We start from the raw sequence: 53,086 nt of genomic DNA, 5'->3' as shown, positions 1-53,086 counted from the left end.
CGTCACGTTCCGAAGCCGACATGGACGCCTCCTGGGGATTCGGGGGCAAGCGTGGTTAGGTAGACCTAACTACGGACTGAGGTCCATGTGACCACGGCCAGGACGCCGAACGCAACATCTTGCCGACGACTTGTCGGAACCTTCACGTCCCCCGGAACCCTCACCCAGGGTGATCAAGCCGCGAGCACGCTCAGATCGGTCGTCGCCCAGCGCTCCCCGAGCCCGGTGAGCGTGACGTGCCGTACCTCGTCCGTGGTGTCGCCGACGGCCCGGTGGATGACGACGTCGAGCCGGTCGTCGGTCAGCTCCTCGACCTTGCCCTCGCCCCACTCCACGACGATCACCGAGTCGGAGAGCGACACGTCGAGGTCGAGGTCCTCCATCTCGTCGAGCCCGCCGCCCAGCCGGTACGCGTCCACGTGCACGAGCGGCGGACCGTCACCGAGGGAGGGGTGCACACGGGCGATCACGAACGTCGGCGAGGTGACCGCGCCGCGTACGCCGAGCCCCTCGCCGAGCCCGCGGGTCAGCGTCGTCTTGCCCGCGCCGAGCTCCCCGTTCAGCATCACGAGATCGCCCGCGCGCAGCAGCTTGGCCAGGTGAAGGCCCAACTCCCGCATCTGTTCTGGCGAGTTGACGGTGATCCGGACGTTCACGCCCTCGGCGGCGGGCTCAGCCGGGTTGTGCGCTGCTGCTGGTGCTTCCATAGCCACCCACGGTAGCCCCTGCCGGGACGGCGCCCGCGCGCATCAGAAGGTCGGCGAGACGGTCTATGACCACCTCGGGGTGCTCCAGCATGACCAGATGCCCGGCGTCCGGGACGAGCACCAGTTCGGCGTCCGGCAGCAGGTCCGCGATCGCCTCGCTGTGCTCACTCGGTGTCACCATGTCGCCGACCCCGGCCAGCACCAGTACCGGCAGTTCGGCGAAGTACGCGAGGGCCTCGGTCTTGTCGTGCTCGGTGAACGCCGGGTAGAACTCCGCGACGACGTCGATCGGAGTGCCCTCGATCATCCGTTCGGCGAAGCGCACGATGGCCGGGTCGACGTCCCGGGACGCGAACGAGTACCGCTTGATGATCCCCGCGAACAGGTCGGCCGTGGCCCGCCGCCCCCGCTCCACCAGGGCGGCCTGCTGACCGAGCGCCTTCAGCACCCCGGGGAGCACCCGGCGCACCGCGTTGACGCCCGCGACGGGCAGCCCGAAGTTGACCTCGCCGAGCCGCCCCGACGACGTACCGACGAGCGCGACGGCGACGACCCGCTCGCGGACGAGGTCCGGATACCGGTCGGCCAGCGCCATGACGGTCATCCCGCCCATGGAGTGCCCCACCAGCACGATCGGTCCCTCGGGCACGGCCGCGTCGATGACGGCCTTCAGGTCCTGGCCGAGCTGGTCGATGGAGACGGGCGTGCCGTCCTTCGTCTGCGCGACCCCGCGCCCGGAGCGGCCGTGACTGCGCTGGTCCCAGTGCACCGTGCGCACCACCCCGCGCAGCGCGGCCCGCTGGAAGTGCCAGGAGTCCTGGTTGAGGCAGTATCCGTGGCTGAAGACGACGGTGACGGGGGCCGGGGCCTTGCGTCCGAAGAGCCGGCGCCGGCGTGGGGTGAACGTCACATCCTGCTCGATGTCGTCCACCTCGTAGTACAGCTCGGTGCCGTCGTCGGCGTACGCCTTGCCGGGCGTGCCGCGCAGCGAGCCGTACGGGCCCGTCGAGTCGAGCGCGAGGCGGGCCTTGTTGCGCATGCCACGGCCCACCGTCAGCCGCTCTATGGCGACTCCGGCGGCGGCGCCCGCGGCGACCACGCCTATGGCGACGCCGGCGATACCGGCCTTGCGCCAGTTCCCGGCGGCGGAGGCGACGGCCGCCGCGGCGACGTCCGTCACGGCCTCCGCGCTGCTCTCGCTCACGTACCGCTCCTCTTCGCCGGGGTGTCGTTCACTTCAGTAGGTCGTGCTGGGGGTGGTGCCGGTCGTGCTGAGGGTGGTGCCGGAGGTACCGCTGATGGTGCAACTATGTCCTGTTGCCCTGTTGCCCTGCGCGGGGCACCCCCTGTACTCCCTGCGGGTTACCCGCCTTGTTCCTTATTCACGTATACGCGCGGCACTCGGGTTCCGATCCGGGTGACGATTTCGTACGCGATCGTCCCCGCCGCCCGCGCCCAGTCCTCGGCGGTCGGCTCGCCCCGGTCGCCCGGACCGAACAGGATCGCCTCCGCACCGGGCACCGGCTCGTCCCCGCCCAGGTCGACCACGAACTGGTCCATCGCGACCCGCCCCGCCACCGTCCGCCACTTGCCGCCCACCAGCACCGGTCCGGTGCCGGAGGCGTGGCGCGGCACGCCGTCCGCGTAGCCGACGGGGACGAGGCCGAGGGTGGTGGCACCCGCGGTGACGTAGTGATGCCCGTAACTGACTCCGTGGCCCCCCGGTACGTGCTTCACCAGCGCGAGGGACGCGCTCAGTGTCATCACCGGGCGCAGCCCGAAGTCGGCCGGGGTGCCGATCTCGGGGCTGGGCGAGATGCCGTAGACCGCGATCCCCGTCCGTACGAGGTCGAAGTGGCTCTCGGGGAGGGTCAGCGTGGCCGGCGAGTTCGCGATGTGCCGCACCTCGGGGCGCACGCCCCGCTGCTCGGCGTACGTCACCATCTCGCGGAAACGGTCCAGTTGGGCACGGATGGAGGGATGCCCGGGTTCGTCGGCGCAGGCGAAGTGCGACCACAGACCGGTGATGTCGATCAGCCCGCGTTCCTCGTCGCGCAGCGCCTCGCGCACGAGTTCGGGCCAGTCGGCGGGCTGGCAGCCGCCGCGCCCGAGCCCGGTGTCGGCCTTGAGCTGGACCCGGGCGGCCGTCCCGGCCGCCTCGGCGGCGGCGGTGACCTCCCGCAGGGCCCACATCCCGCTCACCGACACGTCGAGGTCGGCCTCGATGGCCTCCCGCCACGGCCCGCCGGGCGTCCACAGCCAGCACATGATGCGGCTGTCGGTCAGGCCGGCCGCGCGCAGCGCGAGGGCCTCCTCGGGGGTGGCGGTGCCGAGCCAGGTGGCGCCCGCCTCCAGCGCCGCACGGGCGCACGGGACCGCCCCGTGGCCGTACGCGTCGGACTTGACCACGGCCATCAAGGCCGCGGACGGCGCGTGGGCACGCAGGGTCCGCACGTTGGCCCGCAGGGCGGCCAGGTCGATCTCTGCGCGGGCGCGCAGGGGTGCTGTGTCGTTCATCGCGCCCCCAGTGTCTCAGAGGGGTCCGAGGGCCCCCGGAGGACGGTCAGGTGCCGGCCCTGCGGCCCCACACGTACACGTGGTCGTTCGTCTTGGTGACGTTCCACAGGGAGCGGGCGTCGGCCAGGCGCAGATTGACACAGCCGTACGAGCCGTTCGGGTCGTAGATGCTGCCGTAGATGGCGTGGAAGGCCTCTCCGCCGCTGAAGAACTGGCTGTACGGCATCGGGGTGTTGTACAGCGTCGACCAGTGGCTCTTGTGCTTCCAGTAGACCTTGAACCAGCCGGTCCTGGTCCGGTACCCGGCCCGGCCGCTGCGCATCGGCACCGGTCCCCACAGCACCTTCTTCCCCTTCTGCACCCAGGTGAGCTGCCGGGTCAGGTCCACACACGCGACGCGGTACGAACGCACGGGACACTTCCCGGCCGCGTTCGGGTTCTTCTTCGCGGACAGCAGCTGCATCCGGGCCCAGGTGACAGGCCCGGCGAAACCCGTGTTCGGCTTGATCCCCTCCTTCGTCTGGAACGCCCGGATGGCGGCGCAGTCGCCCGCCGACTGCTTCCCGTCGACCTTCCGCTTCAGCCACCGCTCGACCTGCCGCTGGTACGGCCCGGTCAGCTTGCTGCACGTCACGGACTTGCCCGCGAGGGCCTCGCTGAGCGGGATGTACTCGATGAGCGCGTCCGTCTCCGCGGGGGCGTCCCTCGGTTCGACGGCGTCCTCCTGCGCGCTCGGTGTGTACACCTTGGGCGGCAGCATCTGGTCCGGTGTGTCCACCTGCCACGGATGACGGGGCCCCGGCGGCACGCCGGGCACCAGCTCGCTTCCCGGCCCGGGCGCCGGGGGCCCGGCCGCCGCCGCGCCCTCCACCGGCATCACCACCAGCAGCGCGAGGAGCACCCCCGTGCTCCCGCATCTCATTCGTCTGCTCATCATCATGCGACCAGCGATACGCAACCCCAAGGCGAGCGGGGGTGAGCCGCGCGGACGGTGTCCCCCGTAATGGGCAACGCAGCGCCCCCGTAAGGGGCGCGGGGGCTGGGGCGAAGCCCCGCCCCAGGGGCGCGGGGAACTGCGCGCCCAGCCCCCACCACCCCGCAGACAAAGAACGGCAGGGTCAGCGGAGCGCGTGGGCGTCCCGCCAGGCCTCCGGAATCGCCGCCGCGACATCATGCGCCCCCAAGGGCGCCCCGTCCGCCGCGAGCCTCCCCGCCAGCCCATGCAGATACGCGCCCACACTCCCCGCGTCCAACGCCGACAACCCGGCCGCGAGCAACGACCCCGCAAGCCCCGACAGCACGTCCCCGCTCCCGGCCGTGGCCAGCCACGCCGTGCCCGTCGGATTCACCCGCACCGCACCGCCCCCCGGATCGGCGACCAGAGTCGTCGACCCCTTCAGCAGCACGGTCGCCCCGTACCTAAGCGCCAACTCCCGCGCCGAAGCCAGCCGAGCCGCCTCCACCGACTCCCGCGAGACCCCGAGCAACGCCGCCGCCTCCCCGGCATGCGGAGTCATCAGCGTGGGCGCGGTACGGGCCCGTACGGCGGACCGGTCCGCGAGCCGCAGCCCGTCCGCGTCCACCAGCACCGGCACATCCGCCTCGAGCACCTGCGCCACCGCCGACGCGTCGTCCCCGACCCCGGGCCCCACCACCCACGCCTGGACCCGCCCGGCCCGTGCGGGCCCCTGGTCCGACACGAGCGTCTCGGGAAAGCGGGAGATCACGGCATCCGCCGCGGGCCCGACGTACCGCACCGCCCCCGCCCCACCCCGCAACGCCCCGGACACGGCGAGCACGGCGGCCCCGGGATACCGCGCGGACCCGGCCGCGATCCCCACGACCCCGCGCCGGTACTTGTCGCTCTCGGCCCCGGGCACCGGCAGCCGCGCCGCCACGTCCGCGTGCTGAAGGGCCTCCAGTTCGGCCTCCTCGGGCAGTTCGAGCCCGATGTCGACGAGGCGTACCGAACCGGCGTACTCACGCCCCGGGTCGATGAGCAGCCCGGGCTTGTGCGTCCCGAAGGTCACCGTCAGATCGGCGCGGACGGCGGTGCCCAGGACCTCTCCCGTGTCGGCCTCGATCCCGCTCGGCAGGTCCACGGCGACCACGGCCGCCCGGGAGTCCGCCGCGTACTCGGCCAGCGGCACCGCATCGGGCCGCAGCCCGCCCTTGCCCCCGATGCCGACGATCCCGTCCACGACGAGGTCGGCCCGCAGGATCAACTCCTCGGCGGCGCCGGACCCGGCCACCGTGCCCCCGGCCCGCCGCAGCGCGGCCAGGCCCGCGCCATGCGTCCGTTCGGGCGCGAGCAGCACGGCGGTGACCCCCGCCCCCCGCCGCGCCAGCCGGGCCCCGGCGTACAGGGCGTCGCCCCCGTTGTCCCCGCTGCCCACGAGCAGCACGACCCGGCTGCCGTACACCCGTCCCAGCAAGTCCGCGCAGGCAGCGGCCAGTCCGGCCGCGGCGCGCTGCATCAGCGCACCCTCCGCGAGCCGCGCCATCAGCTCACGCTCTGCCGCCCTGACCGTCTCCACGCTGTACGCAGTACGCATGGGTCGAGTCTCCCGTACGCGGGCCCACCGCGCCGCCCCGACCGCCGTACGACCGCCCTCTCCCCTACCCCTCCGCCACCACGACGGCCGAGGCCACTCCGGCGTCATGGCTCAGCGACACATGCCACGAACGGACGCCCAGTTCGGCCGCGCGCGCCGCCACCGTCCCCGTCACCCGCAGCCGCGGCCGGCCGCTGTCCTCGACGTAGACCTCCGCGTCCGTCCAGTGCATGCCCGCCGGGGCGCCCAGCGCCTTGGCGACCGCCTCCTTCGCGGCGAAGCGCGCGGCCAGGGAGGCGATGCCGCGGCGCTCCCCGTTCGGCAGGTGCAACTCCTGATCCAGGAAGAGCCGATGGGCCAGCCCCGGCGTACGCTCCAGCGCCGCCAGGAACCGGTCGATCTCGGCCACGTCGATACCGACCCCGATGATGCTCATGCCCAGCACCCTATGGGCCGGACGGCCGCCGACGTGCCGACCTCTCGGCGTTGCTCGCGCGAGCTCAGCGCTTGGCGTTCTTCGGCACGGTGATCTGGTGCTCGCCCCAGCTCATCCGCGTCGTCGCCTCGTAGTTCACCGTCGTACCCGCGTCGAGACCCGCCTCCCGGGCCCTGGCCGACGGTTCGACCAGCACGACCTGCTCGCAGAGCATCGCGCCGGTGGTCGGGTCCACGACCAGTTGCTGCTGCACGCTTCCCAGCGGGGTTCGCGCCGTGCCGGGGAACGCGACACCGACGCCCGCACGCCCCAGTGGATCGGTGACACGCCCGAGCCCCCGGACGCCGGGCAGGTCCGCGATCACCCGATACGCGGCCGCCCGTACGGCGGGCTTCACCGGCATCGTGATGAGGTCGGCCGCCTGGCGCAGCACATAGGCCGTGCGGCCGGCGCCGGTCTCGGCACCGCTGCTGTCCTCCGCGTACAGCTTCTCCAGCTGACGGCGCAACTCCCCACTGTTGGAGGGGAGTTCGCGCAGATCCTGGTACGAGACGTTCCGCGGGCCGAGGGCGTAGATCTTGTCGTCGGCGTCCGTCCGCATGACCATCGGCCGCCCGGTTCCGATCCTGTACCCCAGCGTGCCCTGTCCGGCCGTTGTCGAGGCCTCGGCCTGCACGGTGGCGGGCGAGCCCGCGGCCCGCCAGCGTGCCTTGTCCGCCTCGGTGCGGGGCGCGGTCACGTCGTCCAGACCGGAGACCATCAGGCTCTGGGTTCCCGGACGCACACCCACCGACCACTGTCCGGTCGACGTGGTGCGCACGGCGAAGAGCTGTCCCTTCGCATCGACGACGTTCACGTCCTGCGAGCGGGTGGTGGTCTGCCAGTACGTTCCCTCGGCGGCCGGTGTCTCCGCCTTCTTCGCCACACTGAGCAGTTCGAGGCGGCCGTCGACCTGGACGTCGGCACGGCCCTCCGACGCCGCCGAGGCCGACCCCGCCGTGGCGGACGAGGACTGCGGGTGGGCGCTCGCGCGCACCCCTGAAGGGTCCTGCCCGTCGAGCGTGCTCACGACCACCACGGACGCCGCGACGGCCACGACGGTCCCGAGCGGCCGGATCCCCACCCAGAGGCGCCGCGGTTCCTCGGAGCGTGTCGCGCGACTGTCCGTAGCTCCGGCCAGGATGCGTGCCAGGTCGTCGTGCTGCCGCGGGGAGCCGGCCAGCCGGGCCGGGTCGAGTTCATCGGGCCGGGCGTCCGCGAGCACCCTCAGGACGTCGGGCCGCCCGGACCGTACACGGGTGTTCTTCACGTGAGTGCTCCTTTGCGATCGGTGCTGCGGTGCGGGGCCCGAGCCGGTGGCACTTGCGCGGCCGGCGCTTGTACGGACGCTTGTGTGCGCGTCGCTTGTGCGGGTGACGTCTGTGCGGGCGGTGCTTGCGCGGGGGCTACGGATGCCGTCTCCGCCGGGGACACCGCCTCCAGGGCCTTCTCCAGACGGCGGCGGGCCCGGTGCAGCCGGACGGTCAGCGTCGCGATGGTGCAGCCCAGGACCCGTGCCGCCTGCTTGGGGCTCAGCCCGTGCCAGGCGATCAGAGTCAGCAGTTCCCGGTCGGCGTCGGACAGACTCGCCAGGGCCTGCAACGCGGCTTCCCGGTCGGTCACGTCCGCCGCGACGTCACCGACGTCGCTCCGGGCACCGCTGCTGATGCGCTGCGCCTCCTCGGCGGCGACGGCGTACTGGTGGCTGTCCCGGCGGCGCAGTTCGCGCACCAGGTTGCGGGCCACTCCCAGGAGCCAGGGCAGTGCGGGTTGCGGAATGTCCCGCACGCGCCGCCAGGCGACGGTGAACGTCTCGCTCGTGATGTCCTCGCCTACCTGTCGACCCACCAGACTCGTGGCATAGGCGAGGACGCGCGGATAGCACTCCTCGTAGACGTCCCTGAAGCGTTGGGCATGTGTCACACGCCATCCCCTCATATCGGCTCTCTCACCAAGCAATGCGCGTGAGCGCCCACTTCTTACAGGGCGAGCCGAAATTCATGCGGTGTGGTCCGCGTCACGCCGGGGAGAGGCGAGGGGTGCCCGATACCGATCGAGCGGGAACGGCCGCAGCCGTTCCCGCTCGATCTCTGTGCTGTACGGCCGGACGAGTCCTGGCCTGGATCTCTCAGACGGTGCCGGAGTCCGAGATGACGATCTTCTTGGACGTGGCGCCGGAGCGGCTGCCGAGCTTCTCGACGGCCTTGACGACGTCCATGCCCTCGACGACCTCACCGAAGACGACGTGCTTGCCGTCGAGCCAGTCGGTGACGATCGTGGTGATGAAGAACTGCGAGCCGTTGGTGTTCCGGCCGGCGTTGGCCATGCTCAGCAGACCCGGCTTGGTGTGCTTGAGCTTGAAGTTCTCGTCCGGGAACTTCGCACCGTAGATGCTCTTGCCGCCGGTGCCGTCCTCGTTGGTGAAGTCACCGCCCTGCAGCATGAAGTCCGGGATGACACGGTGGAACGGCGAGCCCTTGTAGCCGAACCCGTTCTGACCGGTGGCCAGCTCACGGAAGTTGCGGGCCGTCTCCGGGACCACGTCGTCGTACAGCTTGAACTCGATCCGGCCGAGCGGCTCCCCGTCGGCGGACACCTCGAAGAAGACGTTCTGTCCCATGGCACTGCTCCTCTTGTATTCGAAAGGTCGTGTCCGAGAATAAGAGGGCATCGGCCCACGGGTCGCAGCGGGAACCCCCACAGCGGGACAAACGGCCTAACGCCACCGTCGGGACGAGCCTCCTCGCCGACACTAGTCACCGTCTCCGCCGGACTGCTGCACACTCCGCCGCCGGTTGCTCTTCGCGAAGGCGCGCACCAGCTCCCCCACGACGAGCGTCACCGCCGCCACGCCCCGGACCCAGCGGGGGCCGCCGCGCGACGCCCACACCACACACACGCACCCACCGATGACAAGCACCAGGAGACCGGCCAGCACCAGAACGCCCATGTTCCCCATCCTGCATTCGCATATCCGTACGGTGCGGGTGATCCTCTCAGGAGGGAGGGCCCCACGGGACGCCCGCCCGAAACTAGGCCGCCGCCAGCTCGCACCACACGTACTTGCCGCGCTGCCCGTTCGTGGCCAGCGGCTGCCAGCCCCACAGATCGGCGCAGGCCCGCACGAGCGCGAGGCCGCGCCCCTCCTCCGCGTCGGCGACCCGTTCCCACGGCAGGGACGGCTCCGGGGGCTGCGGGTCCGCGTCCCAGGCGCCGATGCGCAGGACCCCGGCCCCCCACTGCACCCGTAGCGCCGCCTGCCCCTTCGTATGCCGTACGGCGTTGGAGACCAACTCGGCCGCGACCAGCTCGGCGACGTCGGTGAGGCGGATGAGTCCGTGCAGGGTGAGGGATCAGGCGGACGGTACGGCGACTGACGGTGACGGCACGGAGGTCGTGGGGGATGTACATCATGTACTCCCAGGGTTCGGCGACAGTTTCGGACATGGGTGAACTCCGCTCGTGGGGAGGGGAGTTGGGGATACACAGCGGTTACGGGCGGTGGCATTGACGCAGCCGTCACGGCAGAACGGAGCGGTGCGCTTCCGGTGCCCCGGAGTGTCGCAGTGTGTGCGTCACGTCACTCACCGTAGGGATAACCTGTCATCCCGAGCAAGCCGATCGCGTAATCCGCCCCCGAACGAGAAGGAGCAACTGATGGTCCTGAGGCGCGAACCAACGGCACGTCAGATGCGCCTGGGGATCGAGTTGCGCAGACTCCGCGAGGCGGCAGGGCTCACCGCCGTCGAGGCGGCGGCGTTGCTCGGTACCGGTCGCGTCCAGATCAGCCACATCGAATCCGGACTCACGGGCGTGAGCGAACAGCGACTCCGCCGCCTGACATCCCACTACGCCTGTTCGGACGGGGAGTTCATCGGCGTCTTGGTCGCGATCGCCGCTGACCGAACACGCGGTTGGTGGGAGGACTACCGGAGTCTGCTGCCAACGCCGTTCCTGGATCTGTCCGAGCTGGAGCACCACGCCAAGTACCGGTGGGACGTGGACTTCCTCCACGTCCCGGGCCTTCTGCAGACCGAGGACTACGCCCGGGCGCTCTTCTCGTACGTGAACCCGGAGTTCCCGGAGAGCGAGGTGGAGCGCTGGGTGGAACACCGGATGAAGCGCAAGGTCATCATCGAGCGCCCTGACCCGGTCCCATACAAGACCCTGATCCATGAGGCGGCTCTGCGTATCCGAGCCGGCGACCGCGCCACGGCACGCGCTCAGCTCGCCCGCATCCTGGAACTCGCCGAAGCCGACCACATCACCGTGCGCGTCATCCCCTTCGACCTGGATGGCTTCGGAGGAGCCGGAAGTTCCATGGTGTATGCGGGTGGCGCAGCCTCCAAGCTGGACACCGTCGTGCGCGACGGACCCAACGGCCCCGTGTTCATCGACGCCGAAGCCCAACTCAGCCGCTACCGAACACTCTTCCGTAGGGTAGAGACGGTGTCACTCGAACCCGAACGCTCGCTTGACTTCATCCACCAGCTGGCGAAGGAGCTGTAAGGAAATGACCACCCACGACGTCTGGCAGAAGTCATCCCTCTCCGGCGGCGGCCAAGGCGACGCCTGCGTGGAAATCGCCAAGCGCCGCACCCACATAGCCATCCGCGACTCCAAGACCCCGGCCAGGGCCACCCTCACCGTCCCGACCGGAGTCTTCGCCGCCTTCATCGACGCCCTGCGCACCGACTTCGCCAAGTTCCGCGGAGACACAACGTGACCGCCCCCGACAACTGGCGCAAGTCGTCCTACTCGGGTCCGGGCGACGGCAACTCCTGCGTGGAAATCGCGAACTCACCCACCCACATAGCCATCCGCGACTCCAAGACCCCGGCCAGGGCCACCCTCACCGTCCCGACCGGAGTCTTCGCCGCCTTCATCGACGCCCTGAAGACAACTCACTCCACCGTCACCGACTTCGCCAGGTTCCGCGGCTGATCCACCTCGTTGCCCCGCGCCGTCGCCAGTTCACACGCGAAGACCTGCAACGGCACCGTCGCGACAAGCGGCTGAAGCAACGTCGGCGTGGCCGGAATCCGGATCAGGTGGTCGGCGTAAGGCACCACCGCCTCGTCCCCCTCCTCCGCGATCACGATCGTGCGCGCACCCCTCGCCCGGATCTCCTGGATGTTGGACACGATCTTGTCGTACAGAACCGAGCGCCCGCGCGGCGACGGCACGACGACCACGACCGGCAGATCGTCCTCGATCAACGCGATCGGCCCGTGCTTCAGCTCACCCGCCGCGAAGCCCTCGGCGTGCATGTAGGCGAGCTCCTTGAGCTTGAGGGCACCTTCGAGGGCGACCGGATAGCCGACGTGCCGCCCCAGGAACAGCACGGTCTTCTTGTCGGCGAGCGATCGTGCGAGCTCCCGTACCGGCTCCATGGTCTCCAGGACGCGTTCCACCTCGCCGGAGATCTGGGACAGGTCCCGGATGACGGCCTGGATCTCGTCGCCCCACTTGGTCCCGCGGACCTGGCCCAGGTACAGGGCGACCAGATAACAGGCGACCAGCTGCGTCAGGAAGGCCTTGGTGGACGCGACGGCGACCTCAGGACCCGCGTGCGTGTAGAGCACCGCGTCCGACTCGCGCGGGATCGTCGAACCGTTCGTGTTGCAGATCGCCAGCACCTTGGAGCCCTGTTCGCGGGCGTGCCGCAGGGCCATCAGCGTGTCCATGGTCTCGCCGGACTGGGAGATGGCGATCACCAGCGACCGCGTACCGAGAATCGGATCCCGGTACCGGAACTCGCTCGCGAGCTCCACCTCGCACGGGATCCGCGTCCAGTGCTCGATGGCGTACTTGGCGATCAGCCCGGCGTGGAAGGCGGTCCCGCAGGCCACGATGACGACCTTGTCGACCTCGCGCAGCTCGTGAACCGGGATCCGCACCTCGTCGAGGGTCAGTGAACCGGCCGCGTCGATCCGGCCCAGGAGCGTATCGGCGACCGCCTTGGGCTGCTCGGCGATCTCCTTGAGCATGAAGTAGTCATAGCCCCCCTTTTCCGCGGCCGAGGCGTCCCAGTCGATGTGGTACGAGTGCACCTCCGCCGGACGGCCGTCGAAACCGGTCACCGTCACGCCGTCGCGGCGCAGCTCCACCACCTGGTCCTGACCCAGCTCGATCGCCGACCGCGTGTGGGCGATGAACGCGGCGACATCCGAGGCGAGAAAGGCCTCGCCCTCTCCCACGCCCACCACGAGCGGCGAGTTCCGCCGCGCCCCCACCACCACGTCCGGATCGTCCGCGTGCACCGCGACCAGCGTGAACGCGCCCTCCAGACGGCGGCACACCAGCCGCATCGCCTCCGCCAGGTCGTCGCACGCCGAGAACTCCTCGGCGATCAGGTGTGCGACCACCTCGGTGTCGGTCTCGGAGGCCAGCTCGTGCCCGCGCTCGGCCAACTCGGCACGCAGTAGCGCGAAGTTCTCGATGATCCCGTTGTGCACGACGGCGACGCGCCCGGCGTTGTCGAGATGCGGATGGGCGTTCGCGTCCGTGGGCCCCCCGTGCGTGGCCCAGCGCGTGTGCCCGATCCCCGTCGACCCGGTCGGCAGCGGCCGGCCGACCAGTTCCTTCTCCAGGTTGACCAGCTTCCCGGCCTTCTTCGCGGCGGCGAGCCCCCCGTCCGCGAGCACGGCGACACCCGCCGAGTCGTACCCCCGGTACTCCAGCCGCTTCAGTCCGGCCATCACCACGTCAAGCGCCGACTGCGACCCCACGTATCCCACGATTCCGCACATGAGCGGCAGCCTAAGGGCCGGGGGGCGCCCGAACCCGGCACTTCGTGCCCGAAATCGGAAATTCCAAGGCGGGTCGACAACCCGCCATCTTTGATCCGACGTGCGACCTCCACCCATGGATGGCCATGGCGGTCTCGATGTCATCGCGGTGACGGTCGGTGTAAGTGGCGCGTCCTGTGCGAGCGCGCGGCGCCAGGGTGGCTGGCCGTGACTCGCTTTGCCGCTGGTGTACCGACACCATGACGGCCCGACCGATGATCTTCGGTCGGGCCGTTTGCCCTGGTGGACGGTGACGGCTGGGGCCGAGGCCCCCAACCGGTGACGCTCTACTTTCAGGCCGTGTCCAAATGAGACAGGGGCTGTCAGTGGGAGCCGTGTGCCGCTCGGCGGCGCAGCGCAACGACAATGCCGCCGCCGGCCACGACCAAGGCCGCGGCGATGCCGGCGATCACCGTGGTACCGCTGCCCGCGCCGGTCTCGGCAAGGTCGGTGCTGCCGCCCGCGGGCGACGGGGCGCTGCTCGCATCCGGCACGGCGGCTGCGCTGCTGCTCTGTGCCGGGCTCGGCAGCGTGGTCGGGGTGGCGGAGGACGCCGAGGAGGGATGCGCGGACGGAGTCGCGGGCGCCGAGGAGGAGGGGCTGGAGGGCTCGCAGGTTTCGTCCCCCACGACGGTCAGCGGCTGGATGTCGTCGTCGACCTGGTCGCCCGCCTTGACGTGGACCCGGTAGGTCTGACCGGGGTACCACTCCGAGGGGGTGAGATCGACGGTGGTGCCCTGCGCGGTGGGGTGCTCGATCGTCTTGATGTCGACGCGCCGTTCACCGCCCGGCATGCTCAACTGCAGGTAAAGGGTGATGGTGGCCGGGGTGCCGGAGGCGTCCTTGTCGGTGACGCGGATGACGCCGTTGCCGCCTGCGTCACACACGGCCGCCGCCGAGAAGTCGCTGATGCTGCACGCCAACGCCGTATGGGCGGCACCGATGGAGAGTGCGGCCGCGGCCCCGAAAGTGCCTATGACACGTGCCGCTCTGGCGGCGCGATAAGAAAGCAACACTCTTGTCCTTCAAGGTCGATGAGGATGCGACGGGACGATCCGCTAGTCCGGCAGGCGAGCCCCGAGAGCCTGAAACTCCCCACGTCTACAAGCCGGTCGAGCCCCCTGTCAAAGACGCAACACTGCAGGTCACGGCTCGATGAACAGGTGGTCATGATCCGGCCTGAGGTCGGTCACGCGATGGTCATGGGCGGGCCCGAGGCGCGCACGCACTACTGATCATCTTCAGGGCCGCTCCCCGCACGTGACCGACCCCACCCCCCACCCCGTCCACACTCCCGTAACAATGGACCGTGATCTCTCCGGTCTCCCCGATGCCCCGGAGCGCCCACCGGCACAGGCCGGAGGCGACTCCCTACGTCGACCTCACCCGAGCCGAGTGGAGCGTGCTGCGCGAAAAGACGCCGCTGCCACTGACGGCCGAGGAGGTCGAGAAGCTGCGCGGTCTGGGCGATGTCATCGACCTCGACGAGGTGCGGGACATCTATCTGCCGCTGTCCAGACTGCTCAATCTGTACGTCGGCGCCACGGACGGGCTCAGAGGGGCGCTGAACACCTTCCTCGGCGAGAAGGGCTCCCAGTCCGGCACCCCCTTCGTCATAGGGGTGGCCGGGTCGGTCGCCGTCGGCAAGTCCACCGTCGCGCGCCTGCTGCAGGCCCTGCTCTCGCGTTGGCCCGAACACCCGCGCGTCGAACTGGTGACCACGGACGGTTTCCTGCTCCCCACCAAGGAGCTGGAGGCACGCGGTCTGATGTCGAGGAAAGGTTTCCCCGAGTCGTACGACCGTCGGGCCCTCACCCGGTTCGTTGCCGACATCAAGGCGGGGAAGGACGAGGTCACGGCCCCCGTCTACTCCCACCTGATCTACGACATCGTCCCCGACCAGCGGCTCACCGTCCGCCGTCCGGACATCCTCATCGTCGAGGGCCTGAACGTCCTGCAGCCCGCCCTCCCCGGCAAGGACGGCCGCACCCGCGTCGGCCTCGCGGACTACTTCGACTTCAGCGTGTACGTCGACGCCCGCGCCGAGGACATCGAGCGCTGGTACCTCAACCGGTTCAAGAAGCTCCGCCAGACCGCCTTCCAGAAGTCCGACTCCTACTTCCGCAGGTACACGCAGGTCTCCGAGGAGGAGGCGCTCGACTACGCCCGCACGACCTGGCGCACCATCAACAAGCCCAACCTGCTGGAGAACGTGGCCCCCACCCGGGGCCGCGCCACGCTCGTCGTGCGCAAGGGCCCGGACCACAAGGTGCAGCGCCTGAGCCTGCGCAAGCTGTAGTCGCCGGGCGAGGGCGCTGACGCGGTACTGATCGTGGGCGCGAGGGCGACGACCGTGTTCCGCGGCATCTTCGTGGACACGGTCGGCCAGTTCAGCCAGGCCGAGCTGCTGCTGAACCTGCTCGGCGTCATCCTCGCCGGCACGCTCACGCTGCCGGCCCAGAAGTGACTCTGGGCCCAGCACCGGAAACGTACCGCCAAGGCGGCGGGGCAGTCTTAGCCCAGTGCCGACTTCACCGCGTCCGCGAGCCGCCCCGCCACCGACCGCGCGTGGTCGATGTCGGCGGCCTCGACCATGACCCGGACGAGCGGCTCGGTGCCGGAGGGGCGCAGCAGCACCCGGCCGGTGGAGCCGAGTTCCCGCTCGGCCTCGGTGACCGCGGCCGCCAGTTCGGCGGAGCTGTTCACCCGCGAGCGGTCGACGTCGGGGACGTTGATGAGGACCTGCGGCAGCCGCTCCATGACGGACGCGAGGTCCTGGAGCGTACGGCCGGTCTGGGCGATCCGGGCCGCCAGCAGCAGGCCGGTCAGCGTGCCGTCGCCGGTGGTGGCGTGGTCGAGGATGATCACGTGCCCGGACTGCTCGCCGCCGAGCGCGTAGTTGTGCTCCTTCATCTCCTCCAGGACGTAGCGGTCGCCGACCGCGGTCTGGATGAGGGAGACGCCCTCGCGCTCCATGGCGAGCTTGAAGCCCAGGTTGGACATGACCGTCGCGACAACAGTGTCGGAGCGCAGTGCGGAACGCTCCCGCATCGCCAGCGCGATGACGGCCAGGATCTGGTCTCCGTCCACCTCGGCACCCGTGTGGTCCACGGCGAGGCAGCGGTCGGCGTCGCCGTCGTGCGCGATGCCGAGGTCGGCTCCGTGCTCGACGACGGCGGCCTTCAGGAGGTCGAGGTGGGTGGAGCCGCAGCCGTCGTTGATGTTCAGGCCGTTGGGCGAGGCGCCGATCGTGATGATCTCGGCACCGGCCTGCGTGAAGGCCTCGGGAGACACTCGGGCGGCGGCGCCGTGCGCCTCGTCGAGGACGACCTTCAGGCCGTCGAGGCGGTTCGGGAGCACGCCGAGGAGGTGGGCGACGTACTGGTCGAGCCCCTCGTCGTAACCGCGCACGCGCCCGACCCCGGCGCCGGTGGGCCGGTCCCAGGGCGCACCGGTGCGGTGCTCCTCGTAGACGCCCTCGATCCTGTCCTCCAGCTCGTCGGCGAGCTTGTGGCCGCCGCGGGCGAAGAACTTGATGCCGTTGTCGGGCATGGCGTTGTGGCTGGCCGAGAGCATCACGCCGAGGTCGGCGCCCAGCGCGCCGGTGAGGTACGCCACCGCGGGGGTGGGCAGCACACCGACGAGCAGGACGTCCACACCCGCGCTGGCCAGGCCCGCGACCACGGCGGCTTCCAGGAACTCCCCGGACGCGCGCGGGTCCCGCCCGACCACTGCCACCGGCCGGTGGCCCTCGAACGTACCCGCCTCGGCCAGCACATGCGCCGCCGCCACGGAGAGACCGAGCGCCAGCTCGGCCGTCAGATCCGCGTTGGCGACACCGCGCACGCCGTCCGTGCCGAAGAGTCGTCCCACTGGTGTCCTCCTGATGAAGCTCAGTTTTCGGAAGTCATCCGATCATGCAAGCCTTTGAGCGCCTTGTGCCGTTATACGCCCTGGGCTGTGATAAACGAACGCCCCGGCGGCACACAGCGTGCCGCCGGGGCGAACGGTCGTACGAATACGCAGCAGCCGACGATTAACGCTTGCTGTACTGCGGAGCCTTACGGGCCTTCTTGAGACCGGCCTTCTTGCGCTCGACCGCACGGTCGTCGCGCTTGAGGAAGCCGGCCTTCTTCAGGGCCGGGCGGTTGTTGTCCACGTCCGCCTCGTTCAGCGCGCGGGCGACACCGAGACGGAGCGCACCGGCCTGACCGGAGACGCCGCCACCCGAGATGCGGGCGATGACGTCGTAGCGGTTGTCGAGCTCGAGCACCTTGAAGGGCTCGTTGACTTCCTGCTGGTGCACCTTGTTGGGGAAGTAGTCCTCAAGGGTGCGACCGTTGATCTTCCACTTGCCGGTGCCCGGGACGATCCGGACGCGGGCGATGGCGTTCTTGCGACGGCCCAGGCCGGCGGCCGGCTGCGGGTCACCGAAGCGGCCCGCGAGCGACTCCGAGGTGTACTCGCCCTCGACGGGGACCTCGGACTCGGTGGTGTAGTTCTCGATGTCGACGAGCTCAGTCTCTTCGACCGGCTGCTCAACGGTGGTCTCGGCCACGATTCTCCTCAGATTCTTTTCTGTCTTAGGGGTGGTGGCCGGAACTACTGCGCGACCTGGGTGATCTCGAACGGGACCGGCTGCTGAGCAGCGTGCGGGTGGTTCTCGCCCGCGTAGACCTTCAGCTTCGAGAGCACCTGACGGCCCAGGGTGTTCTTGGGGATCATGCCCTTGATGGCCTTCTCGATGGCCTTCTCGGGGTTCTTGGCCAGCAGCTCGTCGTAACGGACGGAGCGCAGACCACCCGGGTAGCCGGAGTGGCGGTACGCCAGCTTCTGGGTCTTCTTGTTGCCGGAGAGGTGCACCTTGTCGGCGTTGATGATGATGACGAAGTCACCAGCATCGACGTGCGGCGCAAAGATCGGCTTGTGCTTGCCCCGCAGGATGTTCGCGGCAGTGGTGGCCAGACGGCCCAGGACGACATCCTGGGCGTCGATGACATACCACTGGCGAGTGATGTCGCCGGGCTTGGGGCTGAACGTACGCACTTCGCAGCCTTCTTCTTCAGTGGATGGGTGCTGACACATGGCATCACTGAAGCGATCGTGCAGCTGGGGACGACAGTGCCGGGAACGATGCCCGTATGCCGCCCACTGGTAACTGCTCCAGGGAACCTACGTAGCGGCCTCTCGCGTGAGAACGACCAAGCCGATACGCATAACGAACTGCAAGGGTACCCGCGGTTGCCCGGACGGGTCAAAACGCGGGTTCGCGACCCGAGTGCCGTAGCACTCAGGGCCACGCGAGCAGTCCCTGTAAACAGAGTAAGGCAGTCCTTTCCTCCGCAACGGTCCGACTACCCGGCGTCACCCGACGGCCCGCACCTGGAAGCCTGCCGAAGCGTGTCGCACCAACCACCCGGAGATGTCAGTTTTGCCCGTGCGCACTCAGGTCACGCTAGGGGCTCAAGTGCCCTCCGGTGCGGACCGGCACCCCCGGGACCCCGTCTAAGATGCGCGCATGAGTTATGGGCAGGGTGGGCAGGGGGAACCTCCGTGGGATCCCTGGAAGCCTGGTTCTCAGCAACCCGATTGGGGACGTCGGAACCAGACTCCGGACTGGGCGGCACTCGCCGACGCGTCCGAGGCACGCAACCGACGGCGCAGACTGCTGGTGATCGTCGGCTCGGCGGTCGCCACGATCGCGGTCGGCGCTGCCGTCGCCGTGGCCGTCGTCTCCTCGAACGGGGACAACCAGGCTGGGAACACACCCAGCAAGCTGCCCGCCACCGCGAGCATCCCGAGCGACAGCACGGCGCCGGTACCGACGTTCGCGCCGACCTCGGCGCCGCCGCCGCTGGATCCGCTGGACTTCATATCCAGCGTGCAGAAGGACACCGCACCGCTCAGCCCGGACATCCTTTTCCCCGGTTCGCAGCTCACGATGGGTGACCGCGTCTACCGCAAGGGCCCCACCGCCTCGACGACGAACTGCGCGTCGGCCGTGCAGGGCACGCTGCCCGCGGTGCTCAACAAGAACGACTGCACCCGGATGATGCGCGTCACCTACACCAAGGACGGCGTCTCGGTGACCGTCGGCGTCGCGGTCTTCAACACCGCGGCCCAGGCGGTCAAGGCGAAGTCCGAGGCGGACGGCAAGAGCATCATCACCTCGCTGTCCGGCCAGGGCGTCGCCAACTTCTGCCGTACGGCGGTCTGCCGCTCGACCACCAACTCCTTCGGCCGTTACGCCTACTTCACGCTGGCCGGCTTCAACAACGGCAAGGACGTGACGACGAAGGACGCCAAGGTCTTCAGGACCGGCGACGACCTGGCCGAGTTCGCCTTCCGCCAGATCCGCCGCCGCGGCGAGGCCCAGGCGTCGACGGCGGCCAACCAGTAACCGGCCGGCCGCCGCCGTACCCAGGACCTGGGACCCGGAACCTGGGTCCCGGGTCAGTTCTTCTTCATGCGCAGCCGGATCGGCACCAACGCCGACTCCAGCTGCGTCTTCAGTGTCATCTTCGAGACCCCTTCGGTCCGCTCCTCGAAGCGGATCGGGATCTCGACGGCGCTGTGCCCCGCCCGTACGGCCTTGTACTTCAGCTCGACCTGGAAGCTGTAACCGGCGCTGTCCAGCGTGGCCAGGTCGATGTCGCGCAGGGCCTGGGCCGACCAGAGGTTGAACCCGGCCGTGATGTCCCGGATCCGGGTGCCGAGCACGGTACGGGCGTACCGGTTGGCGAAGCGGGAGAGCAGGACGCGGTGCGTACCCCAGTCCTCGTCCAGCGAGCCGCCCTCGACGTACCGGCTGCCGATGACCAGCCCCACCCCGTTGGCCAGGGCCGTGCCGAGCATCCGGGGCACGGCCTCGACGGGGTGGCTGCCGTCGGCGTCCATCTGGACGACGTACTCGGCGCCCTCGTCGAGCGCGAGGCTCATCCCGGCCGCGTAGGCGCGCCCGAGCCCGTCCTTCTCGGTGCGGTGCAGCACGCTCATCCGGCGCCGCCCCTTGGTGTTGTACTTCTCCGCCAGCTCGTCGGCGATCCTGCCGGTGCCGTCCGGGCTGGAGTCGTCCACGATCTTCAAGTGAAGCCCGTCGAGCGGCAGTTGAAGCACCGCTTCCGCCATCCGCGGCAGGTTGGCCGCCTCGTTGTAGGTCGGCATGACCACGGTCAGCGCCGTGTCCGCCCCCATGTCGTGCGTCAAGCTCTTCTCCCCTCCCCGCCGGGCGCGGGGCGTCCCAGCGCCCGGAATTCCCAGCCCGCCGCGGTCCAGCGGTCCGCGTCGAGCACTCCTCTGCCGTCCACGATCCGCGGACGGGACACCAGGGCCGCCAGCGGCCCCGGATCCAGCTCCCGGAACTGCGGCCACTCCGTCAGATGCAGCACGAGGTCCGCCCCGCCGAGCGCCTCCTCGGCCGAGACGGCATAACCGAGCAGCGGATACGCCTTGCGGGCATTGTCCATCGCCTCGGGGTCATAGACCGTGACGTCGGCGCCGTCGAGCCGCAGCCGGGCGGCCACGTTCAGCGCGGGCGAGTCGCGGATGTCGTCCGAGTCCGGCTTGAACGCGGCGCCCAGGACGGCGATCCGGGCCCCGAGGACTCCTCCCCCGCACAGTTCCCGGGCGAGCGCGACCACCTTGTCACGGCGGCGCATGTTGATGGCGTCGACCTCGCGCAGGAACCCGAGCGGGACGCCGAGCTCGTCGGCGCGGTGCGCGAAGGCGCGGATGTCCTTGGGCAGACAGCCGCCGCCGAACCCGACACCCGCGCGCAGGAATTTCGCGCCGATCCGGTCGTCGTGGCCGATGGCCTCGGCCAGGACGGACACGTCGCCGCCCGCCGCCTCGCACACCTCCGCCATCGCGTTGATGAACGAGATCTTGGTGGCGAGGAAGGCGTTGGCGGCCGTCTTGACCAGCTCGGCGGTCGGGAAGTCCGCGGTGACCAGCGGCGTCCCGGCAGCCAGGACCGGGGCGTACACCTCCCGCAGGATCGCCTCGGCACGTGCGGAGCCGACGCCGAACACCAGCCGGTCGGGCCGCAGGGTGTCGTCGACGGCGAAGCCCTCGCGCAGGAACTCGGGGTTCCAGGCGACCTCCACGGCATGGGTGTCCGCGAGCCGCTGGGCCGTTCCCACCGGCACGGTCGACTTCCCGACGAGCAACGCGTCCTCGGCCGCGTGCGCGGCGATCGCCGCGAACGCCGCGTCGACGTACCGCAGGTCAGCGCCGTCGCAGTCGCTCCGCTGCGGGGTCCCGACGCACACGAAGTGCACCTGCCCGAAAGCCGCCGCCTCCTCGTAGGAGGTGGTGAACCGCAGCCGTCCCGAGCCGAGATGCTCGCGGACGAGTTCACCGAGCCCGGGCTCGTGGAAGGGCACCCGCCCGGCGGCCAGCGCGGCCACCTTGTCGGGGTCGATGTCGACCCCGAGCACCTCGTGCCCGAGTTCCGCCATACAGGCGGCGTGGGTGGCACCGAGATAGCCGGTGCCGATGACTGTGAGCCGCATACGGGCGGTCTCCTCAACCTTCGTGCCAGGGGCCCATGGGGGCGACCGTTACTTGCGCTCCAATACCTGCACGACGACGCGGTTCAGCCGCACCGTGCGCGTCGCCTTGAAGTCCTCGTCGATCGCCGCGGCCTTCTTCTTGTCCGCGCCGGTCAGCGGCGGCCGACCGTCGGCGATCGTCGACACCAGCCAGAGCCGGTCGACGCCCTTGAGGCAACGGGTCGGCTGCCCGCACTCGGTGGCGCCGTACGAGCCGTTCTGCTGCGGGGTCCACTCCATGAGCACGTCCTTGGGGGCCTTGCGGTCCCGCAGCTCGTAGGATATGGCGCGACGCTCGGACAGCCCGCCGTTGAAGATCACGCCATCGCCGGGCTTCTCCCCGGAAGCGATCACATTCGCCGCCGCCGCGTAGTCCGGCTCCATGGGCAGGTCCTTCTTGGCGTCGCCGATCGCGGGCCACGCCACGAAGGCGTATCCGGCGGCGAAGGCCGTCACCAGTACCCCGCCGACCGCCTTCGCCACGGCGCCGGACCGGGCTTCGGGCTCGAGCCGCCCGGTGAGCCGGGTGACCGCGGCGGCCATCAGCAGCGTCCACGCCGGGATGGTGAACAGGAGATACCGCGGCAGGAAGAGATGGAGCTGGTCGGCCGTCAGGAAAGTCAGCACCGGCGGCAGCACGGCCCACGCCCCGAGCAGCAACGCGTAGCGGCGGGCCGCCAGCAGGCCCAGCACGCCGAGCCCCATCACGACGCCGCCGGTGATCCACGACCCGAACAGCTCCTGCGGGAAGTCGACCAGGTCCTGGGTCGTGGTGGTGTTCCAGGCGATCTGCCCGCTCTGCCCCGACCCCTTCGCCACCATCGGGAGCGTGATCGACAGACCGAGCAGCGCCGCGCCCGCGAAGGCGTAGTGCGCGATCCTGTCGCCGCGCCGCTTCGCCAGCACAACCAGGCCCAGATGTCCGGCGAGCACCGACATCGCGACCAGGTGGCCGAATCCGGTGGCCGCGATCGCCAGCGCGTACAGCGTCCAGTCGCGCAGGCTCGGCTTCTCCAGGGCGCGCAGCAGGAAGAGCGTCGCGAGCAGCGCGAAGAGGGTCGCGAAGGCGTAGGGCCGCGCCTCCTGCCCGTAGCGCGTGATCGCCGGCACCACCGCGAAGAGCAGTCCGGCCAGCAGTCCGGTCCGCACGGCGAACATCCGCCGCCCCAGGAGTGCCACCAGACCGGCCGAGATCCCCATGGCCAGCGCCTCCGGCAGCCGCAGCGCGGCCGGCGAGTCACCGGCCACCGCGATCCACAGGTGCATGCCCGCGTAGTACGGCGTGAAGACGATGTCGATGTGGTCGATCAGCTGTCCGAGGTAGTGCCACGACAGCGTGGACGCCCACCAGGTGGCATGCTCGTCGCGCCACAACTGGCGGCCGCCGAGTCCTGGCAGCACACAGGCCAGCGCGACCAGCACGGGCAGCGCGAAGACGAGCAGCGCGGAGCCCTTGCCGCCGCCGCTGTCCGCCCGCCGTCTGGCCGCGCGCCCCTCCGCCTCCTGATGCTGCTCGGGCTGCTCGGGATCCGTCTGCGGAGTCTGCGCGTAGGCCGTCATCGCTTCACCCAGATCCGGTACGGCGCCTGTCCGCCGTCCTTGTCGGCGGACCGCACCACGGCCAGCAGCCGGTACGTCCTGGACCCGCGCAGTTCCGCGGGCACGGAGGCGGTACGCAGCACGACCGCGTCGTACGAGCCCTTCTTCACGGCGGACGCCAGCGCGCTACCGCGTGCGGCCCGGTGCCACTGGCCCGGATCGGTCCGCGTGCGCAGGTAGTACGCGGAGATCTCGGGGTCGTCGCTGAGGTAGCTGCCCTTGGCGCCCTTCTCGGTCACGACCCCACGCAGCGCGGCGATCATGCCGACCGAGTCCGGCGGCCGGTACAGGTCCTGGGTCTGTGCCATGCCCACGACCAGCGCGGCGACGTAGATCATGATGCCGATCTGCGGGTAGCGGAAATGCGCGCCCATCATCCGGGAGATGCCCAGGCCCGCCATCGGCACGGCGAAGAGCAGCCCGAAGCCGACGTGGATGTGCAGTGAGCTGCCGTTGCCCAGGTATGCCTGGTAGAGCGGAGCGAGGAGCGCGGTGGCGCACAGGGTCAGGCCCAGCGAGGCCCTTCTGACGGCACCCGGCGCGGAGCCCTCGGCCCAGGGCATCTCGCCCATCCGGGCTCGGCGGACGAAACCGACGGCGCCGATCACGGCCACGAGCAGGACGATGCCGCCCCACTGCGCGCTCTCCTTCAGCAGGCTCAGCGCGCTGTCGGTGCCGTGCACGTTCCAGCCGCTCGGCGTGCCGTTCAGCCGGACGCCCACGAAGCACAGGGCTCCGGTCGCGGCCGCGAAGAGCGCGCCCCGCACAAAGGCGCCGACCCCGCGGAAGCGGTAGGCGGTCAGTACGGCCAGCACGGTCAGCGAAGGCAGGTACAGCGCCGCCGCGTAGGCGGCGAACGGCGCGAGCGCGGCGAACGGCGCCGCCACCAGGACGGCCGCGGGCGTCGACTGCCGGGTCCTGGCCAGCAGCCACAGGGCCGCGGCGAGCAGGAACAGCGACAGGGAGTGCGCGGAGGCATAGCGGCCGGTGAAGGCGGTCGACTCCAGTACGGAGTACATCGCGGCGGCCGCGAGACCGGCCCGCGCGTTGAACAGCAGCCGGGTCGCGCCGAAGAGCAGGGCCGTCGCGCCCAGCGCCCAGACCAGGCTCAGCGTCCGGGCTCCGGCCAGACCGGCACCGGAGACCAGCCCCGAGAGCGTTCCGTCGGAGGTGAGGAACTTCGCCTCCTGCGGGAAGGCACTGCCGTCCAGCCGGTAGGACAGACCGGCCTGCACCAGCAGGATCAGCACCAGCACAGCGCGGCTGATCCACGCCGAACGGCTGTTGTCGACCGACCATGCGGAGACGGGGACCTCGGGGAGCACATAGCCCGGCCCGGGCTCAGGTTCGGGCTCGGGGTCCAGGACGGTGTAGTGCGGCACGTAGTAGTCGGCTTCGGGCTCGTCGCCGGGTGTCCGCGGGGCGCTGTACGGGGGGTACTGCTGCTGCCAGGCGCCCGGCGTCGGCTGCTGATACTGCAGAAACGTTTCCTGACTGGGCGGGGCGTACGGGGCCCCTGAGACCTGAGAAGCCTCCGGAACCTGTGGAGCCTGCGGGGCCTGCTGCTGCCAGTACTGCTGCTCATTGCTCATGACCGCGGCACCTCGAATCCGAAGGCGTCGTCGGCGATCAGGCGCTTGAACTCAGCCAGGGCGAGCGGGCTGCTCTGGATGCGCCAGTCGGCCCGCTTGGGGATGTTGAACCAGAGGAAGCCGATGACGTCGTCGTTCGCCTCGACCCCGCCCAGCAGCCCGCGCACATCGTCACGCCGCCGCTCCCCGGGCTCCGCCGAGGTCTCACTGATCAGCACCGGCTTGTCGGTGAACCCGGCCACCTGCCGCCGGGTGGGTCCGTACAGCGTGTCGAAGGTGTGGGCGCCGGTCTGCGCCCAGTACCCGACGATGCCGACCCAGTCGACATACGCGTCACCGGGCCAGTAAGGCTCCAGCTTCACCGACGGGACGGGGTTGACCACGTTGGGGCTCCACACCCAGACCACGTTGGTGGCGCCCTCCTCCTGGAAGAGGTCGTGGATGTGCCGCCATGCCTTCACGAAGGTCGCGGCCGTAGTGTCCTTGGTCCCCCACGGGTACCAGTGGCCGTTCATCTCGTGCCCGAAGCTGATCGCGACGGGCACGGCCGTCTTGCGGACGCTCGCCGCGAACTTCTTGATGTACGTGTCCTGCGAGCCGTCCGCGATCTCGCCGAGGCCGGGCTTGAACGGCTCCCACGAGACGTACAGCAGCCCTCCGTCGTCGAAGACGTTCTTCGCGCCCTCGGCGTTGAATCCGTTACCCCACGAGGAGTACGACCCGACCATGTTCGGCTTCTTGCCGACCGTCTTCGCGAAGGCGTCCACGGGCTTCATCGAGCTGGGCGCACCGTCAACGGCGACCCCGAAGTACTTCTTCGCGGGGTGCAGCAACTTCTCCACGTCGTACGGCCGCTGCTGCGCCGCCTGTCCGGAGGAGTCCCCGGCGCCCGGTTCCCTCGCGGCCTCGGCGGGCGGGTCGTCCGCGCCCCCGAACACACCGCAGCCGGATGCCCCCACCAGGGACATGAGCACCACGGCCAGTGGGAGCAGGGTCTTGCGGATCATGCGGTGTCACCCACGGTCTGAAGCTCCTGAGGCCGTACCTCGGCGTGGTGTTCCTTGGGCTGGATCAGCGCCCGGGCGACCACCAGCGCGTAGAACAGCCCGGAGGACAGGACGAGGGCGAAGTCCGGCGGATAGCCGGTGAACAGCCGGTACACGGCGGCGCCGACCCAGACCACGGCCGTCCCGCCGCTCCAGATCCACATCCCCAGCCAGAACCGCCGGGTCTTGTTCTTCTTCGCGCCCTTGGAGCCGGTCGGCTGCCAGCCCATGCGCTGCTTGCGCAGGATGTCCCAGATGGCGAAGACATGCGCCCAGCCGTACATCATCCGTGCCGACCAGGCCTCCAGGCGGTAGGGCGCCTTGTGCCACATCGGGAAGATCATGGCCGTGTAGACGATGCTCGGCAGCACCCACACCAGGTGCTTGACCTGGAGCATCTCGGGGCTGGTCAGCAGCAGGACGATCGGTACCAGCGGGGCCACGAAGGTGAACAGCGCAGTGTGGATGTAGTAGAAGAACCCGGACATGTAGCAGAGCCGACTGGAGAAGCGGATCGGCGCGTCCCAGAACTTCTTGCTGCCGAGCAGCGACATCGACCCCGAGCACCAGCGGTACTGCTGGTTGAAGAAGGCCCCGGCCGTGTCCGGGCACACCCCGGTCGACAGGGCGACCGGCACGTACTTCAGGTCCCAGCCGAGCCCGCGCAGGTCGAAGCCGGTGTGCACGTCCTCGGAGTGCTCGATGAGCGTCGTACCGCCATTGGTGTCGAGGGCGGCGCGCCGGTAGATGGCGCAGGAGCCCACGCAGATCGCGCCGTCACTGCCCTGCCGCGAGACCTGCACCGAGCGGTAGAAGAGCTCCTGGACGGCCCCGGCCCCGCGCTCGATCCAGTTCTGCGAGTCCAGGACCCGGAAGTACTGCGGGGACTGGACGATCCCGATGCGCTCGTCGGCCTCCATGTACGGCAGCAGCTCCTCCAGGAGGTCGGAGCGCGGCGTGAAGTCGGCGTCGAGGATGAGGATGTACTTGCCGTCCGACTGTCTGAAGCCGTAGTGCAGGTTGCCGGCCTTCTTGAACCAGCCGCGGTTGTCCCGGGTGCCGTAGCGGAAGCCGAAGTCACGGGCCATCGCCGCCAGCTCGGGGCTCGCGCCGTCGTCGAGCACGAAGGGCACGCACCGCCCGGGATACCGGTCGGCCAACTGCCGCACATGCGTCCAGGTGTTGTGCAGTACCTCGATCGGCTCGCCGCACACCGGCAGGAACACGTCGACGGTCGGGTAGACCGCCGGCCGCCAGCCACGCACCAGCTCCTGGTGGTACGCGAAGTCGAAGTCCCTGGTGAAACCGTTCACCTTCAGCGACACCAGGTAATAGACCACCGTGAAGGCAAGTGGTGGGCCGAAGATCCACATCAGGGGACTGGCCTGGGCGAGCGCGACCTGACTGATGGTCAGACAGCCAAAGCTGACGACCGAGGCCAGAGTCAGCACCCACAGGCGCCGCTTCACGTACGAGTACTTCTCCGCATGCGAGGGCGGCGCGGGCAGCAGCCCGAGTGGCGCCTCAACGGCACCACGTCGTCCTCCGTGCCGTCCGGTCCGTCGCCCCCCAGCGCCGGCCCCTCCGGACATGCGGGCAGAGTCAAGTGATGACATTCCTACCCTCCGGGCCGACGGCCCGCGTTATCCCCACCCCAAAAGGCCCCGTATCGAACACGGGGCCGAGAGGCGCAAAGCTATCCGAGAGGTAAGAATGATGTAAGGCCCAACAAGTGACTTACGCCGGGTAAGTGACAACATGGGAGCTATCTGCGCGTAATTTGCATGTTACTAACAGGTTTCACACCCTGCCGCCCCCGGCAGCGTCCGCCGGTTCCGCGCCTCCTTGTTGCGCGCGGCGAGCAGTTCGTCCGCGGGGTAGCCGACCTCCTCCAGCGTCAGCCCGTGCGGTCGTACGACATGGACGGCCGAGTCCCGTACGCCGGCCGCGAGTACCTTCCCGGCCCAGTCGGGCCCGCGGTGCCCGTCCCCCACGAACAGCAGCGCGCCGATGAGCGAGCGCACCATGTTGTGGCAGAAGGCGTCGGCGCGCACGGTGGCGGTGATGACCCCGTCGTCCCCGCGCACCAGGCTCAGCTCCTGGAGCGTACGAATGGTCGTGGCGCCCTCGCGCTTCTTGCAGTAGGCGGCGAAGTCGTGCTCGCCCACGAGCCGCTCGGCCGCCTCGTTCATGGCGTCGACGTCCAACGGCCAGTCGTGCCACAGGACGTGCCCCCGCAGCAGGGGGTCCACTCCCCCGGGGTTGTCGGTGACGCGGTAGGCGTACCGCCGCCAGATCGCGGAGAAGCGGGCGTTGAACCCGCTGGGGGCCTCCCTCAGGGACCACACCCGCACGTCCTTGGACAGCCGCCCGGCCAGCCGCTTGAGCAGCTTCTCCTCGTGCTCAACCCACAGCTCGGCTGGCAGATCGACGTGCGCCACCTGCCCGCGTGCGTGCACACCGGCGTCGGTGCGCCCGGCGACGGTCAGCTCGTACGTGGTGTCCCTGGACCGCGTGACGGTCCTGAGGGCGTCCTCGATCTCCCCCTGCACGGTCCGGCGCCCCGAGGCCTGCTTGGCCCACCCGGAGAACTCGGTCCCGTCGTACGACAGATCCAAACGCACCCGCACGAACCCGGGCTGTACTTCGTCACTCACACCTAGATCCTCTCAAGGCCGGCATCTGTGCCGGAAACGCGAAAGCGGGCCCGCCCCCGAAGGGACGGACCCGCTCACAGCCAGGCAGTGCCTCAGGCGTCCTTCGACTCCTCGGCGGGAGCCTCGGCGGCGTCCTCGACCTTGGCCGGAGCCTCGGTCTTGACCTCGGCGTCCTTGGCGGCACGCTTGGTGGCCGCCTCGGCCTCACCGGTGGCCTGCTGGGCCACGGTCAGGGCCTCCACCAGCTCGATGACGGCCATGGGCGCGTTGTCGCCACGGCGGTTACCGATCTTGGTGATACGGGTGTAGCCACCCGGGCGGTTCTCGTAGCGCGGGCCGATCTCGGTGAAGAGCGTGTGCACGATGCTCTTGTCCGTGATCACCGAAAGCACCTGACGGCGGTTGTGAAGGTCACCCTTCTTCGCCTTGGTGACCAGACGCTCCGCGTACGGGCGCAGGCGACGGGCCTTCGCCTCGGTGGTGGTGATGCGGCCGTGCTCGAAGAGCGACTTCGCGAGGTTCGCGAGGAGCAGCTTCTCGTGCGCGGCGCTGCCGCCCAGACGGGCACCCTTGGTGGGCTTCGGCATGGTGTTTCTCCTAGGTGTCTGCCCCGGCCGTATCAGGTACCGGGGTCAGTGTCCGAGCGGGCGATTGCCCGTCGGAGATCCGGGGCGACCCCGAAGGGGCGCCCCGGAAGGGGCGCGGGGAACTGCGCGATCAGGCACAGCGCACCCGCACCAGAAAACGGACCGTCTGGCCCGAGCTCTTAGTACTGCTCGGTCTCGACGAACCCGGCGTCCGCGTCGTCGTCGGCACCAAAGGCGTCGGCGGCGGCGGTCGGGTCGAATCCGGGCGGGCTGTCCTTGAGGGCCAGGCCCATGCCGGCCAGCTTCGCCTTGACCTCGTCGATGGACTTCGCACCGAAGTTGCGGATGTCCAGGAGGTCGGCCTCGGAGCGGGCGACGAGCTCACCCACGGAGTGGATGCCCTCACGCTTGAGGCAGTTGTACGAACGAACGGTGAGCTCGAGCTCCTCGATCGGCAGCGCGAGGTCCGCGGCGAGGGCGGCGTCCGTGGGGGACGGGCCCATGTCGATGCCCTCGGCGTCGATGTTGAGCTCGCGAGCCAGACCGAACAGCTCGACCAGGGTCTTACCGGCCGACGCCATGGCGTCACGCGGACGCATGGCCTGCTTGGTCTCGACGTCGACGATCAGCTTGTCGAAGTCGGTGCGCTGCTCGACACGGGTCGCCTCGACCTTGTACGTGACCTTCAGCACCGGCGAGTAGATCGAGTCGACCGGGATGCGCCCGATCTCCTGACCGACCTGCTTGTTCTGAACGGCGGAGACGTAGCCGCGACCGCGCTCGACGGTCAGCTCCATCTCCAGCTTGCCCTTGCCGTTGAGCGTGGCGAGGACGAGGTCGGGGTTGTGTACCTCGACACCGGCCGGGGGCGCGATGTCGGCGGCGGTGACCAGACCCGGGCCCTGCTTGCGCAGGTACATCACGACCGGCTCGTCGTGCTCCGAGGAGACGACCAACTGCTTGATGTTGAGGATCAGGTCGGTGACGTCCTCCTTGACGCCCGGCACGGTGGTGAACTCGTGCAGAACGCCGTCGATGCGGATGGACGTGACCGCCGCACCCGGGATCGAGGAGAGGAGGGTCCGGCGCAGGGAGTTGCCGAGGGTGTAGCCGAAGCCCGGCTCCAGCGGCTCGATCACGAACCGGGAGCGGAATTCGTCGACGACCTCTTCGGTCAACGAGGGACGCTGAGCAATCAGCATGTTGCGATCCTTCAGTCATGGGCGCCCGCTATTTGACGCCCTGCTGCTACTGCAAGGGTACGGGCGGCACGCCTCCGAAGAGACGTACCGCCCGGAACCTAAGACAACCGTGCGTCAGACGCGGCGGCGCTTGGGCGGACGGCAGCCGTTGTGCGGGGTGGGGGTGACGTCCTGGATGGAGCCGACCTCGAGGCCAGTGGCCTGGAGGGAGCGGATCGCGGTCTCGCGACCGGAGCCCGGGCCCTTCACGAAGACGTCAACCTTGCGCATGCCGTGCTCCTGCGCGCGGCGGGCGGCCGACTCGGCGGCCATCTGCGCGGCGAAGGGGGTGGACTTGCGCGAGCCCTTGAAGCCGACGTGGCCGGCGGAGGCCCAGGAGATCACGTTGCCCGAGGGGTCCGTGATCGAGACGATGGTGTTGTTGAACGTGCTCTTGATGTGAGCGTGCCCGTGAGCGACGTTCTTCTTTTCCTTGCGGCGCACCTTCTTGGCAGCGCCCTGACGACCCTTGGGGGGCATCTATTACTCCTACGGGAGGTGGTCGGTCCTACAGCGAAGACCGCTGATAAGCGTCCGCTGAGGACTACTTCTTGCCCGGCTTCTTCTTACCGGCGATGGCGCGACGCGGGCCCTTGCGGGTACGAGCGTTCGTGCTGGTGCGCTGACCGTGGACGGGCAGGCCACGACGGTGGCGCAGACCCTGGTAGCAGCCGATCTCGACCTTGCGGCGGATGTCGGCCTGAATCTCGCGACGGAGGTCACCCTCGGTCTTGATGTTGGCGTCCACGTACTCGCGGATCTTGACCAGCTCTTCTTCGGAGAGGTCACGAACGCGGGTGTTCGGGTTCACGCCGGTCTCGGCCAGCGTCTGCTGGGAAAGGGTCCGGCCGATGCCGAACACGTAGGTCAGGGCGACCTCCACACGCTTTTCGCGAGGGATGTCAACACCGGAAACGCGTGCCATTCAATGGCTCCAGTTGTCGTTCGGAGGTCTTCCGCAGAACCGGATCCCGCCCGCCGTCCTCTCCTCTTGTCGAAGATTCGGTACGAACCGGGTCCCCGGCCTCCGACCGGGGGTGTCAGGTCTGAAGAGACTCAGTCCTGGATTCTGCGTATGAACATGTACTGCTTGCGTCGCGCGAAGTATCTGCGGATGCAGAAGGTGCGGTCGTGCGTCAGCCCTGGCGCTGCTTGTGGCGCGGGTTTTCGCAGATGACCATGACCCGACCGTGACGGCGGATCACCCTGCACTTGTCGCAGATCTTCTTGACGCTCGGCTTGACCTTCATTGGTGAGGTTCTCCGGGTCAGTGCCACCCCCCGCGTCCCGGAACCGGGAACACGGAGTAAAGGCAAGATCTACTTGTAGCGGTAGACGATCCGGCCACGCGTCAGGTCGTACGGAGACAGCTCCACCACGACCCGGTCGTCAGGGAGGATGCGGATGTAGTGCATACGCATCTTGCCGCTGATGTGTGCCAGAACCTGGTGGCCGTTCTGGAGCTCAACCTTGAACATGGCGTTCGGAAGAGACTCGACGACAGTGCCCTCGATCTCGATGGCACCTTGCTTCTTGGCCACGCTTCGCCCTTCGAATCGACTACCTTGATCGACTTCGCACGAGCGCATGCAGACATGCGGGTGCACGAGAGCCGACGAGTCAGTCTACGTCAGGCCTCTCGGAAAGACGAATCGAGAAAGAATGCCCCACTACGGAGATCGTTAAGCAACGGGGGTCATCGACGCGTCACCGCGAACCCCTCCGGGTCGGCTCCACCCAGACGTACGGCGATCACACCACCACCCGCCGTAGCCGCCCGGCGCCTCCAGACCAATGGGCCAGGCGCCGCCAGGCCAGCAGGCCCACCACCGTCAGGCCAACGGGTCCGCCACCGCCGGGCCACGCGGGCCCAGCGCCATCAGACCAACAGGTCCGCCACCGCCGGGCCACGCGGGCCCAGCGCCATCAGACCAACAGGTCCGCCAACGTCAGGCCACGCGGGTCCGGTGCCGTCAAGCCAGCGGGTCCGGTGCCGCTGTGATCCCGTGCTCCGCCAGCTTGGCCTTGCCGCCGTCCGGCGCGGTGAGGACCAGCGGGCCCTCCTCCGTCAACGCCACCGAGTGCTCCCAGTGCGAGGACCACGTGCCGTCCGTCGTGATGACGGTCCAGTCGTCCTCCAGCACCTCGGTCCGCGGCGTGCCCAGGGACACCATCGGCTCGATGGCCAGGCAGAAGCCGGGGACCAGCTTCGGACCCTTGCCGCGCCGCTTCTCGACGTAGTTCAGCAGGTGCGGGTCCATGTGCATCTCGGTGCCGATGCCGTGGCCGCCGTAGTCCTCGATGATTCCGTACTTGCCGCCGCCGGGCTTCGGCTGGCGGCGGATGTACGTCTCGATCGCACGCGAGACGTCGATGAGCCGGTTGCCCTGCTTCATCGCGGCGATGCCCGCCCACATCGACTCCTCGGTCACCCGGGAGAGCTCCAGCAGCTCCGGGGCGTGGCCGGAACCCACGAACGCGGTGAACGCGGCGTCGCCATGCCAGCCGTCGATGATCGCGCCGGCGTCGATGGAGATGACGTCGCCGTCCTTGAGGACGACCTCGTCGGACGGGATGCCGTGGACCACGACCTCGTTCACCGAGGTGCAGATCGTCGCGGGGAAGCCGCCGTAGCCGAGGAAGTTCGGCTTCGCGTCGTGCTCAGCGAGCACCTTGCGCGCGGCCTGGTCCAGATCCATGGTCGTGGCCCCGGGCACCGCTGCCTCACGCGTCGCCGCGTGGATGGCGGCGACGACCAGCCCCGCCTCACGCATCTTGGCGATCTGCTCGGGGGTCTTGATCTGCACCATCAGCTCTGCCTTCTTACGGGTGCCAGTCCGGTTTTGTACACCACAACAGTACGGCCCCCGGCGGCGTGGCAACACGTGGTCCCGCCGGTCACGGCCGCAGCCCGGTCAGCGCCGGGTGAATACCGGGAACCAGCGGCTCTCGTCCTGCACCTTCGCCGTCCGGAAGCCGGAGAGCGGCGTGGCCTTGCCGTCCAGGCCGACCAGGAGCAGCTGGTTGCGGAACTCCCCCGTACCGGGGTTACAGCGCTCGGGATCACACCGCCAGGCGATGAGGTGACTGTTGTCGGCCCACGCGAGCAGCTGCTGGCCGGGCACTACCGCGGCCCGCTTGCCGGTCTTCGCGTCCCGCACCTCGGAGACGATCTTGTCGCCCTCCCCCACGAAGGCGCCGGTCACCAGGTTTCCGTCGGGGGACCAGACCGCTCCCGGGTCGGACTGACGCGCTTCCTGATCCGGGGCAGGCATCCTCTTGCCGGTCACGTCGTAGTAGATCACGCCCGCCTTGTCGTCGCCGGTTCCCCATACCAGCTTCCCGTCACGACTCCACTGGACGTCCTGACGCCCGCCGGCGGGGATCCCCTGCTCGCTCTTCTTGGCCGGCAGCTCGGCGAACTCCGCCTTGCCGGAGGCGACATCGATCACGTAGAAGCCGGTGCGGCTCTGCTTCGGCCCCGGCACGGTCTTGTCGTTCCACTGGTAGGACGCGTCCTTGAACAGACCGTCCGGGTTGAGGCCGTACGCCGTCGCCAGCAGGCGTTTGCCGTCCGGCGAGAACTGCACACCGCCGACGCTCCTGTCGACCTTGATCCAGCGCTGCACCTTGCCCGTGGCCAGGTTCAGCAGCCCTATCCGGTCGACGGGCAGATCGCGCTCGAGCACCGCCGCGGTCCGCGTCCCGGGGGCGACGTCCAGCCAGGCCCAGTCGGTCTTCTCGTACCGCTCGGTGGTCGTGTTGAGCAACCGCCACTCGTACGTGCCGATCGCGTTCCCGTTCGGCTGCTTCACGAGTTTCATCGTGTAGTACGCCGAGACGGCGGCCCTCCCCGCCGCGATCAGCTCTCGAGGCGGCGACTGATCCGGGTGCGCCGCCACGCCCGTGACATCGGGCGCGCTCGCGGGCCGCCCCTGCGCTTCACCGCCGCGCAGGGCGAGCGACGCCGCGATCCCCGCGGCGGCGACCGCAGCGACGACGGCCGCCACCACGAGGCGTCGAGCCTTGCGACGACGCAGCGGCGGTTGTGGCCGTTCGGCGGAGTCCGCGGCCGGTCGCGCCTCTGGAGAGGACGTTTTGAACGCCGCGCGGGCATGCGGGTCGGGAGCCATGCTCGTACCTCCACGGGAGAGACGACTGGGACAGGAATCTGGCCGGTTGGTGTGAAAGACAGCGAAGGAGTTCACCGCGTACGGGGCCGCTGCGCCACGGACAACGAAGGGGCTGCTCCCGCAACACCGGAGCAGCCCCTCTGCAGTTGATCTCAGCCCACGAGCAGGTCACGCATCATGGGTCGAGAACGAACTCGTCCGCGGTTTACTCGTTGAACCAGTCCGGCGACCAGACGGAAGCGCCGCCACCGTGCCACCAGACCTCCATCTTGTAGACGGAGAGCTGGCCGATGTTCTCGCCCTTCTTGTCGCAGCCGGAGTCGCCGCCGTCGTCAAGGGTCCACAGTCGCGACGTGATGCCGGCGGAGTTCCGGACCCACAGAGCACCGGTCACCCCGTAGCCGTCGGCCTTGGTGTCACAGACCGAGAACACATCGCCGTCGTCGTGGAAGTGCATGTACCCACGGCCCGACGGAAGGTTGATCTGCTTGTCGCTGTCGGCCTGCGCCGAAGCGCTCACCCCGACGACCAGGGCAGCGGACGCGCCGATGACTGCGGCGGCGCGAGCGAGCTTTGACTTCATCATGATCCCTCTTTCCCCAATGAGGTTGCACAGCACCGGTGTTGCCGGTGTGATTGCAATGATCCGAACACTAGTTCACCCGTGCAGAGCATGTCCACATCAAATCAACCCCCGGGGATCATGCCAAAGGCTGCTCCGGACCAGCCGGAGCAGCCTTGTCGTCGTACTCGCAACCCTGCTCAGGGCCGCGGCAGCGCCGCCATGGCGCGTTCCGTGACCTCTTCCACCTTGCCGAGGGCCGAGATCGTGACCACCAAGCCCTGGGACTTGTAGTAGTCGATGATCGGCTCGGTCTGGCTGTGGTAGACCTCCAGGCGCTTGCGCACCGTGTCCTCGGAGTCGTCGTCACGCTGGTACAGCTCGCCGCCGCAGACGTCGCAGACGCCTTCGGTCTTCGGCTGCTTGTACGTCACGTGGAAGACGTGCGACGAGTCGTTGCGGCAGATGCGGCGGCCCGCGATGCGCTTGACCACCTCGTCCTCGGGGACCTCCAGGTCCAGCACCGCGTCCAGCTTCATGCCCTCGGTCTTGAGCATCTCGTCGAGCGCCTCGGCCTGCGAGACGTTACGAGGGAAGCCGTCCAGCAGGAAGCCGTTCGCGGCGTCCGGCTGCTCCATGCGGTCCTTGGCCATCCCGATGGTGACCTCGTCGGGCACCAGGTTGCCGGCGTCCATGTACGCCTTGGCCTGCTTGCCCAGCTCCGTGCCCTGGCTGATGTTGGCGCGGAAGAGGTCGCCCGTGGAGATGTGCGGAATCCCCAGGTTCTTGGCGAGGAACGCAGCCTGCGTTCCCTTCCCGGCACCGGGCGGCCCGACGAGGACGATTCGCATCAGCGGAGGAACCCTTCGTAATTGCGCTGCTGAAGCTGGCTCTCGATCTGCTTCACCGTCTCGAGACCGACACCCACGATGATCAGGATGCTGGTACCACCGAACGGGAAGTTCTGGCTTGCCCCGAAGCCAACCAACGCCACCGTCGGTACGAGAGCGATCAGACCCAGATACAGCGAACCCGGCCAGGTGATCCTGTTGAGCACGTAACTGAGGTACTCAGCGGTCGGTCGGCCAGCCCGGATGCCCGGGATGAAGCCACCATACTTCTTCATGTTGTCGGCGACTTCTTCGGGGTTGAAGGAGATCGCCACGTAGAAGAACGCGAAGAACACGATCAGCAAAAAGTACATGGTGATGTAAATCGGGTGGTTGCCCTTGGTCAGATTCTGCTCAACCCAGGTTTTCCAGCCGGAAGTGTCCTTGGAGAACTGGGCGATCAGCGCCGGAATGTAGAGCAGCGACGACGCGAAGATGACGGGAATCACACCCGCCTGATTCACCTTCAACGGGATGTAGGTGGACGTACCGCCGTAGGACCGGCGGCCGATCATGCGCTTCGCGTACTGGACCGGAACGCGGCGCTGGGCCTGCTCGACGAAGACCACCAGGCCGACCATGACGAGGCCCACGAGGATGACCGTGCCGAACTCGATCCAGCCGCCGGCCAGCGTGCCCTGCGTCTTGATCGCCCACAGGGCGGACGGGAAGGTCGCGGCGATCGAGATGAACATGAGGATCGACATGCCGTTGCCGATGCCGCGGTCGGTGATGAGCTCGCCCAGCCACATGACGACGCCCGTACCGGCGGTCATGGTGACGACCATCACGATGGTCTGGAAGATCGACTGGTCAGGAACGATCTGGTTGGCGACCTGGCAGCCACTGAACAGGGCGCCGCTGCGGGCGGTCGCGACAAGGCCGGTGCCCTGCAGGATCGCCAGCGCCACCGTCAGGTAACGGGTGTACTGCGTGATCTTCGCGGTGCCGGCCGAACCCTCCTTCTTGAGGGCTTCGAGGCGCGGGATCACCACCGTCAGCAGCTGCAGAATGATGCTCGCCGTGATGTACGGCATGATGCCGAGCGCGAAGATCGTGATCTGCAGCAGTGCGCCACCACTGAACATGTTGACCAGCCCGAACAGACCCTGGTTGCCCTTGGCCACGTCGATGCAGGTCTGGACGTTCTTGTAGTCGACACCTGGGATCGGTACGTGGGTACCGACCCGGTAGACCACGATGATGGCGAGCGTGAAGAGCAGCTTCTTGCGCAGGTCGGGCGTCTTGAACGCCCGGGCGAACGCGGTGAGCACGGTGCCTCCTGCGACCCCCGCGCAACTGCGTCAGAGGTGACGGTCTTGAGGTTCGACGAATAGGTAGGTATCGGTCGACTGCCGCCCGATGGAACGCTGGACGAAAGTCGGCAGTGCAAGTCACCTTACCGGCGAGACTGCCCCCCTAGGAACGACCAACCGGGGATACCCCTTTTATAGGGGCACCCCCGGTCGGGATCGCTCATGTCATCGAGACGCCTGAAAAGATCAGACGAGCTCGGTGACGGTACCGCCGGCGGCGGTGATCTTCTCCTTGGCGGAGCCGGAAACGGCGTCAACCGAAACCTGCAGCGCGACGGAGATCTCGCCCTGGCCGAGGACCTTGACGAGGCTGTTCTTGCGAACGGCACCCTTGGCGACGAGACCCTCGACGGTGACCTCGCCACCCTCCGGGTACAGCGCGGCCAGCTTGTCGAGGTTCACGACCTGGAACTCGGTCTTGAACGGGTTCTTGAAGCCCTTCAGCTTCGGGAGGCGCATGTGGAGGGGCATCTGCCCGCCCTCGAAGCGCTCCGGAACCTGGTAGCGGGCCTTCGTGCCCTTGGTACCACGACCGGCCGTCTTACCCTTCGACGCCTCACCACGACCCACACGGGTCTTGGCGGTCTTGGCGCCCGGGGCGGGACGGAGGTTGTGGATCTTGAGCGGGTTGTTCTCCGCCATGATCAGTCGACCTCCTCAACCGTCACGAGGTGGCGGACGGTGTGCACCATTCCGCGGAACTCGGGGCGGTCCTCCTTGACGACCACGTCGTTCAGGCGCTTGAGCCCGAGCGAACGCAGGGTGTCGCGGTGGTTCTGCTTGCTGCCGATGTACGACTTCGTCTGCGTGATCCTGAGCTGAGCCATGATTACGCACCCGCTCCCGCACGCGCACGAAGCAGAGCCGCGGGGGCGACGTCCTCGAGGGGCAGACCACGGCGGGCCGCGATCTCCTCGGGACGCTGCAGGCCCTTGAGGGCCGCCACGGTCGCGTGCACGATGTTGATCGCGTTGGACGAGCCGAGCGACTTCGACAGGATGTCGTGAACGCCGGCGCACTCGAGCACCGCACGCACCGGGCCACCGGCGATAACGCCGGTACCGGGGGAAGCAGGCTTGAGCAGGACGACGCCCGCAGCCTTCTCGCCCGTGATCGGGTGCGGGATGGTGCCCTGGATACGGGGGACCTTGAAGAAGTGCTTCTTGGCCTCCTCAACACCCTTGGCGATGGCGGCCGGCACCTCCTTGGCCTTGCCGTAACCAACACCGACGGTGCCGTCACCATCGCCCACCACGACCAGCGCGGTGAAGCTGAAGCGACGACCACCCTTCACAACCTTGGCGACGCGGTTGATCGCGACAACGCGCTCAACGTACGCGGTCTTCTCGGCAGCAGCGCCGCCGTCACGGCCCTTCCGGTCCCGCCGCTCGCCGCCACCGGCACCGCTTCCGCGGCGCTGGGGTCCAGCCATTGGAATTACCTCTCTCTGTTTCCGCTAGCTACGGAACCGACTCAGAACTTGAGTCCGGCTTCGCGGGCGGCGTCCGCCAGAGCGGCAATGCGCCCGGCGTACTGGTTACCACCACGGTCGAATACGACAGCCTCGACACCGGCGGCCTTGGCGCGCTCGGCGACCAGGGCGCCGACCGACTTGGCCTGCGCGGACTTGTCGCCCTCGCCACCACGGACCGTGGTGTCCAGGGTCGACGCCGACGCGAGGGTGTGACCCTTAACGTCGTCGATGACCTGGGCCACGATGTGGCGGTTGGAGCGCGTCACGACCAGGCGCGGACGCTCAGCCGTACCGGAGATGTGCTTCCGGATGCGGATGTGACGACGCTTGATGGCAGCACGCTTGTAAGCGTCGCCCTTAGCAATCTTGACACCGTATGCCATGGCTTACTTACCCGCCTTTCCGACCTTGCGGCGGATGACTTCGCCTTCGTACTTGACGCCCTTGGCCTTGTACGGGTCGGGCTTGCGCAGCTTGCGGATGTTGGCCGCAACCTCTCCGACCTTCTGCTTGTCGATGCCCTCGACCGAGAACCGCGTCGGGTTCTCGACCTTGAAGGTGATGCCTTCGGGGGCCTCGACGGTGATCGAGTGGCTGTAGCCGAGCGAGAACTCCAGGTTGGAGCCCTTCGCCAGGACGCGGTAACCGACACCGCTGATCTCGAGCTTCTTCACGTAACCCGTGGTCACGCCGGTGATCATGTTCGCCACCAGCGTGCGGGACAGGCCGTGCAGGGCCTTGTTCTGACGCTCGTCGTTCGGGCGGGTGACATTGAGAATGCCGTCCTCACCCTTGGCGACCTCGATCGGCGCCGCGACGGTGTGGGAGAGGGTGCCCTTGGGGCCCTTCACCTGGACCGTACGGCCGTCGATGGTGACGTCCACGCCGGCGGGAACCGTGATGGGGAGCTTGCCAATACGCGACATAGCTGTTTCCTCCGTTCCCTTCCGTTACCAGACGTAGGCGAGAACTTCTCCGCCTACGCCCTTCTTGCCGGCCTGCTTGTCGGTGAGGAGACCGTGCGACGTGGAGATGATCGCCACGCCGAGGCCACCGAGCACCTTGGGCAGGGAGGTGGACTTCGCGTACACACGCAGACCCGGCTTCGAAATCCGCTTGATGCCCGCGATGGAGCGCTCACGGTTCGGGCCGAACTTCAGCTCGAGGACGAGCTTCTTGCCGACCTCGGCGTCCTCGACCTTCCAGCCGGTGATGAAGCCCTCCTGCTGGAGGATCTCTGCGATGTGCGACTTGATCTTGCTGTGCGGCATCGCGACATCGTCGTGGTACGCCGAGTTCGCGTTACGCAGACGAGTAAGCATGTCTGCGATGGGATCAGTCATGGTCATGAATTGGCCTTCGGCCTCTCTCGCCGGGGTTTCCTGTATGCGCCATCCCTCTCCCCACTCAGTGGCGGGACGGGTGCGGTGCGGGGACCTACGGCGTAGTAAGTCGTACGGGCGTCAGGCGCCCAACCCTCCTAGCCTAAGCCATGGAGGGCAGGGCACCTGACCGAACCCTTTACTTACCGAGAGCCCTGGAATCCCTTGTTGGGGGGACTACCAGGAGCTCTTGGTCACGCCCGGCAGCTCGCCACGGTGAGCCATCTCACGAAGGCAGACGCGGCACAGGCCGAACTTGCGGTACACGGAGTGCGGACGGCCGCAGCGCTGGCAGCGCGTGTAGCCACGTACGCCGAACTTGGGCTTACGAGCAGCCTTGGCAATCAGAGCCTTCTTCGCCATCTCGCTTACGCCTCCTTGAAGGGGAAGCCGAGGTGACGGAGAAGGGCACGGCCCTCAGCGTCGTTGGTCGCCGTGGTCACCACGGTGATGTCCATGCCCCGGGTACGGTCGATCTTGTCCTGGTCGATCTCGTGGAACATGACCTGCTCCGTGAGACCGAAGGTGTAGTTGCCACGGCCGTCGAACTGCTTGGGGGACAGGCCGCGGAAGTCGCGGATGCGCGGCAGCGCGAGCGACAGGGTGCGGTCCAGGAACTCCCACATGCGGTCGCCACGGAGCGTGACGTGGGCACCGATCGGCTGACCCTCACGCAGCTTGAACTGCGCGATGGACTTGCGGGCCTTGGTGACGGCCGGCTTCTGACCGGTGATCGTGGTCAGGTCACGGACGGCACCGTCCATGAGCTTCGAGTCACGGGCGGCGTCGCCGACACCCATGTTGACCACAATCTTGACGAGGCCGGGAACCTGCATGACGTTCTCGTAGGAGAACTCCTCACGCAGCTTGCCCGCGATCTCCTCGCGGTACTTCGTCTTGAGACGCGGAGTCGTGGTGGTAGCCATCAGATGTCCTCACCCGTCCGCTTGGCAACGCGAACCTTGTTGCCCTCATCGTCGAAGCGGTAACCGACACGCGTGACGACCTTGTTGCCGTCCTTCTCCACGACGAGCTGAACGTTGCTCACGTGAATCGGGGCCTCGGTCGTGACGATGCCGCCGGCCTGGGAACCGCTGGCGGTCGGGCCGGCCTTGGTGTGCTTCTTGACCCGGTTGACACCCTCGACCAGGACGCGCTCGTCGCGCGGGTAAGCGGCAATGACCTTGCCCTGCTTGCCCTTGTCCTTGCCGGTGATGACCTGAACCGTGTCACCCTTCTTGATCTTCATGCTTACAGCACCTCCGGCGCGAGCGAGATGATCTTCATGAACTTCTTCTCGCGCAGCTCACGGCCGACGGGGCCGAAGATACGGGTGCCGCGAGGGTCGCCGTCGTTCTTCAGAATGACGGCGGCGTTCTCGTCGAAGCGGATGTACGAGCCGTCCGGACGGCGGCGCTCCTTGACGGTGCGAACGATGACCGCCTTGACGACGTCACCCTTCTTCACGTTGCCGCCGGGGATCGCGTCCTTGACGGTGGCGACGATGACGTCACCGATGCCCGCGTAGCGGCGACCGGAGCCACCGAGCACACGGATGCAAAGGACTTCCTTCGCCCCCGTGTTGTCGGCGACACGCAGTCGCGACTCCTGCTGGATCACGTCTATCTCCTGATTGTCTGCCGGTTCCCGCGGGGATCCCTTTCGGGTCGCCCCGCGAGCCTGGCGGAACCGTCCTGCGGGTAAGCCCCGCAGGAATTACTTGGCCTGTTGAGGGAGAAAACCTCCGCCGGGGGCTGGGCACCTGACGGTGCGGCAGGCCCCCGGCGGGGGGCAACGGGGGGACTGAGCCCCCCGTTTGATTACTTCGCCTTCTCGAGGATCTCCACGATGCGCCAGCGCTTCGTCGCGGACAGCGGACGCGTCTCCATGAGGAGGACGCGGTCGCCGATACCCGCGGCGTTCTGCTCGTCGTGGGCCTTCAGCTTGCTCGTACGGCGGATGACCTTGCCGTACAGGGCGTGCTTGACGCGGTCCTCGACGGCGACGACGACGGTCTTGTCCATCTTGTCGCTGACGACGAGACCCTCACGGGTCTTGCGGAATCCGCGCGCCTCGGTCGTTTCAGTCACGTTGCTCTCGCTCATCAGGCGCTCTCCACCGTTTCGATGCCCAGCTCGCGCTCACGCATCAGGGTGTAGATCCGCGCGATGTCCTTGCGGACGGCCTTGAGCCGACCGTGGTTCTCGAGCTGACCGGTCGCCGCCTGGAAGCGGAGGTTGAACAGCTCTTCCTTGGCTTCGCGAAGCTTCGCGAGAAGCTCCTCGTCACCCAGTTCGCGCAGCTCGGACGCCTTGGTACCGGCCGACATCACGCTTCACCTGCCTCGCGCTTGACGATCCGGCACTTCATCGGCAGCTTGTGGGCTGCGCGAGTGAGGGCCTCACGGGCGATCTTCTCGTTGGGGTAGGACAGTTCGAACATGACCCGGCCCGGGTGCACGTTCGCGATCCACCACTCCGGCGAACCCTTACCGGAACCCATGCGGGTCTCGGCAGGCTTCTTCGTGAGCGGGCGGTCCGGGTAGATGTTGATCCAGACCTTGCCGCCACGCTTGATGTGGCGGGTCATCGCGATACGTGCGGCCTCGATCTGGCGGTTCGTCACGTACGCCGGCGTGAGGGCCTGAATGCCGTACTCGCCGAACGAAACCTGCGTACCGCCCTTGGCCTGACCACGGCGCTTGGGGTGGTGCTGCTTGCGGTGCTTGACCCTACGGGGGATCAGCATGTCGGTCAGGCCTCCGTTCCGGTGCTCTCAGCCGGAGCGGCAGCCGCCGGAGCCTCGGCCTTGGGGGCCTCGGCAGCGGGAGCCTGCTGCGGCTTGCGGCCGCGGCCGCCACGCTCGCCACCACGGCCACCACGGCCGGCCGGGCGGTCGTTGCCGCCACCACGGGCCGGGCGGTTGCCGGCGCGGGCAGCGGCGTTCTCGGCGCGGACCTCGGCGATGTTCTTGACGTCGCCCTTGTAGATCCAGACCTTCACACCGATACGGCCGAAGGTCGTCTTGGCCTCGAAGAAGCCGTAGTCGACGTTCGCACGGAGCGTGTGCAGGGGCACACGGCCCTCGCGGTAGAACTCCGAGCGGGACATCTCGGCGCCGCCGAGACGGCCACCACACTGGATCTTGATGCCCTTGGCGCCGGCCTTCATCGTGCCCTGCATGCTCTTACGCATGGCACGACGGAAGGAGACGCGGGAGGACAGCTGCTCGGCAACGGCCTGAGCAACCAGCTGAGCGTCGGTCTCGGGGTTCTTGACCTCGAGGATGTTCAGCTGGACCTGCTTGCCCGTGAGCTTCTCGAGGTCACCGCGGATGCGGTCGGCCTCGGCGCCACGGCGGCCGATGACGATGCCGGGACGCGCGGTGTGGATGTCCACCCGCACGCGGTCACGGGTGCGCTCGATCTCAACCTTCGAGATACCGGCGCGCTCCATGCCGGACGTCATCATCCGACGGATGGCGACGTCTTCCTTGACGTAGTCCTTGTACAGCTTGTCGGCGTACCAACGGGACTTGAAGTCCGTGGTGATGCCGAGCCGGAACCCATGCGGGTTAACCTTCTGGCCCATTACCGGGTTCCTTCCTTGCTGCTGACGACCACGGTGATGTGGCTGGTCCGCTTGCGGATCCGGTAGGCACGACCCTGGGCGCGCGGACGGAACCGCTTCAGGGTCGGACCCTCGTCGACGTACGCCTCGGAGATGAAGAGGCTGTCGGCGTCGGTGTGGTCGTAGTTGTGCGCGGCGTTGGCAATGGCGCTGTCAAGCACCTTGCCGACCGGCACGCTCGCGGCCTGCGGGGCGAAACGCAGGACCGCCTGAGCCTCCGTGGCATCCATGCCACGGATAAGGTCCACCACGCGGCGGGCCTTCATGGGCGTAACGCGGATGTACCGCGCCTGGGCCCTGGCTTCCATGGTTGTCCTTCCAGTGTCTGTCATGGTCATTCCACCCCGCGTTAGCGGCGCTTCGACTTCCGGTCGTCCTTGACGTGACCCCGGAAGGTGCGCGTCGGCGAGAACTCGCCGAGCTTGTGGCCGACCATCGACTCGGTGACAAACACCGGAATGTGGGTCTTGCCGTTGTGCACCGCGATCGTGTGGCCGAGCATGGCCGGGATGATCATCGAGCGACGGGACCAGGTCTTGATGACGTTCTTGGTACCGGCTTCGTTCTGAGCGTCCACCTTCTTTACGAGGTGGCCGTCAACGAAGGGTCCCTTCTTGAGACTGCGCGGCATCTAAACCCGCTCCTAGCGCTTCTTGTTCGTCTTGCGGCGGCGGACGATGTACTTGCTCGAAGCCTTCTTCGGCGAACGAGTACGACCCTCCTTCTGACCCCACGGGGAGACCGGGTGGCGACCACCGGAGGTCTTGCCCTCACCACCACCGTGCGGGTGGTCAACCGGGTTCATCGCCACACCGCGGACGGTCGGGCGAACGCCCAGCCAGCGCTTACGGCCGGCCTTACCCCAGTTGATGTTGCTCTGCTCGGCGTTGCCGACCTCGCCGACCGTGGCGCGGCAGCGCTGGTCGACCAGGCGGATCTCACCGGAAGGCATACGAAGGTGGGCCATCGTGCCCTCCTTCGCGAGCAGCTGCACCGAGGCACCGGCGGAGCGGGCGAACTTGGCGCCGCCACCGGGACGGATCTCGATCGCGTGGATCGTGGTACCGACCGGGATGTTGCGGAGCGCCAGGTTGTTGCCCGGCTTGATGTCGGCCCCGGGACCGTTCTCGACGCGGTCACCCTGCGACAGGTTGCGGGGGGCGAGGATGTAGCGCTTCTCGCCGTCCGCGTAGTGAAGCAGCGCGATGCGCGCGGTGCGGTTGGGGTCGTACTCGATGTGCGCGACCTTCGCCGGCACGCCGTCCTTGTCGTGACGACGGAAGTCGATCACTCGGTAGGCGCGCTTGTGTCCGCCACCCTGGTGGCGAACGGTCACACGACCGGCGTTGTTACGGCCGCCCTTGCTGTGCAGCGGGCGGACCAGCGACTTCTCCGGCGTGGACCGCGTGACCTCGACGAAGTCGGCGACGCTGGAGCCACGACGGCCCGGCGTAGTCGGCTTGTACTTGCGGATTCCCATTTCTCAGTCCTCGTCCGATATTCGGACCAGGGCGCTCCGTTAGGAGGCCTGGCCGAAGATGTCGATACGGTCGCCCTCAGCGAGGGTCACGATGGCGCGCTTGGTGTCAGCACGCTTACCGAAACCGCTCTTGGTGCGCTTGCGCTTACCCTGACGGTTGATCGTGTTGACGCCGGTGACCTTGACCGAGAAGACCGCCTGGACGGCCTGCTTGATCTGGGTCTTGTTGGCGCCCGGCGCGACGACGAAGGTGTACTTGCCCTCGTCGAGCAGCGCGTAGCTCTTCTCGGAGACGACCGGCTTGAGAAGGACGTCACGGTGGTCCGTGAAGCTCTTGCTCAGCGGCGTCTCGACGGTGTTCTTGCCCTCGGTCTCGTGACGCTTCGCCTTGGCGACGCGCGCGACCTTCTTGGCCTTGGCGGCCTTCGAGGCAATGCTCGGGTGACGCGTAGCCATCAGGCTTCGCTCCCTTCGGTGTCAGCGGCCTTGGGGCCAGACACGAAGGACTCGAAAGCGGCCTGGGTGAAGACCACGTCGTCCGAGACGAGAACGTCGTACGTGTTCAGCTGGCCCGGCTCCAGGATGTGGACCTGGGGCAGGTTGCGCGCGGAGAGCAGCGCGGCCTCGTCGGAGCGCTCGATGACCAGGAGCACGTTCTTGCGCTCGCTGACCTTGCCGAGGAAGCTCTTGGCGGCCTTGGTGGAGGGGGTCTCGCCCTCGATCACGCCGGTGATGACGTGGATGCGAGCGTTGCGGGCCCGGTCGGTGAGGGCGTGGCGCAGGGCCGCGGCCTTCATCTTCTTCGGGGTCCGCTGCGAGTAGTCACGCGGCGTGGGGCCGTGGACGACGCCACCGCCGGCGAACTGCGGCGCACGGGTCGAACCCTGGCGCGCGCGGCCGGTGCCCTTCTGGCGGTAAGGCTTCTTACCGCCACCGCGGACCTCGCCACGACGCTTGACCTTGTGCGTGCCCTGACGGGCGGCGGCCAGCTGTGCGACGACGACCTGGTGAAGCAGCGGAATGCTGATCTTCTCTACGTCGAAGATCTCGGCCGGGAGCTCAACGGTCCCGGCGGTGTCGCCGGAGGGCGACAGAATGTCAATGGTGCTCATAGTCCTCAGGCCCCCTTGGCCGCGGTGCGGACCAGGACGAGGCCGCCGTTCGGACCAGGAACCGCGCCCTTGATAAGGAGCAGGCCCTTCTCCGCGTCAACGGCGTGAACGGTCAGGTTCTGGGTGGTGACCCGCTCGTTGCCCATGCGACCCGCCATGCGGAGGCCCTTGAACACACGACCCGGGGTGGCGCAGCCACCGATGGAGCCGGGAGAGCGGTGCTTGCGCTGGGTGCCGTGACCGGCGCCGAGGCCCTTGAAGTTGTGACGCTTCATGACACCGGCGAAGCCCTTGCCCTTGCTCTTGCCGGTGACGTCGACCTTCACGCCCGCCTCGAAGACCTCGGCGGAGATCTCCTGGCCGAGGGTGTACTCGGAGGCATCCGCGGTGCGGATCTCGACGAGGTGACGACGGGGGGTGACGTCGGCCTTGGCGAAGTGGCCCTTGAGGGGCTTGTTCACCTTGCGCGGGTCGATCTCGCCGAAGGCGATCTGGACCGACTCGTAGCCGTCGCTGTCGTTGGTACGCACCTGGGTGACGACGTTGGGGCCGGCCTTGACGACGGTGACCGGAACAACACGGTTGTTCTCGTCCCACACCTGCGTCATGCCGAGCTTCTCGCCCAGGATGCCCTTGATCTGCTTAGCCATTCTCAGATCACCGATCCCTAGAGCTTGATCTCGATGTCGACACCGGCCGGGAGGTCGAGTCGCATCAGAGAGTCAACGGTCTTGGGCGTCGGGTCGAGGATGTCGATCAGGCGCTTGTGCGTGCGCATCTCGAAGTGCTCGCGCGAGTCCTTGTACTTGTGCGGCGACTTGATGACGCAGTACACGTTCTTCTCAGTGGGCAGCGGCACCGGGCCTGCGACCGACGCACCAGTGCGGGTCACCGTCTCGACGATCTTCTTCGCCGAGCTGTCGATGACCTCGTGGTCGTAGGCCTTGAGCCGGATGCGGATCTTCTGTCCCGCCATGGCTACTCAGTAGTCCTTTGTCTCGTGAAACGCTCTGGAACCCGGGGGTTCGCGTCCCGTATCTCCGACCCACGCGGTCGGGTGTGTCGCGCTCCTGCCGCAGAAATATCCGTAACGGATTTCCCTACAAGGGACGCGGCCCGCCCGAAAGCAACCGCAGGACCGGAGGCTGGAACACCCACCGGGTGCCTGGCCCGCACCCCGCTGACACTTCCCGAAAGATTCCCGTACGTCCGCCCCAGCGCTGCCTTACGGCAGTTGAGGCGACGAGTACTGTGGGACTCGCTTCCGGTCCTCCCGACGGGAGGCGCGCAGCATCGGCACTCGACCGAGCAACCCCGTTAGTCTGCCATACGGGGCGGGGGCCTGGCCAATCGAGCCGAGGATCGTACCCCTTGAGTGAGGCAGGTCAAACCCTGGGCGCGTGCGCGCCCCGGCGAGGGCCGCTCTGGCCGACCTCGGGATGATCAACTCGGGCGCCGACTGACGATGAGCAGTCGACCACGCACACTACGTGACCCCCCGTGAAGCTTGGTACCGGTACTACTCGGCACCGGTACCAAAGGAAGTACCCCGCGCTCGGGGTCCCGCCGACCTCACAGTTTGCCGGTGACGACTCCGCGCCAGGTCCACCCCGCACCGAGGACGGCGTCCTGCAGGGGGTTCTTGAGTTCAGAGCTGTCGAAGTTGAACGTCTCGGTCGCTTCGAGACCGCCGTCCCTTCCCCCGCCCAGCGTCCATTGCTTCGAGACCGTCTGCACCTGGCCGCGTTGGGCCCCGGCCAAGATGGCCAGCCTGGGGGTGTCGCCGACCCAGGTGACCTCGTACTGCTGATCCAGGGAGCGGACCTCGTTCTTCTCCGGGACCAGGCGCATACGGACCTGGAACACCCGACTCACCCGGGTGCGGGCGAAGAAGGTCTGCCAGGCCGGCTCCAGCATCCGCCACTCCCCCACCAGGTCGGCGCCCTCCGCGCGGCCGTCCCGGATGACGTACGGGACGTCGGAGCGGTTGAGGCCGAGCAGCGCCGCGCGGACCTCGGCGGCGGGTCGCGGGGCGACCCCGTCGGCCGGGCGCTTGGTTCCGGTCAGCTTGTCGAAGAGTCCCATGAGATCAACCTATGAGGGGTCGGATTGTCGGTGCAAAGGTCTGCCGCCGCGTCGGGGTGCGCTTGCGCGCGGGTGCGCTCCCGCGGGACGCGCTACGAAGCCGTGCCCGCGCCCGTGTCCGGACGGACCGTGCGCACGAAGTCCCGGAAGTCATCGAGGACGGTGGGGTGTTGGGACGCGGTGGCGGTCAGGACCAGGCGGATCACCGACCGCTTGCGGGGATCGGCGACGTCCAGCATGGACAGGTAGACCTGCGATTGGACGAGGTCGCGCAGTAGGCCGCCGACGACGGCCGAGACGGCGAGCGTCTGCGTGAGGCCCGGCGCCTCCGCGGAGCCGATCTCGCGGCGTCCGGTGACCTCGACCGACATGGCGCTCCGACGCAGGCGCTCTACGGACTCCTGGGCGATCTCGGGCAGTGCCGCCGCGTCCGGACGGTACTCGCCGTCGATCGTGATGTTCGCGGTGAATCCGGCATCCGGTTGCGGATGCAGCGCGACGAACGCCGCACCTGGTGCGCCGGCTTCGTCCGGAGGTGCGGCGTGCCAGCCTTCCGGCAGTTCGAACTCGATCGGTACGGGCAAGGTCGTTGGCATCCAGGACCCTCCTTTGTCGCGGAAGTGTGCCTACGGCAGTCGGTCGGCGGGAGTGCGTATCAGAACAGGCTGCCGATCGCATGGGCCGTATCGCCAATGGCGTCGGCCGCATCGCCCGCGGTGTCGGCGATCTTCCCCGGATCAACGGTGAACTCGAAGCCCACCTCGCCTCCGAGCCCGACGGCGACCCCCACCGTCGCGCCGACCTTCCACTTGCCGTCCTCGCCCTTGCCGAGGGTGGCGTCAGCCTCGGCCCCGGCACCGGCCCAACCCTCTACCGTCCCGCCCGCTCCGATGCCGCCGATGTCCGCGCCTCCGGAGACACCGCCCTTCGCGCCTGCGAACGCCTCCGCTCCCGCGTTCAGCCCCTCAAGGCCGATCCCGGCGTTGACCCCTGCCTCGGCGCCCGCCATGGTCTCCGGCCGACCGTACAGCCCGACGAAACCGGCGTCGGCGCGGCCCTTGGCCGAGGCCTCGCCACCCGCGAAGACGCTGGCCTCCCCCTGGAGGCCCTCGTTGGTGATGCCGCCGGCCGCGGAGGCCTTGGCGCCCGCATAGGCTTCGGCCTCCCCGGCGAGCTTGAACGGGCCGTTGGTGAGCGAGCCCTCCGCGCTCGCGCGGCCGAGGTCGGCATGCGCCTCGGCCTCGCCCAGCTTGCCGGCACCGGTGTCGGGCCCGGAGACCTCTGTCCCGGCGCCGGGGCCCGAGGCCTCGCTCTCGCCCTCGGAGACCCACCCGTCGGTCTTCGTGGGGGTCTTGGGGTCCGGCTTACCGGCCTTCGCGAGGTCACCCACGGCGTGCGCGTTGAAACCGCCGAAACCGAGGCCGTCTGTCGAAACATCGCTCGTTGCGCGGACCAGCGCCCGTTTCACGCTCTGGTCGGCGTCGTCGACAGCCTTGACCGCCTTGGCGATGTCGTCGGTCCAGCCCTGAGCCTTCACGCGTGCGTCGGACTGCAGTTGGGCATAGTCGGGGTCGTGGTGAAGGGCGTACTTCTCCTGTTCGGAGAGGTTGTCGTACCCGACGTAGGTCGCCTTGCCGGAGCTGTCGACCTTGAAGTCCTTCGCCTCGGCATCGTGGACCAGGTCCTTGACCGCCTTTTGCAGGCGGGTCAGTTCGGTGTGCGCATCCGTGAGAAGACTGGCGATGGCCAGCGCCTCCGCCTTGGCCGCCCCGTACTCGAAAGCCGTGGCCGAGGCATTCTGCTGCTGCGCGCCGTAGGCAAGCCCCTGCCAGTTCCCGTTGCCCAGCACGCCCTGCACATGCTTCTCGTAGTCGGTCTTCAGCTCACCGAAGCGCTCGCCCATCTTCTTCCACGCCTCGGACACGTCCGCCAGCGAAGACAGATCGGCCGTCATCACGTCTTGGTAGTTCAGCGTCATGGCCGTCCCGTCACATGCCGTCGAAACTGCTGGGGGGCCGTACCCCGGCCGCCTGCGCGCCGACGGTGGTGTCCTGGTTGAGGAAGAGGTTCTTCGTGCCGTGCAGCGCGTTCACCTCCTGCTGGAGCCGCGCCATGAGCCGGTTCGCCTGCCCCTGCCAGGCGGTCAGCGCGTCGGAAACAGCCTGGTCCGAGGCCCAGCCGGAGAGCCCCTTCAGCCCCGTGTCCTGCTTGATCAGGGGGCTCGCGGGGGCCACCGGGCCGACGAAGGGTGGCCGCACTGGGGCCCCGCCGCCGTCCGCCATGCGGGCGGCTGCCTGGGTGTCCGGCATCAGGTGCTCTTCCATGAACTTCGCCGCGCGCGTCTTGTCGCTCGCCGAGCTCGCAAGTCTCGGCTCGCCACCGACTCCGGACCCCATGGGCAACCCCCGTTGCATTCGCACCTCGTCCGTCGCTCGCCCGACAGGCACAGCACGGAAAATCTTCGTGCACCCTATCGACCGTTCCGGAGCGCCGACGCCTCCAGCCTCGGCCTGAACGAGTTCCTGCACATATCCTGAACATGCCCATGCGGAAGTGAGGACTCTCAGGTCCACCTGCCACCGGTGTCGTCCCGTCGGTCCCTGATCCCAAAGGGGAGTTGGCCGACACGGGTCTCCGACCCCACCGGGTCGTCACCACACCGATGGTGCCCGTCAGAGCCGTACGAGCTCAGAGGGGACGTGCGTTGGCAGCCTGACTGCGGAAGCGTTGGCCATGCCGGTTCATGCGAGGGAGCCCCTCCAACGTGCCCGCGCACATCTGCCAAGTATGCTTCCTGCCGCTTCTTGCCGTGATCCCCCCACACCGGAGTCCACCATGACCACAACTCGGTTGTCCGCAGCGACTTCGATCCTCTCGGCCGTCGCCTCCGGCGCGCTGCTCGTCGGCTGCTCGGCCTCGGCCCACGTCGGAACGTCCACGCCGAAAATGTCCGCGGACAAGCTGGCCACCATCGTCGCCGAAAAACTCGCCGCCACGATGAACCAGCCGAAGCCGAGCATCACTTGTCCCGAGGACCTCGCCGGCAAGGTCGGTACCACCACCCGGTGCAAGCTCACGGCGAAAGACGGCAGCACCTTGGGTGTAACGGTCAAGGTGACTTCCGTCCAGGGAGACCAGATCAACTTCGACATCAAGGCCGACGAGACGGCTTCCCCGGCCACGAACTGACCACCGCGCCGTTCCGCACCAGGCCGGAGAAGTCCGTCTGGTTCGAAAATCCGGCGTTGACGGCCTGGACGCCGTCCCAGCCTCGGCCCACGTCGCTCGCGGTCTGGCCATCCGTCCTCCCGTCGACAGCCAGACCAATCGGGCACCACCGAGCGGCCCTCCCCCATGGACACCCTGATCGCGCTCACGGCCGAACACCACGGCCTGACCGTGCTTCACGTCGACGACGACTTCGCCGCCTTCATCAAGGCGCGGCCCGGTATCCCCATGATCCGGCTCCAGCCACGTACGAACGACGGGCCGCACTCGCGGTGCCAGACCGCCGATGCCTCACGCGCCGAGGAGGCTCAGCCTCGTAGCGGGGCCGGCGCCTGTTGAGCCGGAAGTTCCGGATCGCCTCACTCGGTCATGGGCGTACCTGCCGGATATCGGGCGCACTCGGAGTAGGCGACGACACCCAGACGGCCCTCGAGGTAGGCCTCGACCCGGACGACCCTGGCCCCCGGAGTCGCCGCCTGGCTGGAACGCGACCTCACCCCCAGCGCCGTACAGCGCGCGCTGACCGCGGACCTGCCACCCGAAGACCTGCGGCGCCCAGTCGCTCTCCTCGCCCATCGACTCGCCTCGCAGCTACCGCCTGCGCCGCCACCGTTCCGCGTGCCCGCGCCGCCCCCGGACGTACGACATCCGTTCCAGAACTGCGAGGGCTGCGACCGCGCCTTCCGCTCGCCCGGCCCCGGCCGCTGCCGTGGCTGCCGATCCGATCTCCTGGAGGCCGCCTAGCATGAACGTGACGATCCTTGCCCCCGGGCACGGCAGACGAGGAGCGAGCGCCATGACCATCGCCGCAGACGACGCGCAGCAGGGCGCCTCCCATCTGTACCGGGCCATGCGGGACTTCGTTCAGTCCATGGACGACACCCTTCCCGGCAAGTTCGAGATCACCAAGGAAGGGATCGTCCACGACATGATGTCGCCCGTGAAGCAGCACGAACTCACCGCGCTGCGCCTCCGGAAACGTCTTGAGAAGGTGATGCCGGAGAACCTCGTGGCCCACACCGGTACCCCGGACGTGGAAAACGAGCCCGAGGGCGTCATGCGCCACCCCGACGTCATGCTGATCGCCGAGGCGGACATGGAGGGAGACGGGTCCTTCGACCCTCGTACGATCATCGCGGCCGTCGAGATCGTTTCCCGCTCGAACCCGGACAACGACTGGGTGAGCAAGGTACGGGACTATCCGTTGCTGGGCATTCCGTTGTACGTGATCTTCGACCCGCGCGTGGGAGAGGGTGCCGTCCTCTCCGACATCCACCCCACCCCCATCGGCCCCCGCTACGCCACCCGCAAAGACTTCATGTACGGCGAAGACGTGACCATCGCCGAGTGGACGATCTCGACCGCGGACCTGCCCCGGTACCCGAACCAGTAAGCCGGACCGCGGCGACGAAGGCATTCCGCTGCTCCGCCCGGAGCACTCTCGCGCGACACCTCGCCCCCGCCCGATGATGCTGA

Annotated in this window: 68 protein-coding genes and 2 pseudogenes; 10 read left to right on the top strand and 60 right to left on the bottom strand. The window is 68.4% G+C overall.

From position 1 onward, the window contains the following. Nucleotides 1–173: 173 nt before the first annotated feature. From tsaE to OG798_RS31955, 11 genes and pseudogenes are all read right to left on the bottom strand, one after another. On the bottom strand, nt 174–707 hold the full coding sequence (tsaE, locus tag OG798_RS32005; protein ID WP_095853078.1) for a tRNA (adenosine(37)-N6)-threonylcarbamoyltransferase complex ATPase subunit type 1 TsaE: 534 nt from the start codon (nt 705–707) through the stop codon (nt 174–176). Then, on the bottom strand, nt 673–1,911 hold the full coding sequence (locus OG798_RS32000) for an alpha/beta fold hydrolase (RefSeq protein WP_067367025.1): 1,239 nt from the start codon (nt 1,909–1,911) through the stop codon (nt 673–675). The genes tsaE and OG798_RS32000 overlap by 35 nt, the downstream gene beginning before the upstream one ends. A gap of 158 nt (nt 1,912–2,069) precedes the next feature. Continuing rightward, entirely contained in the window at nt 2,070–3,224 is a 1,155-nt protein-coding gene (gene alr / locus OG798_RS31995; protein WP_328758070.1) for an alanine racemase, read from the bottom strand. A gap of 46 nt (nt 3,225–3,270) precedes the next feature. Then, on the bottom strand, nt 3,271–4,146 hold the full coding sequence (locus OG798_RS31990; RefSeq protein WP_095853080.1) for a L,D-transpeptidase family protein: 876 nt from the start codon (nt 4,144–4,146) through the stop codon (nt 3,271–3,273). Nucleotides 4,147–4,342: 196 nt separating this feature from the next. Then, nucleotides 4,343–5,779 (bottom strand): NAD(P)H-hydrate dehydratase, encoded by a 1,437-nt coding sequence (locus OG798_RS31985; RefSeq protein WP_121415323.1) that lies wholly within the window; start codon nt 5,777–5,779, stop codon nt 4,343–4,345. Between the two features lie 64 nt (nt 5,780–5,843). After that, the gene (locus OG798_RS31980; RefSeq protein ID WP_060895278.1) at nt 5,844–6,215 is read right to left on the bottom strand and encodes a holo-ACP synthase; all 372 of its coding nucleotides are present in this window, start codon (nt 6,213–6,215) and stop codon (nt 5,844–5,846) included. 64 nt (nt 6,216–6,279) lie between these two features. Then, nucleotides 6,280–7,524, bottom strand: a complete 1,245-nt coding sequence (locus OG798_RS31975) for a CU044_5270 family protein (RefSeq protein WP_328758069.1) — start codon at nt 7,522–7,524, stop codon at nt 6,280–6,282. Next, on the bottom strand, nt 7,521–8,177 hold the full coding sequence (locus tag OG798_RS31970) for an RNA polymerase sigma factor (protein ID WP_095853083.1): 657 nt from the start codon (nt 8,175–8,177) through the stop codon (nt 7,521–7,523). The genes OG798_RS31975 and OG798_RS31970 overlap by 4 nt, the downstream gene beginning before the upstream one ends. A gap of 205 nt (nt 8,178–8,382) precedes the next feature. Continuing rightward, nucleotides 8,383–8,874, bottom strand: coding sequence for a peptidylprolyl isomerase (locus OG798_RS31965; protein ID WP_060895263.1), 492 nt, complete (start codon nt 8,872–8,874; stop codon nt 8,383–8,385). A 132-nt stretch (nt 8,875–9,006) separates the two neighbouring features. Continuing rightward, nucleotides 9,007–9,204 carry a hypothetical protein gene (locus OG798_RS31960; protein ID WP_095853084.1) on the bottom strand — a complete coding sequence of 66 codons (198 nt, stop codon included), beginning with the start codon at nt 9,202–9,204 and terminating at the stop codon, nt 9,007–9,009. Nucleotides 9,205–9,286: 82 nt separating this feature from the next. Then, a pseudogene (locus OG798_RS31955) lies at nt 9,287–9,701 on the bottom strand (ATP-binding protein). Nucleotides 9,702–9,911: 210 nt separating this feature from the next. Between OG798_RS31955 and OG798_RS31950 the strand changes: the two are divergent. The 3 genes from OG798_RS31950 to OG798_RS31940 are packed head-to-tail and all read left to right on the top strand — an operon-like array spanning nt 9,912 to nt 11,198. Further along, entirely contained in the window at nt 9,912–10,763 is an 852-nt protein-coding gene (locus OG798_RS31950; RefSeq protein WP_121415325.1) for a helix-turn-helix domain-containing protein, read from the top strand. 4 nt (nt 10,764–10,767) lie between these two features. Beyond that, nucleotides 10,768–10,980 (top strand): DUF397 domain-containing protein, encoded by a 213-nt coding sequence (locus tag OG798_RS31945; RefSeq protein WP_328758068.1) that lies wholly within the window; start codon nt 10,768–10,770, stop codon nt 10,978–10,980. After that, nucleotides 10,977–11,198, top strand: coding sequence for a DUF397 domain-containing protein (locus OG798_RS31940; RefSeq protein ID WP_328758067.1), 222 nt, complete (start codon nt 10,977–10,979; stop codon nt 11,196–11,198). Before OG798_RS31945 ends, OG798_RS31940 begins: the two co-directional genes overlap by 4 nt. Here OG798_RS31940 and glmS read toward each other — a convergent pair. Together glmS and OG798_RS31930 are read right to left on the bottom strand one after the other, a co-directional pair. Further along, nucleotides 11,159–13,006: a glutamine--fructose-6-phosphate transaminase (isomerizing) gene (gene glmS / locus OG798_RS31935; RefSeq protein ID WP_095853088.1), complete on the bottom strand. Its 1,848-nt coding sequence runs from the start codon at nt 13,004–13,006 to the stop codon at nt 11,159–11,161. The genes OG798_RS31940 and glmS overlap by 40 nt on opposite strands. Before the next feature lie 362 nt (nt 13,007–13,368). Further along, a complete protein-coding gene (locus OG798_RS31930) occupies nt 13,369–14,061 on the bottom strand; it encodes an LAETG motif-containing sortase-dependent surface protein (RefSeq protein ID WP_095853089.1) in 693 nt (230 codons plus the stop codon). Nucleotides 14,062–14,375: 314 nt separating this feature from the next. On the opposite strand from OG798_RS31930, the gene coaA reads away from it, so the two are divergent. Continuing rightward, on the top strand, nt 14,376–15,344 hold the full coding sequence (gene coaA / locus OG798_RS31925) for a type I pantothenate kinase (protein WP_179436466.1): 969 nt from the start codon (nt 14,376–14,378) through the stop codon (nt 15,342–15,344). A gap of 33 nt (nt 15,345–15,377) precedes the next feature. After that, nucleotides 15,378–15,512 (top strand): hypothetical protein, encoded by a 135-nt coding sequence (locus OG798_RS31920; protein ID WP_328760232.1) that lies wholly within the window; start codon nt 15,378–15,380, stop codon nt 15,510–15,512. Nucleotides 15,513–15,559: 47 nt separating this feature from the next. Here the strand turns inward: OG798_RS31920 and glmM are convergent, their stop codons facing one another. The 3 genes from glmM to rplM all read right to left on the bottom strand — a co-directional run bounded on the left by glmM (nt 15,560) and on the right by rplM (nt 18,091). Further along, on the bottom strand, nt 15,560–16,918 hold the full coding sequence (glmM, locus tag OG798_RS31915; RefSeq protein WP_121415327.1) for a phosphoglucosamine mutase: 1,359 nt from the start codon (nt 16,916–16,918) through the stop codon (nt 15,560–15,562). Between the two features lie 163 nt (nt 16,919–17,081). Continuing rightward, nucleotides 17,082–17,603 carry a 30S ribosomal protein S9 gene (rpsI, locus tag OG798_RS31910; protein WP_060895271.1) on the bottom strand — a complete coding sequence of 174 codons (522 nt, stop codon included), beginning with the start codon at nt 17,601–17,603 and terminating at the stop codon, nt 17,082–17,084. Between the two features lie 44 nt (nt 17,604–17,647). Continuing rightward, nucleotides 17,648–18,091 (bottom strand): 50S ribosomal protein L13, encoded by a 444-nt coding sequence (gene rplM, locus OG798_RS31905; RefSeq protein ID WP_060895272.1) that lies wholly within the window; start codon nt 18,089–18,091, stop codon nt 17,648–17,650. Between the two features lie 472 nt (nt 18,092–18,563). Here rplM and OG798_RS31900 point away from each other — a divergent pair, with 472 nt between their 5' ends. Further along, nucleotides 18,564–19,445: a hypothetical protein gene (locus OG798_RS31900; protein ID WP_095853092.1), complete on the top strand. Its 882-nt coding sequence runs from the start codon at nt 18,564–18,566 to the stop codon at nt 19,443–19,445. Nucleotides 19,446–19,498: 53 nt separating this feature from the next. Here OG798_RS31900 and OG798_RS31895 read toward each other — a convergent pair whose 3' ends face one another. The 43 genes from OG798_RS31895 to OG798_RS31685 form a co-directional block, all read right to left on the bottom strand. Continuing rightward, on the bottom strand, nt 19,499–20,239 hold the full coding sequence (locus OG798_RS31895) for a polyprenol monophosphomannose synthase (protein ID WP_328760105.1): 741 nt from the start codon (nt 20,237–20,239) through the stop codon (nt 19,499–19,501). Between the two features lie 8 nt (nt 20,240–20,247). Further along, a complete protein-coding gene (locus tag OG798_RS31890; protein ID WP_328758066.1) occupies nt 20,248–21,558 on the bottom strand; it encodes a UDP-glucose dehydrogenase family protein in 1,311 nt (436 codons plus the stop codon). A gap of 48 nt (nt 21,559–21,606) precedes the next feature. Further along, on the bottom strand, nt 21,607–23,157 hold the full coding sequence (locus OG798_RS31885) for a glycosyltransferase family 39 protein (RefSeq protein ID WP_328758065.1): 1,551 nt from the start codon (nt 23,155–23,157) through the stop codon (nt 21,607–21,609). Further along, complete coding sequence (locus tag OG798_RS31880) at nt 23,154–24,788, bottom strand: hypothetical protein (RefSeq protein WP_328758064.1); 1,635 nt, start codon at nt 24,786–24,788, stop codon at nt 23,154–23,156. Before OG798_RS31880 ends, OG798_RS31885 begins: the two co-directional genes overlap by 4 nt. Beyond that, nucleotides 24,785–25,795 carry a glycoside hydrolase family 26 protein gene (locus OG798_RS31875; protein ID WP_328758063.1) on the bottom strand — a complete coding sequence of 337 codons (1,011 nt, stop codon included), beginning with the start codon at nt 25,793–25,795 and terminating at the stop codon, nt 24,785–24,787. Before OG798_RS31875 ends, OG798_RS31880 begins: the two co-directional genes overlap by 4 nt. Further along, complete coding sequence (locus tag OG798_RS31870; RefSeq protein WP_435863950.1) at nt 25,792–27,450, bottom strand: glycosyltransferase family 2 protein; 1,659 nt, start codon at nt 27,448–27,450, stop codon at nt 25,792–25,794. Before OG798_RS31870 ends, OG798_RS31875 begins: the two co-directional genes overlap by 4 nt. 174 nt (nt 27,451–27,624) lie before the next feature. Next, on the bottom strand, nt 27,625–28,491 hold the full coding sequence (truA, locus tag OG798_RS31865; RefSeq protein ID WP_328758062.1) for a tRNA pseudouridine(38-40) synthase TruA: 867 nt from the start codon (nt 28,489–28,491) through the stop codon (nt 27,625–27,627). A gap of 92 nt (nt 28,492–28,583) precedes the next feature. After that, a complete protein-coding gene (gene rplQ, locus OG798_RS31860; protein ID WP_075028513.1) occupies nt 28,584–29,078 on the bottom strand; it encodes a 50S ribosomal protein L17 in 495 nt (164 codons plus the stop codon). Between the two features lie 179 nt (nt 29,079–29,257). Next, complete coding sequence (locus OG798_RS31855) at nt 29,258–30,280, bottom strand: DNA-directed RNA polymerase subunit alpha (RefSeq protein ID WP_003966937.1); 1,023 nt, start codon at nt 30,278–30,280, stop codon at nt 29,258–29,260. 114 nt (nt 30,281–30,394) lie between these two features. Then, complete coding sequence (rpsK, locus tag OG798_RS31850) at nt 30,395–30,799, bottom strand: 30S ribosomal protein S11 (protein ID WP_003956432.1); 405 nt, start codon at nt 30,797–30,799, stop codon at nt 30,395–30,397. 64 nt (nt 30,800–30,863) lie between these two features. Next, a complete protein-coding gene (rpsM, locus tag OG798_RS31845) occupies nt 30,864–31,244 on the bottom strand; it encodes a 30S ribosomal protein S13 (RefSeq protein WP_060901485.1) in 381 nt (126 codons plus the stop codon). A gap of 211 nt (nt 31,245–31,455) precedes the next feature. Further along, entirely contained in the window at nt 31,456–31,569 is a 114-nt protein-coding gene (gene rpmJ, locus OG798_RS31840) for a 50S ribosomal protein L36 (protein WP_003998809.1), read from the bottom strand. 69 nt (nt 31,570–31,638) lie between these two features. Then, on the bottom strand, nt 31,639–31,860 hold the full coding sequence (gene infA / locus OG798_RS31835) for a translation initiation factor IF-1 (RefSeq protein WP_003948620.1): 222 nt from the start codon (nt 31,858–31,860) through the stop codon (nt 31,639–31,641). A gap of 432 nt (nt 31,861–32,292) precedes the next feature. Next, the gene (map, locus tag OG798_RS31830; RefSeq protein ID WP_067367076.1) at nt 32,293–33,129 is read right to left on the bottom strand and encodes a type I methionyl aminopeptidase; all 837 of its coding nucleotides are present in this window, start codon (nt 33,127–33,129) and stop codon (nt 32,293–32,295) included. A gap of 105 nt (nt 33,130–33,234) precedes the next feature. Further along, nucleotides 33,235–34,452, bottom strand: a complete 1,218-nt coding sequence (locus OG798_RS31825) for a WD40 repeat domain-containing protein (protein WP_328758061.1) — start codon at nt 34,450–34,452, stop codon at nt 33,235–33,237. Nucleotides 34,453–34,657: 205 nt separating this feature from the next. Then, nucleotides 34,658–35,038, bottom strand: a complete 381-nt coding sequence (locus tag OG798_RS31820) for a hypothetical protein (RefSeq protein ID WP_095853100.1) — start codon at nt 35,036–35,038, stop codon at nt 34,658–34,660. 176 nt (nt 35,039–35,214) lie between these two features. Next, entirely contained in the window at nt 35,215–35,865 is a 651-nt protein-coding gene (locus tag OG798_RS31815) for an adenylate kinase (protein WP_328758060.1), read from the bottom strand. Further along, on the bottom strand, nt 35,865–37,178 hold the full coding sequence (gene secY, locus OG798_RS31810; RefSeq protein WP_095853102.1) for a preprotein translocase subunit SecY: 1,314 nt from the start codon (nt 37,176–37,178) through the stop codon (nt 35,865–35,867). Before secY ends, OG798_RS31815 begins: the two co-directional genes overlap by 1 nt. 228 nt (nt 37,179–37,406) lie before the next feature. Then, on the bottom strand, nt 37,407–37,862 hold the full coding sequence (gene rplO / locus OG798_RS31805; protein ID WP_060901489.1) for a 50S ribosomal protein L15: 456 nt from the start codon (nt 37,860–37,862) through the stop codon (nt 37,407–37,409). Between the two features lie 2 nt (nt 37,863–37,864). Next, nucleotides 37,865–38,047, bottom strand: coding sequence for a 50S ribosomal protein L30 (gene rpmD / locus OG798_RS31800; protein ID WP_060901490.1), 183 nt, complete (start codon nt 38,045–38,047; stop codon nt 37,865–37,867). 2 nt (nt 38,048–38,049) lie between these two features. Beyond that, complete coding sequence (gene rpsE, locus OG798_RS31795) at nt 38,050–38,652, bottom strand: 30S ribosomal protein S5 (RefSeq protein WP_055513610.1); 603 nt, start codon at nt 38,650–38,652, stop codon at nt 38,050–38,052. Nucleotides 38,653–38,693: 41 nt separating this feature from the next. Beyond that, a complete protein-coding gene (gene rplR, locus OG798_RS31790) occupies nt 38,694–39,077 on the bottom strand; it encodes a 50S ribosomal protein L18 (RefSeq protein ID WP_067367094.1) in 384 nt (127 codons plus the stop codon). 3 nt (nt 39,078–39,080) lie between these two features. Then, a complete protein-coding gene (gene rplF / locus OG798_RS31785; protein WP_067367096.1) occupies nt 39,081–39,620 on the bottom strand; it encodes a 50S ribosomal protein L6 in 540 nt (179 codons plus the stop codon). 24 nt (nt 39,621–39,644) lie between these two features. Next, complete coding sequence (gene rpsH, locus OG798_RS31780; RefSeq protein ID WP_055614920.1) at nt 39,645–40,043, bottom strand: 30S ribosomal protein S8; 399 nt, start codon at nt 40,041–40,043, stop codon at nt 39,645–39,647. Between the two features lie 210 nt (nt 40,044–40,253). Beyond that, on the bottom strand, nt 40,254–40,439 hold the full coding sequence (locus OG798_RS31775; protein WP_003948630.1) for a type Z 30S ribosomal protein S14: 186 nt from the start codon (nt 40,437–40,439) through the stop codon (nt 40,254–40,256). A 5-nt stretch (nt 40,440–40,444) separates the two neighbouring features. After that, nucleotides 40,445–41,002: a 50S ribosomal protein L5 gene (rplE, locus tag OG798_RS31770; protein WP_075028517.1), complete on the bottom strand. Its 558-nt coding sequence runs from the start codon at nt 41,000–41,002 to the stop codon at nt 40,445–40,447. Further along, the gene (gene rplX / locus OG798_RS31765; protein ID WP_067367101.1) at nt 41,002–41,325 is read right to left on the bottom strand and encodes a 50S ribosomal protein L24; all 324 of its coding nucleotides are present in this window, start codon (nt 41,323–41,325) and stop codon (nt 41,002–41,004) included. Before rplX ends, rplE begins: the two co-directional genes overlap by 1 nt. A 2-nt stretch (nt 41,326–41,327) precedes the next feature. After that, nucleotides 41,328–41,696, bottom strand: coding sequence for a 50S ribosomal protein L14 (rplN, locus tag OG798_RS31760; protein WP_030831680.1), 369 nt, complete (start codon nt 41,694–41,696; stop codon nt 41,328–41,330). Between the two features lie 200 nt (nt 41,697–41,896). Beyond that, nucleotides 41,897–42,181 carry a 30S ribosomal protein S17 gene (gene rpsQ / locus OG798_RS31755; RefSeq protein WP_067367104.1) on the bottom strand — a complete coding sequence of 95 codons (285 nt, stop codon included), beginning with the start codon at nt 42,179–42,181 and terminating at the stop codon, nt 41,897–41,899. Then, nucleotides 42,181–42,405, bottom strand: a complete 225-nt coding sequence (gene rpmC, locus OG798_RS31750; protein ID WP_003998824.1) for a 50S ribosomal protein L29 — start codon at nt 42,403–42,405, stop codon at nt 42,181–42,183. The genes rpsQ and rpmC overlap by 1 nt, the downstream gene beginning before the upstream one ends. Beyond that, the gene (gene rplP, locus OG798_RS31745; RefSeq protein ID WP_010986348.1) at nt 42,405–42,824 is read right to left on the bottom strand and encodes a 50S ribosomal protein L16; all 420 of its coding nucleotides are present in this window, start codon (nt 42,822–42,824) and stop codon (nt 42,405–42,407) included. The genes rpmC and rplP overlap by 1 nt, the downstream gene beginning before the upstream one ends. A 5-nt stretch (nt 42,825–42,829) precedes the next feature. Beyond that, nucleotides 42,830–43,666, bottom strand: coding sequence for a 30S ribosomal protein S3 (gene rpsC / locus OG798_RS31740; RefSeq protein WP_067367107.1), 837 nt, complete (start codon nt 43,664–43,666; stop codon nt 42,830–42,832). Beyond that, on the bottom strand, nt 43,666–44,013 hold the full coding sequence (gene rplV, locus OG798_RS31735; RefSeq protein ID WP_003974262.1) for a 50S ribosomal protein L22: 348 nt from the start codon (nt 44,011–44,013) through the stop codon (nt 43,666–43,668). The genes rpsC and rplV overlap by 1 nt, the downstream gene beginning before the upstream one ends. 41 nt (nt 44,014–44,054) lie before the next feature. Next, a complete protein-coding gene (gene rpsS / locus OG798_RS31730) occupies nt 44,055–44,336 on the bottom strand; it encodes a 30S ribosomal protein S19 (protein ID WP_015035577.1) in 282 nt (93 codons plus the stop codon). Nucleotides 44,337–44,348: 12 nt separating this feature from the next. Beyond that, complete coding sequence (gene rplB, locus OG798_RS31725; protein WP_328758059.1) at nt 44,349–45,185, bottom strand: 50S ribosomal protein L2; 837 nt, start codon at nt 45,183–45,185, stop codon at nt 44,349–44,351. 39 nt (nt 45,186–45,224) lie between these two features. Next, on the bottom strand, nt 45,225–45,641 hold the full coding sequence (gene rplW, locus OG798_RS31720; RefSeq protein WP_075028520.1) for a 50S ribosomal protein L23: 417 nt from the start codon (nt 45,639–45,641) through the stop codon (nt 45,225–45,227). Continuing rightward, on the bottom strand, nt 45,641–46,297 hold the full coding sequence (rplD, locus tag OG798_RS31715; RefSeq protein WP_060900353.1) for a 50S ribosomal protein L4: 657 nt from the start codon (nt 46,295–46,297) through the stop codon (nt 45,641–45,643). The genes rplW and rplD overlap by 1 nt, the downstream gene beginning before the upstream one ends. Before the next feature lie 5 nt (nt 46,298–46,302). Beyond that, nucleotides 46,303–46,947 carry a 50S ribosomal protein L3 gene (rplC, locus tag OG798_RS31710; RefSeq protein ID WP_030619125.1) on the bottom strand — a complete coding sequence of 215 codons (645 nt, stop codon included), beginning with the start codon at nt 46,945–46,947 and terminating at the stop codon, nt 46,303–46,305. Nucleotides 46,948–46,964: 17 nt separating this feature from the next. After that, nucleotides 46,965–47,273 carry a 30S ribosomal protein S10 gene (gene rpsJ, locus OG798_RS31705; RefSeq protein ID WP_003948644.1) on the bottom strand — a complete coding sequence of 103 codons (309 nt, stop codon included), beginning with the start codon at nt 47,271–47,273 and terminating at the stop codon, nt 46,965–46,967. Between the two features lie 596 nt (nt 47,274–47,869). Then, nucleotides 47,870–48,382, bottom strand: a complete 513-nt coding sequence (locus tag OG798_RS31700) for a hypothetical protein (RefSeq protein ID WP_267062599.1) — start codon at nt 48,380–48,382, stop codon at nt 47,870–47,872. A gap of 92 nt (nt 48,383–48,474) precedes the next feature. Then, nucleotides 48,475–48,978, bottom strand: coding sequence for a hypothetical protein (locus OG798_RS31695; RefSeq protein ID WP_121415333.1), 504 nt, complete (start codon nt 48,976–48,978; stop codon nt 48,475–48,477). Between the two features lie 59 nt (nt 48,979–49,037). Further along, complete coding sequence (locus OG798_RS31690) at nt 49,038–50,336, bottom strand: hypothetical protein (RefSeq protein WP_328758057.1); 1,299 nt, start codon at nt 50,334–50,336, stop codon at nt 49,038–49,040. Between the two features lie 34 nt (nt 50,337–50,370). Further along, nucleotides 50,371–50,778 carry a hypothetical protein gene (locus tag OG798_RS31685; RefSeq protein ID WP_095853106.1) on the bottom strand — a complete coding sequence of 136 codons (408 nt, stop codon included), beginning with the start codon at nt 50,776–50,778 and terminating at the stop codon, nt 50,371–50,373. Between the two features lie 439 nt (nt 50,779–51,217). Between OG798_RS31685 and OG798_RS31680 the strand changes: the two genes are divergently transcribed. Continuing rightward, nucleotides 51,218–51,571: a DUF4333 domain-containing protein gene (locus tag OG798_RS31680; RefSeq protein ID WP_095853107.1), complete on the top strand. Its 354-nt coding sequence runs from the start codon at nt 51,218–51,220 to the stop codon at nt 51,569–51,571. Between the two features lie 165 nt (nt 51,572–51,736). Continuing rightward, nucleotides 51,737–51,949 (top strand): hypothetical protein, encoded by a 213-nt coding sequence (locus OG798_RS56620; RefSeq protein ID WP_443053888.1) that lies wholly within the window; start codon nt 51,737–51,739, stop codon nt 51,947–51,949. A gap of 20 nt (nt 51,950–51,969) precedes the next feature. Here the strand turns inward: OG798_RS56620 and OG798_RS31670 are convergent, their stop codons facing one another. Continuing rightward, nucleotides 51,970–52,107, bottom strand: a complete 138-nt coding sequence (locus tag OG798_RS31670; RefSeq protein WP_328758056.1) for a hypothetical protein — start codon at nt 52,105–52,107, stop codon at nt 51,970–51,972. Here OG798_RS31670 and OG798_RS31665 point away from each other — a divergent pair. Further along, nucleotides 52,067–52,354, top strand: a pseudogene (locus tag OG798_RS31665) (helix-turn-helix domain-containing protein); the annotation flags it as partial. The gene OG798_RS31670 and the pseudogene OG798_RS31665 overlap by 41 nt on opposite strands. 52 nt (nt 52,355–52,406) lie before the next feature. Further along, on the top strand, nt 52,407–53,003 hold the full coding sequence (locus OG798_RS31660) for a Uma2 family endonuclease (RefSeq protein ID WP_095853109.1): 597 nt from the start codon (nt 52,407–52,409) through the stop codon (nt 53,001–53,003). The last annotated feature ends 83 nt before the right edge of the window (nt 53,004–53,086 follow it).

The sequence above is a fragment of the Streptomyces sp. NBC_00271 genome, from assembly GCF_036178845.1.
Taxonomy (GTDB): Bacteria; Actinomycetota; Actinomycetes; order Streptomycetales; family Streptomycetaceae; genus Streptomyces.
Note: the sequence above shows the minus strand (reverse complement) of the source record. Positions and strands in the feature narration are given on the sequence as shown.

Excerpts from the sequence above, each read along its gene's own strand:
- OG798_RS31875 (WP_328758063.1), bottom strand. The coding sequence starts at position 25,795 with ATGATCCGCAAGACCCTGCTCCCACTGGCCGTGGTGCTCATGTCCCTG.
- OG798_RS31980 (WP_060895278.1), bottom strand. The coding sequence starts at position 6,215 with ATGAGCATCATCGGGGTCGGTATCGACGTGGCCGAGATCGACCGGTTC.
- OG798_RS31895 (WP_328760105.1), bottom strand. The coding sequence starts at position 20,239 with ATGGGGGCGGACACGGCGCTGACCGTGGTCATGCCGACCTACAACGAG.
- OG798_RS31690 (WP_328758057.1), bottom strand. The coding sequence starts at position 50,336 with ATGACGGCCGATCTGTCTTCGCTGGCGGACGTGTCCGAGGCGTGGAAG.
- rpmD (WP_060901490.1), bottom strand. The coding sequence starts at position 38,047 with ATGGCTCAGCTCAGGATCACGCAGACGAAGTCGTACATCGGCAGCAAG.
- rpsE (WP_055513610.1), bottom strand. The coding sequence starts at position 38,652 with ATGGCTGGACCCCAGCGCCGCGGAAGCGGTGCCGGTGGCGGCGAGCGG.
- tsaE (WP_095853078.1), bottom strand. The coding sequence starts at position 707 with ATGGAAGCACCAGCAGCAGCGCACAACCCGGCTGAGCCCGCCGCCGAG.
- OG798_RS31825 (WP_328758061.1), bottom strand. The coding sequence starts at position 34,452 with ATGGCTCCCGACCCGCATGCCCGCGCGGCGTTCAAAACGTCCTCTCCA.
- rplF (WP_067367096.1), bottom strand. The coding sequence starts at position 39,620 with ATGTCGCGTATTGGCAAGCTCCCCATCACGGTTCCCGCCGGCGTGGAC.
- rpsQ (WP_067367104.1), bottom strand. The coding sequence starts at position 42,181 with ATGAGCGAGAGCAACGTGACTGAAACGACCGAGGCGCGCGGATTCCGC.
- map (WP_067367076.1), bottom strand. The coding sequence starts at position 33,129 with ATGGTGCAGATCAAGACCCCCGAGCAGATCGCCAAGATGCGTGAGGCG.
- rplV (WP_003974262.1), bottom strand. The coding sequence starts at position 44,013 with ATGGAAGCCAGGGCCCAGGCGCGGTACATCCGCGTTACGCCCATGAAG.
- rpsS (WP_015035577.1), bottom strand. The coding sequence starts at position 44,336 with ATGCCGCGCAGTCTCAAGAAGGGACCCTTCGTTGACGGCCACCTCGTA.
- rpmC (WP_003998824.1), bottom strand. The coding sequence starts at position 42,405 with ATGTCGGCCGGTACCAAGGCGTCCGAGCTGCGCGAACTGGGTGACGAG.
- rpsH (WP_055614920.1), bottom strand. The coding sequence starts at position 40,043 with ATGACCATGACTGATCCCATCGCAGACATGCTTACTCGTCTGCGTAAC.
- OG798_RS31695 (WP_121415333.1), bottom strand. The coding sequence starts at position 48,978 with ATGCCAACGACCTTGCCCGTACCGATCGAGTTCGAACTGCCGGAAGGC.
- rplQ (WP_075028513.1), bottom strand. The coding sequence starts at position 29,078 with ATGCCGAAGCCCACCAAGGGTGCCCGTCTGGGCGGCAGCGCCGCGCAC.
- rpsK (WP_003956432.1), bottom strand. The coding sequence starts at position 30,799 with ATGCCCCCCAAGGGTCGTCAGGGCGCTGCCAAGAAGGTGCGCCGCAAG.
- glmS (WP_095853088.1), bottom strand. The coding sequence starts at position 13,006 with ATGTGCGGAATCGTGGGATACGTGGGGTCGCAGTCGGCGCTTGACGTG.
- OG798_RS31985 (WP_121415323.1), bottom strand. The coding sequence starts at position 5,779 with ATGCGTACTGCGTACAGCGTGGAGACGGTCAGGGCGGCAGAGCGTGAG.
- OG798_RS31680 (WP_095853107.1), top strand. The coding sequence starts at position 51,218 with ATGACCACAACTCGGTTGTCCGCAGCGACTTCGATCCTCTCGGCCGTC.
- OG798_RS31700 (WP_267062599.1), bottom strand. The coding sequence starts at position 48,382 with ATGGGACTCTTCGACAAGCTGACCGGAACCAAGCGCCCGGCCGACGGG.
- OG798_RS31945 (WP_328758068.1), top strand. The coding sequence starts at position 10,768 with ATGACCACCCACGACGTCTGGCAGAAGTCATCCCTCTCCGGCGGCGGC.
- rpsM (WP_060901485.1), bottom strand. The coding sequence starts at position 31,244 with ATGGCACGCGTTTCCGGTGTTGACATCCCTCGCGAAAAGCGTGTGGAG.
- OG798_RS31990 (WP_095853080.1), bottom strand. The coding sequence starts at position 4,146 with ATGAGATGCGGGAGCACGGGGGTGCTCCTCGCGCTGCTGGTGGTGATG.
- OG798_RS31880 (WP_328758064.1), bottom strand. The coding sequence starts at position 24,788 with ATGAGCAATGAGCAGCAGTACTGGCAGCAGCAGGCCCCGCAGGCTCCA.
- rplW (WP_075028520.1), bottom strand. The coding sequence starts at position 45,641 with ATGGCTACGCGTCACCCGAGCATTGCCTCGAAGGCCGCCAAGGCCAAG.
- OG798_RS31950 (WP_121415325.1), top strand. The coding sequence starts at position 9,912 with ATGGTCCTGAGGCGCGAACCAACGGCACGTCAGATGCGCCTGGGGATC.
- rpmJ (WP_003998809.1), bottom strand. The coding sequence starts at position 31,569 with ATGAAGGTCAAGCCGAGCGTCAAGAAGATCTGCGACAAGTGCAGGGTG.
- OG798_RS31870 (WP_435863950.1), bottom strand. The coding sequence starts at position 27,450 with ATGTCATCACTTGACTCTGCCCGCATGTCCGGAGGGGCCGGCGCTGGG.
- rplD (WP_060900353.1), bottom strand. The coding sequence starts at position 46,297 with ATGAGCACCATTGACATTCTGTCGCCCTCCGGCGACACCGCCGGGACC.
- OG798_RS31855 (WP_003966937.1), bottom strand. The coding sequence starts at position 30,280 with ATGCTGATTGCTCAGCGTCCCTCGTTGACCGAAGAGGTCGTCGACGAA.
- coaA (WP_179436466.1), top strand. The coding sequence starts at position 14,376 with ATGCCCCGGAGCGCCCACCGGCACAGGCCGGAGGCGACTCCCTACGTC.
- OG798_RS31775 (WP_003948630.1), bottom strand. The coding sequence starts at position 40,439 with ATGGCGAAGAAGGCTCTGATTGCCAAGGCTGCTCGTAAGCCCAAGTTC.
- rplE (WP_075028517.1), bottom strand. The coding sequence starts at position 41,002 with ATGGCTACCACCACGACTCCGCGTCTCAAGACGAAGTACCGCGAGGAG.
- rpsC (WP_067367107.1), bottom strand. The coding sequence starts at position 43,666 with ATGGGCCAGAAGGTTAACCCGCATGGGTTCCGGCTCGGCATCACCACG.
- OG798_RS56620 (WP_443053888.1), top strand. The coding sequence starts at position 51,737 with ATGGACACCCTGATCGCGCTCACGGCCGAACACCACGGCCTGACCGTG.
- OG798_RS31685 (WP_095853106.1), bottom strand. The coding sequence starts at position 50,778 with ATGGGGTCCGGAGTCGGTGGCGAGCCGAGACTTGCGAGCTCGGCGAGC.
- rplR (WP_067367094.1), bottom strand. The coding sequence starts at position 39,077 with ATGGCATACGGTGTCAAGATTGCTAAGGGCGACGCTTACAAGCGTGCT.
- OG798_RS31900 (WP_095853092.1), top strand. The coding sequence starts at position 18,564 with ATGAGTTATGGGCAGGGTGGGCAGGGGGAACCTCCGTGGGATCCCTGG.
- OG798_RS31885 (WP_328758065.1), bottom strand. The coding sequence starts at position 23,157 with ATGACGGCCTACGCGCAGACTCCGCAGACGGATCCCGAGCAGCCCGAG.
- OG798_RS31820 (WP_095853100.1), bottom strand. The coding sequence starts at position 35,038 with ATGATGAAGTCAAAGCTCGCTCGCGCCGCCGCAGTCATCGGCGCGTCC.
- rplX (WP_067367101.1), bottom strand. The coding sequence starts at position 41,325 with ATGAAGATCAAGAAGGGTGACACGGTTCAGGTCATCACCGGCAAGGAC.
- OG798_RS31890 (WP_328758066.1), bottom strand. The coding sequence starts at position 21,558 with ATGCGGCTCACAGTCATCGGCACCGGCTATCTCGGTGCCACCCACGCC.
- OG798_RS31815 (WP_328758060.1), bottom strand. The coding sequence starts at position 35,865 with ATGCGAATCGTCCTCGTCGGGCCGCCCGGTGCCGGGAAGGGAACGCAG.
- rplP (WP_010986348.1), bottom strand. The coding sequence starts at position 42,824 with ATGCTGATCCCCCGTAGGGTCAAGCACCGCAAGCAGCACCACCCCAAG.
- rplC (WP_030619125.1), bottom strand. The coding sequence starts at position 46,947 with ATGGCTAAGCAGATCAAGGGCATCCTGGGCGAGAAGCTCGGCATGACG.
- OG798_RS31965 (WP_060895263.1), bottom strand. The coding sequence starts at position 8,874 with ATGGGACAGAACGTCTTCTTCGAGGTGTCCGCCGACGGGGAGCCGCTC.
- alr (WP_328758070.1), bottom strand. The coding sequence starts at position 3,224 with ATGAACGACACAGCACCCCTGCGCGCCCGCGCAGAGATCGACCTGGCC.
- OG798_RS31960 (WP_095853084.1), bottom strand. The coding sequence starts at position 9,204 with ATGGGCGTTCTGGTGCTGGCCGGTCTCCTGGTGCTTGTCATCGGTGGG.
- rplO (WP_060901489.1), bottom strand. The coding sequence starts at position 37,862 with ATGGCGGAGAACAACCCGCTCAAGATCCACAACCTCCGTCCCGCCCCG.
- OG798_RS31660 (WP_095853109.1), top strand. The coding sequence starts at position 52,407 with ATGACCATCGCCGCAGACGACGCGCAGCAGGGCGCCTCCCATCTGTAC.
- rpsJ (WP_003948644.1), bottom strand. The coding sequence starts at position 47,273 with ATGGCGGGACAGAAGATCCGCATCCGGCTCAAGGCCTACGACCACGAG.
- rplB (WP_328758059.1), bottom strand. The coding sequence starts at position 45,185 with ATGGGAATCCGCAAGTACAAGCCGACTACGCCGGGCCGTCGTGGCTCC.